The sequence below is a fragment of the Nocardioides halotolerans DSM 19273 genome (genome assembly GCF_000422805.1).
Classification (GTDB): domain Bacteria; phylum Actinomycetota; class Actinomycetes; order Propionibacteriales; family Nocardioidaceae; genus Nocardioides; species Nocardioides halotolerans.
In genome coordinates, this window is the sequence record NZ_KE383926.1 from 13399 (window position 1) to 68507 (window position 55109).

Here is a 55109-nt window from a genome sequence, read left to right on the forward strand (position 1 = left end):
GGGCTCCTCGCACCTCAGCCACCGTGGAGTCGCCACCGACGGTGGCTGGCCGCGGACGGCCGCCGTCAGGTGGGGCCGCGGGCTGGGTCGGTGGCGGTCGGTGCCGGTCTCGGCTCGGCGTCCTCCGCCGCGGCCTTCTCGCGCTCTCGGTCCTGCACGCCCTTGCGTCGCGACAGTGCGATCAGGGCGTCGTAGTCGCCGCGGATGAGGGCTTCCTTCTTGGCCCGGCTCCAGCCGGCGATCCGCTTCTCGAAGGCGAAGGCCTGCTCGATGGAGTCGAACTCGGCGTTCCACACGAGCTCCACCGGTCGCCGCCTGCGCGTGTAGACCGCGCCGTCGGGACTGTGGTTGTGCTGCCAGATCCGGCCGTCGAGATCCCAGGTGCTTCCGACGTAGTAGGTGTCGTCGTTGCAACGAACCATGTAGGTGTAGGGCATCCGTTCAGCCTCGGTGGGCCCACCGTCCTCCGTCGGCTCTCGTTCTGCCGCCTGTGTACGACGTGCTCGTCGGTGCGGGCTGTGAACGACTCGTGGCCCATCGCTGTGGTGGCACTCATTTAGCGCACGTTCTCGTTGCCAATTTCTGCAGGTCAGGGGCCGGAACCCCCCGACTTCTCTGCGTGGATCGCGAGTGGCAGTATGAGCGACGCGCCACTTAGTGATTGCGTTCACAAGTTCACGAATGCGATCTGGGTCACATCGGAGCGGCAAGCGGAGAGAAGGCACAGCGGATGGACCTCTACATCCCGGTCCTGGCACTCGCGGCTCTGGCGTTCCTGTTCGCCGCCGGCTCGGTGGTGATGAGCAGCCAGGTCGGCCCGAAGCGCTACAACCGGGCCAAGCTCGACAGCTACGAGTGCGGCATCGAGCCGACTCCGCAGCCGGTCGGCGGTGGCCGGTTCCCGGTGAAGTACTACATCACCGCGATGCTCTTCATCGTCTTCGACATCGAGATCATCTTTCTCTACCCGTGGGCCGTGCACTTCGACGCGATGAAGTTCTTCGGGCTCGCCGAGATGGTCATCTTCATCGTCACGGTCTTCGTCGCCTACACCTACGTGTGGCGTCGCGGCGGCCTCGACTGGGACTAGCAACCACAAGGACGTAGGGACTCAGAGTGGGTATCGAGGAGAAGCTGCCGAGCGGCGTGCTCCTGACGACGGTCGAGGGCGTCGCGGGCTACATGCGCAAGGCGTCGTTCTGGCCGGCCACGTTCGGCCTCGCCTGCTGCGCCATCGAGATGATGACCAGCGGCGGCCCGAAGTACGACCTCGCGCGGTTCGGCATGGAGGTCTTCCGCGCCAGCCCGCGCCAGGCCGACCTGATGATCGTCGCCGGCCGGGTCAGCCAGAAGATGGCGCCCGTCCTGCGCCAGATCTACGACCAGATGCCCGACCCCAAGTGGGTGCTCGCGATGGGCGTGTGCGCGAGCAGCGGCGGCATGTTCAACAACTACGCGATCGTCCAGGGCGTCGACCACGTCGTCCCCGTCGACATGTACCTCCCCGGTTGTCCGCCGCGTCCCGAGATGCTCATCGACGCGATCCTCAAGCTGCACGACCAGGTCCAGAAGCGGCCGCTCGGCGCCAACATGAGCGCCCAGATCGAACGTCGCGAGAACGACGCCCTCAAGGCGCTCCCGACGAGCGAGATGAAGGGCCTGCTGCGGTGACCGACGAGCAGCACGGCAACCCGCCGGCCGAGAACGCGCCGGCCACCCTCGAGCCCGAGGTGCGCGTGGTCGGCGAGCGCCGCGGCATGTTCGGGGTCGCCGGCTCCGGTGACACCAGCGGCTACGGCGGCCTGCGGCAGCCGATCGTCTTCCCGGTCGCGTCGCAGCGTCCCTTCGACGGCTGGCACGAGGAGGTCGCGGCCGCGCTCGACACGGCGCTGGCCGGAGGCGGGCTCGAGCACGCCGTCGAGAGCGTGGTCATCCACCGCGGCGAGATCACCTTCCACGTACGCCGCGAGGACCTCGCAGCAGTCGCCCGGCTGCTGCGCGACGACCCGGCGCTGCGGTTCGAGTTCTGCTCGGGGGTGTCGGGCGTCCACTACCCCGAGGACGCCGGCCGCGAGCTGCACGCCGTCTACCACCTGCTGTCGATGACTTTCAACCGCAGGATCCGGGTCGAGGTCACCTGCCCCGAGGGCGACCCGCACATCCCCTCGATCATGGCGACCTACCCGACCAACGACTGGCACGAGCGCGAGACGTTCGACATGTTCGGCATCGTCTTCGACGGCCACCCCGCGCTCACCCGGATCCTCATGCCCGACGACTGGCCGGGCCACCCGCAGCGCAAGGACTACCCCCTGGGCGGCATCCCGGTCGAGTACAAGGGTGGCGTCATCCCGCCGCCCGACGAGCGACGGAGCTACAGCTGAACATGACCACCGACACCCAGCAGGACCTCTACGCCGGCGCCAGCGAGACCAGCGAGGGCCGCGTCTTCACCGTCACCGGCCAGGACTGGGACCAGATCGCCCAGGGCGTGGCCGAGGAGGCCGACGAGCGGGTCGTGGTCAACATGGGCCCGCAGCACCCCTCGACCCACGGCGTGCTCCGCCTGATCCTCGAGCTCGACGGCGAGACGGTGACCGAGGCCCGCTGCGGCATCGGCTACCTGCACACCGGCATCGAGAAGAACATGGAGTTCCGCTCCTGGGTGCAGGGCGTCACGTTCTGCACCCGCATGGACTACCTCAGCCCGTTCTTCAACGAGGCGACCTACTGCCTCGGCGTCGAGCGGCTCCTCGACATCGAGGACGACATCCCCGAGAAGGCCCAGGTCATGCGGGTCCTGCTCATGGAGCTCAACCGCATCTCCTCCCACCTGGTCTGCATCGCGACCGGCGGCATGGAGATCGGCGCGCTGACGGTCATGACGATCGGCTTCCGCGAGCGCGAGCTCGTGCTCGACCTGTTCGAGCTCATCACCGGCCTGCGCATGAACCACGCGTTCATCCGCCCCGGCGGCGTCGCCCAGGACCTCCCGCCCGGAGCCCTCGACGAGATCCGCGCGTTCATCGCGCTGATGAAGAAGCGCCTCCCCGAGTACGCCGCCCTGTGCAACGCCAACCCGATCTTCAAGGGCCGGCTCGAGGGCGTCGGCCACCTCGAGCTCGACGGCTGCCTGGCGCTCGGCCTCAGCGGTCCGCCGCTGCGGGCCGCGGGCTACCCGTGGGACCTCCGCAAGACGCAGCCCTACTCGGGCTACGAGGACTACGACTTCGAGGTCCAGACCTGGGACACCTGCGACTCCTACGGGCGCTTCCGGGTCCGGCTCAACGAGATGTGGGAGTCGCTCAAGATCATCGAGCAGGCCGCCAACCGCCTCGCGGGTCTCGAGGGCGCGCCGGTCATGGTGTCCGACAAGAAGGTCGCGTGGCCGAGCCAGCTCGCGATCGGCAGCGACGGCATGGGCAACAGCCTCGACCACATCCGCCACATCATGGGTGAGTCGATGGAGGCCCTGATCCACCACTTCAAGCTGGTCACCGAGGGCTTCCGGGTCCCGGCCGGCCAGGCCTACGTCCCGATCGAGTCGCCGCGCGGCGAGCTCGGCGCCCACGTCGTGTCCGACGGCGGCACCCGCCCCTTCCGCGCGCACTTCCGCGACCCGTCGTTCACCAACCTCCAGGCCACCAGCGTGATGAGCGAGGGCGGCATGGTCGCCGACGTCATCGTCGCCATCGCCTCGATCGACCCCGTGATGGGAGGCGTCGACCGGTGACTCTTCTGACCGACGAGACCTTCGGCGAGCTCGAGGCCATCGCCGCGCGCTACCCCGAGCCCCGCAGCGGCCTGCTGCCGATGCTGCACCTCGTGCAGTCGGTCGAGGGCCGGATCACCCCGGAGGGGATCGAGGCCTGTGCCGAGATCCTCGGCATCTCCGCCGCCGAGGTGAGCGGGGTCGCGACGTTCTACACGATGTACAAGCGCAAGCCCGTCGGCGACTACCTCGTCGGCGTCTGCACCAACACGCTGTGCGCGGTGATGGGCGGCGACGCGATCTTCGAGCGGCTCAAGGACCACCTCGACGTCGGCAACGACGAGACGACCGCCGACGGCAAGATCACCCTCGAGCACGTCGAGTGCAACGCCGCCTGCGACTACGCGCCGGTGATGATGGTCAACTGGGAGTTCATGGACAACATGACCCCCACCTCGGCCGTCCGGCTCGTCGACGACCTGCGCGAGGGCAAGGAGGTCACCTCCACCCGCGGTCCGCGGCTGTGCACGTGGAAGGAGGCCGAGCGCGTGCTCGCCGGCTTCCCCGACGGCCGCGTCGACGAGGGGCCCGGGGCCGGCGCCGCCTCGCTCGTGGGGCTCAACCTCGCCCGTCAGAACTCCTGGTCCGCCCCGAGCGGCGGCGGGGCCGAGCGCAAGGACAAAAGCATCGAGAGCGGCACCGCCGAGACCAAGGGCGGCGCGGTCGCCCAGGCCGACACCTCGCGCGCCGAGACCGAGACCGAGCAAGAAGAGGGCAAGAAGAGTGACTAGCACCCTCACCCCCGTCCTCACCGACATCTGGGACGCCGACCAGTCCTGGAAGCTGTCGACCTACACCGACCGCGGCGGCTACGCCGCGCTCGACAAGGCGTTGGGGATGGCGCCCGACGCCATCGTCACCGCGGTGAAGGACTCCGGCCTCCGCGGCCGCGGTGGCGCGGGCTTCCCGACCGGCATGAAGTGGTCGTTCATCCCGCAGGACAACCCGAACCCGAAGTACCTCGTCGTCAACGCCGACGAGTCCGAGCCGGGCACCTGCAAGGACATCCCGCTGATGATGGCCAACCCCCACGTGCTCGTGGAGGGCGTGATCATCAGCTCGTTCGCGATCCGCGCCAACAAGGCCTTCATCTACATCCGCGGCGAGGTGCTCCACGTGATCCGCCGGGTGCAGGCCGCGGTCGAGGAGGCGTACGCCGCCGGCCACCTCGGGAAGGACATCCACGGCTCGGGCTACGACCTCGACGTCGTCGTCCACGCCGGTGCTGGCGCCTACATCTGCGGCGAGGAGACGGCGCTGCTCGAGGGGCTCGAGGGCCGCCGCGGGCAGCCGCGCCTGCGGCCGCCGTTCCCCGCGGTCGCCGGTCTCTACGCCAGCCCCACGGTGATCAACAACGTCGAGTCGATCGCGTCGGTGCCGAGCATCATCGAGCACGGGGCCGAGTGGTTCGCCTCGATGGGCACCGAGAAGTCCAAGGGCTACGGCATCTTCAGCCTCTCGGGCCACGTCACCCGCCCCGGACAGTACGAAGCTCCGCTCGGCATCACGCTGCGCGAGCTGATCGACCTCGCCGGCGGGATGCGCGAGGGCCACGTGCTCAAGTTCTGGACGCCCGGCGGCTCCAGCACGCCGCTCCTCACCGACGAGCACCTCGACGTGCCGCTCGGCTTCGAGGAGGTCGTCGCGGCCGGCTCGATGCTCGGCACCCGCGCGCTCCAGCTCTTCGACGAGACCACCTGCGTGGTCCGGGCGGTGCTGCGCTGGACGGAGTTCTACAAGCACGAGTCGTGCGGCAAGTGCACGCCGTGCCGCGAGGGCACGTGGTGGCTGGTGCAGATGCTCACCAGGCTCGAGCAGGGCGTCGGAGAGGAGAGCGACCTCGACCTGCTGCTCGACCAGTGCGACAACATCTTCGGCCGCTCGTTCTGCGCGCTGGCCGACGGTGCGGTGAGCCCGATCCAGAGCTCCATCAAGTACTTCCGCGACGAGTACCTCCAGCACCTCGCCGAGGGCGGGTGCCCGTTCGACCCGATGAAGTCCACCCTGTTCGCCGACGAGCTCGAGATGGCCTGAGCGACATGACCACTGCTCCCGAGAAGACCGACGCGGCTGTCCCGGACACCGTCAAGACGGTGTCGGTGACCATCGACGGCATCCAGGTCAGCGTCCCCGAGAACACCCTCGTGATCCGCGCCGCCGAGCAGGTCGGCGTCCAGATCCCGCGCTTCTGCGACCACCCGCTGCTCGCACCGGTCGGCGCGTGCCGCCAGTGCCTGGTCGACATCCCCGACGCCGGCAACGGCCGCGGCTTCCCCAAGCCGCAGGCCTCGTGCACGCTGCCCGTCGCCGAGGGCATGGTCGTCAACACCCAGGTCACCAGCGAGGTCGCCGACAAGGCGCAGCAGGGGATCATGGAGTTCCTGCTGATCAACCACCCGCTCGACTGCCCGGTCTGCGACAAGGGCGGCGAGTGCCCCCTCCAGAACCAGGCCATGTCCAACGGCCGCGGCGAGTCGCGGTTCTTCGAGTCCGGCGGCCTCAAGCGGACCTTCCCCAAGCCGATCAACATCTCGGCGCAGGTGCTGCTCGACCGCGAGCGGTGCGTGCTGTGCGCCCGCTGCACCCGCTTCTCCGCGCAGATCTCCGGCGACCCGTTCATCGAGCTCATCGAGCGCGGCGCCCTGCAGCAGGTCGGCATCTACGAGAAGGAGCCGTACGACAGCTACTTCTCCGGCAACACCATCCAGATCTGCCCGGTGGGCGCGCTGACCTCGGCCGAGTACCGCTTCCGCTCGCGCCCCTTCGACCTCGTCTCCACCCCCTCGATCGCCGAGCACGACGCGTGCGGCTCCGCGATCCGCGTCGACCACCGGCGCGGCAAGGTGATGCGCCGCCTCGCCGGCAACGACCCCGAGGTCAACGAGGAGTGGATCACCGACAAGGACCGGTTCGCGTTCCACTACGCCACGGCCGGCGACCGGCTCACCTACCCGCAGGTCCGCGACACCGATGGCGAGCTGCGCCCGGCGTCGTGGACCGAGGCGTTCGCGGTGGCGGCCCGCGGGCTGCGCGAGGCTGGCGGCGTGGGCGTGCTGCCCGGGGGCCGGCTCACCGCCGAGGACGCCTACGCCTACTCGAAGTTCGCCCGCGTCGCGCTCGGCACCCACGACATCGACTTCCGGGCCCGTCCGCTCTCGGCCGAGGAGGCGTCGTTCCTCGCGGCCAAGGTGGTGCTCACCGGCCCCGCCAACGGCGCCCCGACCTACGCCGACCTCGAGCGTGCCAACCGGGTGCTGCTGGTCGGGTTCGAGCCCGAGGACGAGGCCGGCGCGGTGTTCCTCCGCCTGCGCAAGGCCCACCTCGCCTCCGGCACGCAGGTCGTCTCCATCGCTCCGCACACCTCGCGCGGCCTGCTCAAGATGGGCGGCGCGCTCATCCGGACCGCGCCCGGCGACGAGGCCGCGGCGCTCGACGAGCTCGGCATGACCGGCGAGCACCCGCTCGACTCGACGTCGGTGATCATGGTCGGCGAGCGGCTCGCGACCTCGCCCGGCGCGCTCTCCTCGGCCGCGGGCCTCGCGGCCCGCACCGGTGCCCGGCTCGCGTGGGTCCCGCGCCGCGCCGGTGACCGGGGCGCCGTCGAGACCGGCTGCCTGCCCAACCTCCTGCCCGGCGGCCGTCCCGTCGCCGACGCCCAGGCGCGGGTCGACGTGGCGACCACGTGGGGCATCGACTCGCTGCCCGAGACGCCCGGGCGCGACGCCGACCAGATCGTCGCCGCGGTCAACGCCGGCGAGCTCGGCGGGCTCGTCGTCGGCGGTGTCGACCCCGACGACACCGCAGACCCGGCGGCGTTCCGTGCGGCCCTCGACGCCGCGTCGTTCGTCGTCGCGCTCGAGCTGCGCGAGACCGACGTGACGCGCGCGGCCGACGTCGTGTTCCCCGTGGCCGCGGTGATCGACAAGGCCGGCATGTTCGTCACCTGGGAGGGTCGCCCGCGCTCGTTCGACGCGGTGTTCACCAACCCGCAGGCGCTGCCCGACAGCCGGGTGCTGGCCGGCATCGCCGAGGAGCTCGACCGGCCGCTCGGCTTCCGGACGGTCGGCGAGGTGCGCGCGCAGATGGAGGACCTCGGCCCGTGGGACGGCGACCGCGCCGCCTTCGACGCCGTCGTCAACACGGCGCCCACCGACACCTCCGGCGAGACGATGGCGCTGTCCACCTGGAAGCAGCTGCTCGACCACGGCTCGATGCAGGACGGCGACGACAACCTGCGCGCCACCGCCCGCCACGCCGTCGCACGGGTGAGCCGGGCCGTCCTCGAGGCCCACGGCGAGACCGTGACGATCACCGGCGACCGCGGCGAGTGGACCCTGCCGGCCGAGGTCGCCGACCTGCCCGACGGCGTCGTCTGGGTGCCCGCCAACAACGCCGGCAACGGCGTGCTCGCCGACCTGGCGTCGCCGGGCAGCCGGGTCACCGTGAAGGGAGCGCAGCTGTGAGCACCGCTGTGAGCACCGCCGTGATGCCCCTCGCGCTGGAGCAGTTCGGCCACGACCCGTGGTGGATCATCCTGATCAAGACCGTGGCGATCTTCGTGATCCTGGTCCTGCTCACGCTGTTCAACATCTGGTGGGAGCGTCGCGTCGTGGCGCGGATGCAGCACCGCATCGGCCCCAACGTGCACGGCCCGTTCGGCCTGCTCCAGTCGCTCGCCGACGGCGTCAAGCTGGCGCTCAAGGAGGACATCATCCCGAAGGCCGCCGACAAGGTGGTCTTCCTCCTCGCGCCGGTGCTCGCGACGGTGCCGGCGTTCGTGACGTTCGCGGTGATCCCGTTCGGGCCCGAGGTCTCGTGGTTCGGCCACACGACGCCGCTCCAGCTCACCGACATGCCCGTCGCGGTGCTGTTCGTGATGGCCATCGCGTCGATCGGCATCTACGGCATCGTGCTCGGCGGCTGGTCCAGCGGGTCGACGTACGCCCTGCTCGGCGGCCTGCGCTCGAGCGCCCAGATGATCTCCTACGAGGTCGCGATGGGCCTCGCGCTCGTCGCGGTGTTCCTCTACGCCGGGTCGCTGTCGACCTCGGAGATCGTCGCCGCACAGGACGACCTCTGGTACGGCCTGATCCTGCTGCCGTCGTTCGTGATCTACGTGATCTCGATGATCGGCGAGACCAACCGCGCGCCGTTCGACCTCCCCGAGGCCGAGGGCGAGCTCGTCGGTGGCTTCCACACCGAGTACAGCTCGCTGAAGTTCGCGCTGTTCTTCCTCGCCGAGTACATCAACATGGCCACGGTCTCGGCGCTGGCGACCACGCTGTTCCTCGGCGGCTGGCACGCGCCGTTCTGGATCGACCACCTCTACGGCGGCTTCAACGAGGGCTACTGGCCGCTGCTGTGGTTCTTCGGCAAGGTGCTCGGGTTCATCTTCTTCTTCATCTGGCTCCGCGGCACCCTGCCGCGGCTGCGCTACGACCAGTTCATGGCGCTCGGGTGGAAGTGGCTCATCCCGATCTCGCTCGGCTGGATCATCGCGGTGGCCACGATCCGGGCCGTGTCGCTGCACGGCAGCATCGACCGCCAGTACCTCATGGCCGGCATCGGCGTCGCGCTGGTGCTGCTGATCGCCCTCTCGTTCTGGCCGAGCAAGGACGGCGGCGACGAGGAGGTCGAGGCGCCGACGGCTGGCACCGGCGGCTTCCCGACCCCGCCCATGCCCGCTGGCGGCGCCGTCCGCGGCGCCGCCCAGCCCCTGACCTTCGAAACCAGCGGCAGCACCGTCTCCGCCGGCAGTGAGGACTGACGATGCCCACCCTCAAGGAACAGTTCTGGGACCCGGTCGCCGGGTTCGGGGTCACCTTCCGCACGATGTTCCGGAAGGTCGTCACCGAGCAGTACCCCTTCGAGAAGCTCCCGACGGCACCCCGCTTCCACGGCCGGCACCAGCTCAATCGCTGGCCCGACGGGCTCGAGAAGTGCATCGGCTGCGAGCTCTGCGCCTGGGCGTGCCCGGCGGACGCGATCTACGTCGAGGGCGCGTCCAACACCGAGGACGAGCGGTTCAGCCCGGGGGAGCGCTACGGCCGCGTCTACCAGATCAACTACCTGCGCTGCATCCTGTGCGGCCTGTGCATCGAGGCCTGCCCGACGCGGGCGCTCACGATGACCAACGAGTACGAGCTGGCCGACGACAACCGGGCCGACCTCATCTACACCAAGAACGAGCTGCTGGCCCCGCTGCTGCCGGGCATGGAGCAGCCCCCGCACCCGATGCGGCTCGGTGACGACGAGGGCGACTACTACCGCGGCGCCTACAAGACCAAGGTCGCCGAGCCGGTCGCGGACTTCGACCTCGAGGAGTCCGCGCTGCGCGACCTGGCGGCGGGCGACAAGCTGGTCGACGAGCAGAGCGAGGCACCGCGGTGATCGCGTTCAACGTCCTCGCGCCGATCATGGTGCTCGCCGCGCTCGGCATCCTCTTCGTCCGCAAGGCCGTGCACGCCGCGCTGCTGCTCGCGGTCGTGATGATCTCGCTGGCGGTGCTCTACGCCGCCCTCGAGGCGCCGTTCCTCTTCGCGGTGCAGATCATCGTCTACACCGGCGCGATCCTCATGCTGTTCCTCTTCGTGCTCATGCTGGTCGGCGTCGACGCGTCCGACTCGGTCGTCGAGACGATCCGCGGCCAGCGGCTGTTCGCGATCCTGGGCGGGCTGGTGCTCGGCGTGACCCTGGTGCTCGGCGTCGGCCAGATCTCGCTCGGCACGGTCGTCGGCCTCTCCGAGGCCAACGACGGCGGCAACATCGAGGCGCTCGCCAACATCCTCTTCTCGCGCTACGTCTTCGCCTTCGAGGTCACCTCGGCGCTGCTGATCACCGCTGCGATGGGCGCGATGGTGCTGGCGCACCGCGAGCGGCTCACCCCGAAGCCGTCGCAGGCGCAGCTGGCGGCCGAGCGGGTGCGCTCCTACGGCGAGGACGGCCGGCACCTCGGGCCGCTGCCGGCACCGGGCGTCTTCGCCCGCCACAACGCGGTCGGCACCCCCGCGCTGCTGCCGGACGGCAGCGTCGCTGAGGACTCGCTCTCCCGCGTGCTCACCGCGCGCGGCACCGTGCGCCCGGCCCCGCGCGACGTCGAGGCCGTGCAGCGAGCGATCGACTTCGCACCCGACGGCGTGCCGCACTCCGAGACCGCTCCCGACGGCCGCACGACGAGCTCCTCGCGCGGCCCCGGCTCCACCTCGGGCCCGGCCGGCCCGACGCCCGGCGACGAAGGAGGGAACTGAATGGACACGACCTCCCATTCCAGGCCGGTCGACCGCCGCCCCACGGGCGCTCCGCCGCGTTGCCGTCGCTCGAAAGACGTCCAGCCTGCCTTCGCTCCGGCGCCTTGCGGAGCATCCCGTGGATGCGACGCTCGCCTCGACCTGGAATGGGAGGTCATGTCCATATGGACTCCGTGACGCCGTTCATCGTGCTCTCCGCGATCCTGTTCACCATCGGCGCGGTCGGGGTGCTCACCCGCCGCAACGCGATCGTGGTGTTCATGTGCGTCGAGCTGATGCTCAACGCCAGCAACCTCGCGCTCGTCGCGTTCGCCAAGCAGCACGGCAACCTCGACGGCCAGATCGCGGCGTTCTTCGTGATGGTGGTGGCCGCCGCCGAGGTCGTGGTCGGCCTCGCGATCATCATGACCATCTTCCGCACCCGCCGCTCGGCCTCGGTCGACGACGCCAGCCTGCTCAAGTACTGAACCGGACAGGACACAGGACATGTTTGCGTTGCACGAGGGCGGACACGTGCCGGTGGTCGACCCGACCGCGGCGGACGGGGTCTTCTCCCTGGCCTGGCTGGTCATCGCGCTGCCGCTGGCGGGCGCGGCGATCCTGCTCGTCGGAGGCGCGATCGCCCCGAAGCGGTTCGCGGCGTTCGGGCACGTGCTCGGCACGCTGCTGCCGATCGGCTCGTTCGCGATCAGCCTGGCGATGTTCCTCTCGCTGCTCGGTCGTGACGAGGGTGACCGGCAGGTCGTCCAGCACGTCTACGACTGGATCGACGTCGGCGGCCTGCACGTCGGCATGGACCTCCTCTACGACCCGCTCACCGCGCTGTTCCTGCTGCTGATCACCGGCGTCGGCTCGCTGATCCACGTCTACTCGATCGGCTACATGGCCCACGACCCGCGCCGGGTGCGGTTCTTCGGCTACCTCAACCTGTTCGTGGCCGCGATGCTCACGCTGGTCATGGCCGAGAACTACCTCGGGCTGTTCCTCGGCTGGGAGGGCGTCGGCCTCGCGTCGTACCTCCTCATCGGCTTCTGGCAGCACAAGCACTCCGCCGCGGCCGCCGCCAAGAAGGCCTTCGTCATCAACCGCGTCGGCGACATGGGCCTCTCGGCCGCGATCATGCTGGCGTTCGCGACCTGGGGCTCGACGAGCTTCACGGTGATCAGCGCGAACGCCGACGGGGCGAGCGAGAAGACGATGACCGCGCTCGGTCTGCTCCTCCTGCTCGGCGCGTGCGGCAAGTCCGCGCAGGTCCCGCTGCAGGCCTGGCTGCTCGACGCGATGGAGGGCCCGACCCCGGTCTCGGCCCTCATCCACGCCGCGACCATGGTGACCGCGGGCGTCTACCTCATCACCCGCTCCAACTTCGTCTTCGAGCGCGCGCCCGACGCCCAGACCGTCGTGGTGATCGTCGCGACCGTGACGCTCCTGTGGGGCGCGGTCATCGGCTGCGCGAAGGACGACATCAAGAAGGCGCTGGCCGGTTCGACGATGAGCCAGATCGGCTACATGATGCTGGGCGCCGGCCTCGGCGTGGCGGGCTACGCGTTCGCGATCTTCCACCTGCTGACCCACGGGTTCTTCAAGGCCAACATGTTCCTCGGGGCCGGCTCGGTGATGCACGGCATGGACGACGACGTGAACATGCGCCACTACGGCGCCCTGCGCGCGATGATGCCGGTGACGTTCCTGACCTTCGCGATGGGCTACCTCGCGATCATCGGGTTCCCGGGCTTCTCCGGCTTCTGGTCGAAGGACAAGATCATCGAGGTCGCGCTGGCGGAGAACTGGGTCGTCGGCGCCTGTGCGCTGCTCGGCGCCGGCATCACCGGCTTCTACATGACCCGCCTGATGCTGATGACGTTCTTCGGCGAGAAGCGCTGGGCGAAGGACGTGCACCCGCACGAGTCGCCCGCGGTGATGACCTACCCGCTCATCGTGCTTGCGGCCCTGTCGGTGCTCGGCGGCCTGATGCTGGCGGGCGGCTGGATCCAGGACTTCCTGTCGCCGGTCGTAGGCGAGGAGGTCGAGCACGACCCGCCCATCCCGGCGCTCGCGGTCACGGGGCTCGCGGTGCTGATCGTCGCCGTCGGGGTCACGATCGCGATCATGCTGGTCGGCCGGCGCGACGTGCCGCGCGAGGCGCCCCAGGACGTCTCGTTCGTCACCAGGGCCGCCCGCGCCGACGTCTACGGCGACGCGATCAACGACGAGCTGGTGGTCAAGCCCGGCCGGGCGCTCACCGGTGGCCTGCTGGTCTTCGACCGGTCCGTGGTCGACGGCCTCTTCAGCGGTGGCGCACTCACGGTCGGCGGCGTCGGCGCGCTCGTCAGGCGCGCTCAGAATGGCTTCGTCCGCTCCTACGCCCTCTCCCTGCTCGGCGGCGTGCTCCTCGTCGTGCTCGCGCTCCTGGCGGTGAACCTCGCATGAACGACTTCCCAATCCTCACCGTCCTCTGGGTCGTGCCGCTGCTCGGCGCGATCGGCATCGCCTTCGGTCCCCGGGGAGTCATCGCCAAGCAGGCGGCCCTGGTCGTCTCGCTCGCGACGCTCGTCATCGGCGTCGCCGCCGCGGTGCAGTTCGACCGCGACGGCTCCGGCTTCCAGCTCGAGGAGACCCACACCTGGATCGAGGCCTTCGGCGTCCACTACGCCCTCGGTCTCGACGGGCTCGGGCTGCTGCTGGTGCTGCTGACCGTCGCGCTGGTGCCGATCGTGGTGCTCGCCGCCTGGAACGACAGCCCCGACGACGAGTGCAAGCCGTGGTTCGCCTGGGCGCTCGCGCTCGAGGCGCTCTCGCTGGTGGTCTTCCTCGCCACCGACGTGTTCCTCTTCTACGTCGTCTTCGAGGCCACGCTGATCCCGGCGTACTTCCTCATCGGCGGCTTCGGCCGCGCGAAGCGCTCGGCGGCCGCGCTGAAGTTCCTCATGTTCCAGCTCGGCGGCGGGCTGGTGCTGCTCGGCTCGGTCATCGGCCTCTACGTCGTCTCCGCCGACGAGGGCTCCCCGTCGTACCTCTTCGACGACCTCCAGCAGCTCGACATCTCCACCAGTGCCGGTCGCTGGCTGTTCGCCGGCTTCTTCATCGCGTTCGCGATCAAGGCGCCGCTGTTCCCGGTGCACACCTGGCTGGCCGACACCACCGAGCAGGCGACGCCGCCGACCAGCGTGCTGCTGGTCTGCGTGCTCGACAAGATCGGCACCTTCGGCATGCTGCGCTTCTGCCTCGGCCTCTTCCCCGAGGCCAGCGAGTGGGCGACGCCGCTGGTGGTGGTGCTGGCGCTCGTCTCGATCGTCTACGGCGCGTTCGTCGCCATCGGCCAGGACGACATCCTGCGCCTGATCGGCCTGACCTCGCTGAGCCACTTCGGCTTCATCACCCTGGGCATCTTCGTCTTCACCAACCAGGGCGCCAACGGCTCGATCCTCTACATGGTCAACCACGGCGTCGCGACCGCCGCGCTGTTCCTGGTGGCGGGCTTCGTCATCAGGCGCCGCGGCACCACGCTGATCAGCCGGATGGGCGGCCTCGAGAAGGTGACCCCGGTGGCCGCCGGGCTCTTCCTGGTGGCCGCGCTGGCCACGGCGGGCCTGCCGGGGCTGAGCCAGTTCGTCTCGGAGATCCTGGTGCTGATCTCGGCGTTCGACTACCGCTGGTACGTCGGCGCGATCGCAGTCACCGGCATCGTGCTGGCCGCGATCTACGCGCTGTGGGCCTACCAGAAGATGTTCACCGGTCCGAAGGACGCCGCGCTGGACGCCGAGGTCTCGGCCGGCGGCGAGGGCGTGGTCGACCTCGGCCGCCGCGAGCTCGCCGTGCTCGCGCCGCTGATGCTCGCGCTCGTCCTGTTCGGCTTCTACCCCGCGCCGCTGCTCGACGTGGCCAACCCGTTCTCCGAGCAGCTGCTCGAGCACACGGGCGTCCACGACGACGGGCCGCGGGTCCCGGCCGAGGCCGCTCACGACGGACAGAGCGAGGACCACTGATGGACTTCTCCAAGCCCACCATCGAGTACGCCCAGCTGTGGCCGATGCTCGTCGTCTTCGGCGTCGCCTGCCTCGGCGTCGTCGTCGAGGCCTTCGTGCCGCGCGAGCGGCGCTACCTCACCCAGGCCGCGCTCGCGGTCGTCGGCCTCGCCGTCGCCCTGGGCGGCTCGGTCTGGGTCGGCACCGACCTCAAGGAGCTCAAGGGCGCCGGCGACGCCGTCGCGCGCGGCAAGCTCGCCGCCGAGGGCACGCTCGCGGTCGACGGTCCGTCGGTCTTCATCTGGGCATTGGTCCTGGTCTTCGCGATCGGCGGCGTGCTGCTCTTCGCCGAGCGCCGGCTCGAGGCCGGGGTGTCGGCGTTCGCCGGCCAGGCCGCGGCGCTGCCCGGCACCGAGGCCGAGCGCGAGGCGTCGACGCGCGGGCTCGACCACACCGAGGTCTACCCGCTGCTGATGTTCGCGGTCGGCGGCATGATGCTGTTCCCGACCGCCAACGACCTGCTGACGATGTTCGTGGCCCTCGAGGTGCTCTCGCTGCCGCTCTACCTGCTCTGCGGGCTGGCGCGGCGGCGCCGGCTGCTGAGCCAGGAGGCTGCGCTGAAGTACTTCCTCCTCGGCGCGTTCTCCTCCGGCTTCTTCCTCTACGGCGTCGCGCTGATCTACGGCTTCGCCGGCTCGATGCAGTTCGCCGACATCAACGAGGCCGTCCGCAACGACACCTCCAACTCCGCGCTGCTGCTGATCGGCATGGGCATGCTCGCCGTCGGCCTGCTGTTCAAGGTCGGCGCGGTGCCGTTCCAGGCGTGGACGCCCGACGTCTACCAGGGCGCCCCGACCGCCGTGACGGCGTTCATGGCGGCCTGCACCAAGATCGCAGCGTTCGGCGCCCTGCTGCGGCTCTTCTACGTCGCCTTCGGCGCGGACCGCTGGGACTGGCAGCCGATGCTCTGGATCATCGCGATCCTCACCATGCTGGTCGGCTCGGTCCTCGCGGTCGTGCAGACCGACATGAAGCGGATGCTCGCCTACTCCTCGGTGGCGCACACCGGCTTCCTGCTGACCGGTCTGCTCGGCGTGCAGGCGGCCTCGGCGCTCGGCAAGGACGAGATCACCTCGCTCCAGGCGGTGCTCTTCTACCTCGCGACGTACGGCCCGGCCACGGTCGGCACCTTCGCGATCGTGACGCTGGTGCGCGACGCGGGGGGCGAGGCGCCGGCGTTCTCGAAGTGGGCCGGCCTCGGCAAGCGCTCGCCGCTCGCCGCCGGCGCGTTCGCGTTCCTGCTGCTCTCGATGGCGGGGATCCCGCTCACCGGCGGGTTCGTCGGCAAGTGGGCCGTCTTCGCGGTGGCCCTCTCAGCGGGCGCCTGGCCGGTGGTCATCGCGGCGATCGCGGCGTCGGTGATCTCGGTGTTCTTCTACGTGCGCGTCATCCTGCTGATGTTCTTCGCCGAGCCCGATCGCGACGCGGGCGTCGAGAGCGCCGCGGTCACGACGCCCTCGCTGCTGACGTCGGCCACCATCGCGGTATGCGTCGCTGCCACGCTGTTCCTCGGCGTGATCCCGGGCCCGGTGCTCGACCTGGCCGGAAATGCGGGATCATTCATCAGGTGACGTCCACCGAGGGGCTGGCGCTCCCAGTCACCGACCCCGACCTCGAACGCCGGCTGCGCGGCCGGATGGACGAGGTGGAGAAGGCTCTCTACGCCCACGTGCAGAGCCGCTTCCCCTTCGTGACCGAGGCGGCCTCGCACCTGCTCGACGCCGGCGGGAAGAGGTTCCGGCCGCTGCTGGTGCTGCTCGCGGCCGAGGCCGGTGAGCACCCCGGCGTCGACGACGTCGTCACCGCGGCGTGCGTCGTGGAGATCACCCACGTCGGCTCGCTCTACCACGACGACGTCATGGACGAGGCGGACCTGCGGCGCGGCTCCGAGTCGGCCAACGCGCGCTGGGACAACCTGGTCGCGATCCTCACCGGCGACTTCCTGTTCGCCAAGTCGTCCGAGCTGACCGCCCAGCTCGGCGCAGACGCCGTGCGGATCCAGGCCGAGACCTTCAGCAGGCTCGTCGAGGGCCAGATCCTCGAGACCGTGGAGCCCGGGCCCGACGCGGACCCGCTCGAGCACTACCTCGAGGTGGTGGCAGGCAAGACCGGCTCGCTGATCGCGACCTCGGCGCGCTACGGCGCCCGCTTCGGCGGCGCCAGCCCCGAGGTCGAGCAGGCGCTCGCGGCGTACGGCGAGATCGTCGGCTCCGCCTTCCAGCTCTCCGACGACATCATCGACGTCGCCTCCGACTCGGTCGAGTCAGGCAAGACCCCCGGCACCGACCTGCGCGAGGGCGTGCCGACGCTGCCGGTGCTGATGGCGCAGGCCTCGACGTCGCCCGAGGACGCCCGGCTGCTCGAGCTGCTCGCCGGCCCCCTCACCGACGACGCGCTGCACGCCGAGGCGCTGGCGCTGCTGCGCGCGCACCCCGCCATGGACCGCGCCCGGGCCTACGTCGTCGACCGCGCCACCGAGGCCAAGGCCCTCCTCGGAGTGCTCCCCGACGGTCCGGTGCGGGCGGCGCTCGAGGCCTTCGCCGACGTGGTGGCCACCCGCTCGTCCTAGGTCAGGTCAGGCCCGCGTACTCAGGTGCGGGGCGCGCCCGCCGGAGAGCATGGTCGGGTGACCAGCACAGAGACCGACCGCGCCGCGACCCCGCCCACCACCCCGCCCCGCAGGGGTTCCGCCCTGGAGCCGCTGGCCTCGCTCGTGTCGGTGCTGCTGGTCGTCGTGCTGGGCCTGAACTGGATCGCCGCGCACCTCACCTTCTTCGGTGACCCCGTCGACATCGACGAGGAGTACGTGCGCAACTACTGGGTGCTCCTCGCGCTGCTGGGCGCGAGCCTGCTGGCGACCTGGGTGAGCGCCGTACGCCGCGGGGCCCGCCGCGCCTGGGTCTGGCACGGGCTGGTGGCACTCGCCGCGCTGGCGGCCGCGCTGGTGTTCGCGGTCACGACGGCCGGCCCGGTCCAGGACGACCCTCCGGACCCGCCGCCGAGCCCCTCCGGCCCGGGCGCCCCCGGGTGCCACTCGGGCGGCGACAGCAGCGGCTGTCCCGGCGGCTAGTGCGCGTCAGGCCGCCGAGGCCAGGGCGGCCAGCCGCAGCTGACGTCGTCGGTGGGCGTTCGCCTCGTAGGTGAAGATCACCAGCGCGACCCAGACCAGCACGAAGCCGACCCAGCGGCCCGGCGGCATGTCCTCGTGGAAGTAGAGGACGCCGAGGGCGAACTGGATGATGGGGGCGAGGTACTGCAGCAGCCCCAGGGTCACCATCGAGACCCGGATCGCCGCCGCGCCGAAGCAGATCAGCGGGACCGCCGTCACGATGCCCGCGCTGGCGAGCCACAGCGAGTGGCCGGCGCCGTGTGAGGCGAAGTTGGAGTGCCCGGTCGCCATCAGCCACCCGACGTACGCCGCGGCGAACGGCGCGATGAGCGTGGTCTCGACGGTGAGGCTCTCGACCGCGCCCACGTTGGCGGACTTCTTGGCCAGCCCGTAGGTGCCGAACGAGAAGGCCAGCACGAGCGCGACCCACGGCAGCCGGCCGTAGTCGACGGTGAGCACCACCACAGCGCCGCTGGCGACGCACATGGCCGCCCACTGGAGCGGTCGGAGGCGCTCGCCGAGGATCAGCACCCCCATCAGTACGGTCACGAGCGGGTTGATGAAGTAGCCCAGCGAGGTCTCGATGACCTTGCCGTTGTTGACGCCGTAGATGTAGGTCGCCCAGTTGACCGTGATCGTCGCGGCCGCGACCGCCAGGAGCACGAACGTGCGGCGGTGGGCGAAGATCGCCCGGACCTGACGGGTGCGGCGCAGGAGCACGATGAGGAGACCCATCGTGATGACCGACCACAGCACGCGGTGCGCGAGGATCTCGATCGCGCCGGCGGGCTCGAGGTGGGGCCAGTAGAGCGGGAACCCGCCCCAGAGGCCGTACGCCGCGACGCCCAGCAGCAGCCCGCGCCGCCCGTCCGTCACCGACCCAGCCTAGTGAGGCCCACCGGATCGGGTTTCTGGGGTCCGCCGCGTAAGGTCGATCCTTGATGTTCCGAGCCCATTTGGAGGAAAGCATGCGCCTCGCCCGCATCGTCGGAGCCGTCGTCGCACTGCTCATGACCGTCACGACGGGGCAGGCCCTCGTCTCGCCCGCGGACGCCCAGGCCAAGCCTCGGCACCACATCCGAGAGCTCCGCGGCGCCGAGGTCGGCCACACCAACACGTTCTACATCGAGGGCCGGGTGCCGACGTTCCCGAAGGGCAGGATCAAGGTCCTGCGCAACGTCGCCGGCGGCCACTACCAGGTGTGGAAGAAGACCCGCACCACGAAGAAGGGGAAGTTCCGCACCCCCATCGTCCAGGCCGGGCGCAAGAAGACCTGCTTCAAGGTGCAGGTCCCGGCCAGCGCGACGTACCGGAAGACGACGTCGAGGGTCATCGGCTGCATCGAGTCCGGCTGATCCCCGCCGTCCCGCACGCCCGACAAGGGTTTCGACCTCCCTGCGCAAGGGCAGGGAGAGTGCAGGTTGGCGTCCGACCAGCCTCGTCCCCCGAGAGGAAAGCAGCATGCGCATGTCCCGAGCCGTCTCGTTCGTGATGGCGGTCCTTCTGGCAGTCACGATGTCGCAGGCGCTGGTCTCGCCGTCGCAGGCGAACGCCGGCCACACGACGGTGGCCGAGAAGGGCACGAAGAAGGTCTCGATCCACTTCGCCGCCAACGGCGGCAAGGGGTTCCGGCTCTACGGCAAGATCAAGCCCCGGGCCAAGAAGACCGCGATCCTGCTGCGCGCCTCGAAGGCCAACGGCCACTACGCGCGGTTCAAGAGCACCAAGACCAGCAGGAGTGGTGCCTACACCTTCAGCGGGCTCAAGAAGGAGGGCTACTACGCCGTGCGGGTCGGCCGGACGACGTCCGAGGTCATCCACGTCTGCAAGGGCAGCTGCGGCTGACCTCCTCACCCGTCCAGATGGCCCCCACCACCGGTGGGGGCCATCTTGCATATGGCCTGATCAGGTGGTGTTTCGACGAGGTTCTCTGGGTCTAGTGTCACGGCGACAGACCCGAGCACCGCACCGAAAAGAGATCCGCATGCGCCTGTACCGAGCCGTCGCCCTCGTCGTGGCGACCCTGATGTCCCTCACGCTGTCCGCCACCCTCACCTCGTCGGCCCAGGCATCGCGGCCCACCACCGGCGTGCACGCGGCCAAGGGCCTCACGCCGCTGCGGGCCAACATGGTCGAGGCCGGCAACGACCACTTCGTCATCTACGGCGTCGCGGGGGTGACCAAGGTCGGCATCTTCCGCAACGCCAACGGCGGCCGCTTCGTCCTCTACCGCAAGCTCAACGTCAACAAGAGCAACGGCAAGTTCCGCACCCGCGTCTACCAGTACAAGAACACCCGCACGTGCTACCGCGTGCTCGCCCCGGCAACGGCCAACACCAGCCAGCACATCGTGCCGGTCGGCTGCATCATCACCGTCCGCGGCAAGCAGGTCTGGCAGCCCGCCTGACGCCCAGCTGTTCAGCGGCTGACACCGACGACGACGGCCCCCACCCGGGAGGGTGGGGGCCGTCGCGCTGCTCAGAGACCGCCGCTCACATGACGGTCCAGGTGTCGCCGCCGCCGATGAGGGCCGCCAGCCGCTCGGCGGGGGTGCCGCTCACCGCCTCGCGGGCGGTGGTGACCTGGGCGCGCGCCTGGTCGTCGTACGTCGGCCGCTCGACCTGGCGGAAGATGCCGATCGGTGACTGGTCGAGGTAGCCCGAGTCGGTCAGCCGGGAGATCGCGAACGCCAGCGTCGGGTCGGGGTTGTAGACGTCGTGGACGATGATCGCGTCCTCGCCCACGTCGGCGACCAGCGCGACCTTGACCCCGCCGGTCTCCGAGTCGCGCACCAGCCCCTTCTGGCCCAGCCCGGAGGAGTCGGGGGCTCCGAAGCGGATCGGCTGGCCGTGCTCGAGCGGGATGATCGCGTCGGCCTTCGTGTCGTTGCCCTTGATCGCGTCGAACGCGCCGTCGTTGAAGATCGGGCAGTTCTGGTAGATCTCGACGAGCGAGGTGCCGCGGTGGGCCGCCGCCGCCGAGAGCACCGCGGTGAGGTGCTTGCGGTCGGAGTCGATGGTGCGGGCCACGAAGCTGGCCTCCGCGCCCAGCGCGAGCGACACGGGGTTGAACGGGTGGTCGACCGAGCCCATCGGCGTGGACTTGGTGACCTTGCCGGTCTCGGAGGTGGGGGAGTACTGGCCCTTGGTGAGGCCGTAGATCCGGTTGTTGAAGAGCAGGATCGTCATGTTGACGTTGCGGCGCAGCGCGTGGATCAGGTGGTTGCCACCGATCGACAGCGCGTCGCCGTCACCGGTGACCACCCAGACCGACAGATCCTCGCGCGCGGTGGCGATGCCGGTCGCGATCGACGGCGCGCGGCCGTGGATCGAGTGCATGCCGTAGGTGTCGAGGTAGTAGGGGAACCGCGACGAGCAGCCGATGCCGGAGACGAAGACGATGTTCTCCCGGCGCAGGCCGAGCTGCGGCAGGAACGACTGCACGGCCTTGAGCACGGCGTAGTCGCCGCAGCCGGGGCACCAGCGCACCTCCTGGTCGGAGGTGAAGTCCTTGCCGGTCTGGGGCGGCCCGTCGTACGTCGGGACGCCCTCGACGCCCGAGCGGGTGACGGGGAGACCGAGGTCGGTGCTCATGCCTGTGCTCCCTCGGGAGTCGGGGTGGTCAGGTCGACCTCGATGCCCTCGGCCTCCGCGACGAGGTGACCGATGGCCTCGGCGAGCTCGGCCGCCTTGAGCGGCAGCCCGCGCACGTGGTTGTAGCCGATGGCGTCGACGAGGTACTTGCCGCGCAGCAGCAGCGCGAGCTGGCCGAGGTTCATCTCCGGCACCAGCACCTTGTCGTAGCGCCCGAGGATGTCGCCGAGGTCCTTCGGGAACGGGTTGAGGTGGCGCAGGTGCACCTGGGCGACGTTGAAGCCGGCCTTGCGCACGCGGCGCACGCCCGCGCCGATGGGGCCGTAGGTCGAGCCCCAGCCGACCACGAGCACCTTGGCGGCGCCCGAGGGGTCGTCGACCTCGAGCGGGGGGAGCGACTCGGCAATCCGGTCGACCTTCGCCTGCCGGGTGCGGACCATCAGGTCGTGGTTGGCGGGGTCGTAGGAGATGTTGCCGTGCCCGTCACCCTTCTCGAGACCGCCGATGCGGTGCTCGAGGCCCGGGGTGCCGGGGATCGCCCACGGGCGGGCCAGCGTCTCCTCGTCGCGCAGGTAGGGCCAGAACTCGGTCTCCTCCGTGCCGTCGTCGTTGGTCCGCACCACGTGGTTGGTGGTGGTGGCGAACGCCGGGTCGATGCGCGGCAGGTCGTCGACCTCGGGGATCCGCCACGGCTCCGAGCCGTTGGCGAGGTAGCCGTCGGAGAGCAGCATCACCGGGGTGCGGTAGGTCACCGCGATCCGGATCGCCTCGACGGCGGCGTCGAAGCAGTCGCCCGGCGACTGCGGCGCCACGATCGGCACGGGAGCCTCGCCGTTGCGGCCGAACATCGCCTGCAGCAGGTCGGCCTGCTCGGTCTTGGTCGGCAGGCCCGTCGAGGGGCCGCCGCGCTGCACGTCGACGACGACGAGCGGCAGCTCGGTCATCACGGCCAGCCCGATCGCCTCCGACTTCAGCGCGATGCCGGGGCCGGAGGTCGAGGTGATGCCGAGCTTGCCGGAGAACGACGCGCCGATGGCGGCGCCGATGCCGGCGATCTCGTCCTCGGCCTGGAAGGTCGTGACGCCGAAGGACTTGTGCTTCGAGAGCTCGTGGAGGATGTCGGAGGCCGGGGTGATGGGGTAGGTGCCGAGCACGATGTCGAGCCCCGACTGCACGGCACCGGCGACGAGTCCGTAGGCCAGCGCGAGGTTGCCGCTGATGTTGCGGTAGACGCCGGGCGCCATCGGGGCCGGCTTCACCTCGTACTGGACCATGAAGGTCTCGGTCGTCTCGCCGAAGTTCCAGCCCGCCTTGAACGCCGTGATGTTGGCGTCGCGGATGTCCTCGACCTTGGCGAACCGCCTGGCGAGGAAGTCGATCGTGGTCTCGGTCGGGCGGCCGTACATCCACGACAGCAGCCCGAGGGCGAACATGTTCTTGGCGCGGGCGGCGTCCTTGCGCGACAGGCCGAACTCCTTGACCGCCTCGACGGTCATCCCGGTCAGGTCGACCGGGAACACCTGGAAGTCGCCGAGCTGGTCGTTGGCGTCACCGAGGCTCGCGAGCGGGTTGGCGGTGTAGCCCGCCTTGGTGAGGTTGCGGTCGCTGAAGTCGTGGGTGTCGACGATGATCGCCGCGCCCGTGGGCAGGTCGGACAGGTTGGCCTTGAGCGCGGCGGGGTTCATCGCGACGAGCACGTCGGGGGCGTCGCCCGCGGTCAGGATGTCGTGGTCGGCGAAGTGCACCTGGAACGACGAGACGCCCGGCAGCGTGCCCTGCGGCGCGCGGATCTCGGCCGGGAAGTTCGGGAGCGTGACGAGGTCGTTGCCGAACGCCGCGGACTCCTGGGTGAACCGGTCGCCGGTGAGCTGCATCCCGTCGCCGGAGTCGCCAGCGAACCGGATGATGACCCGGTCGACCTGCTTGACCTGCTTGGGCACGTGGGCGCCCCCTCCTCGGTGCTGCTCCCAGTCACGCATGGACGAGGCGTGCTGGCTGACGTTCCTCTGCCGCCCCGGCCACCCGGCGCACGCTCCACGATAGTGCGGCGCCGCCTCGCACCCCATGCATCTCTGCCCTCGGATGGGTGACACGCGCCACGCTGCGGGCATTTGCCACCAAAGCACCTAAGTCGAGTAGTCTGCTCGTAATAACTGAGCAACGCCGTTTCTCGGGCGCGGCTCCAGGGTGCAGGAGAGAGAGAAGATCACGATGAACAAGACGATCAAGGTTGCGGCGACGCTGACCGTCGCCGGGGTGCTGGCCTTGACCGGGTGCGGTGGCGACTCCGACGCCGCGTCGGACAAGACGACGCTGAACCTCGTCGGGTACTCGGTGCTCGAGCAGGCCAACAAGGGCGTGATTGCGGCGTTCGAGAAGACCGACGCCGGCAAGGACGTGACCTTCAAGGAGTCCTACGGCGCCTCGGGCGACCAGTCGCGGGCCGTCGTGGCCGGCGCGAAGGCCGACGAGGTCCACCTGTCGCTGGAGCCCGACGTGACGCGTCTGGTCGGGGAGGGCCTGGTGGCCGAGGACTGGAAGGACAACGACACCCAGGGCATCTGCACCAAGTCCGTCGTGGTCTTCGTGGTCCAGAAGGGCAACCCCAAGGGCATCGAGTCGTGGGACGACCTCATCGAGTCCGGCGTCGGCATCGTCACGCCGAACCCGGCGTCGTCCGGCTCCGCCAAGTGGAACCTCCTCGCGGCGTACGGCGCGGCGAAGGACGAGGGCGGCAGCGACGAGGCCGCGCAGGAGTACATGACGCAGTTCTTCGCGAACGTCGCGGCGCTGCCGGACAGCGGCCGTGACGCCACCACGGCGTTCACGAGCGGCACCGGCGACGTCCTGCTGTCCTACGAGAACGAGGCGATCCTGGCCCGCCAGAGCGGCCAGGACTTCGACTACGTGATCCCCGACGAGACGCTGTCGATCGACAACGCGTGCGCGCTGATCAAGGACGCCCCGAAGGCTGCGACCGACTTCCTGGACTTCCAGAAGAGCGCCGACGGGCAGAAGCTCTACGCCGCGACCGGCTACCGGCCGCTCGTCGACGTGGGCGACCTCGAGGTCGAGGGTGCCAACGACCCGACCGACCCGTTCCCCGCTCCGGGCAAGCTGCTCACCATCGACGGTGACTTCGGCGGCTGGGACGAGGCCAACAGCACGTTCTTCGGCGACGGCGAGGACGGGAACCCGCTGGGCATCCTGACCCAGATCCAGGCCGAGGCCGGGCAGTAGCTCGACACGATGTCCACTGCGACCGCACGTGTCGCGGGGGGTCGGCCGGCGCGCGTGCGCCGGCCGGCCTCGCGACACTCCCTGACCAAGGGCTCCGCCCTCGGCCTGGGCGTCGGCATGATCTGGTTCAGCCTCCTGGTGCTGATCCCCCTCACCGCGGTCGTCTGGACCGCGGGTGAGGGCGGGCTCGGCACGTTCAAGGACGCGCTGACCAACAAGCAGACGTTCAACGCCCTCAAGCTGACCGTGCTCAGCTCCCTCGCCGTCACCGGCGTCAACATCGTGATGGGCACGGTGATCGCCTGGGTGCTGGTCCGTGACCGGTTCCCGGGCAAGAAGCTCCTCGACCTGGTGATCGACATCCCCTTCGCGATGCCGACCATCGTGGCCGGGCTGGTGCTCCTCTCGCTGTACGGCGCGGAGAGTCCCCTCGGCCTCGAGTGGAACAACACCCGCAAGGCGGTGCTGCTCGCGCTGGCGTTCGTCACCGTGCCGTTCGTGGTCCGGACCGTGCAGCCGGTGCTCGAGGAGATGGACACCGACGTCGAGGACGCCGCGGCGTCCCTCGGGGCTTCGCGCGCCACCACCTTCCGCCGGGTGATTCTGCCGACGCTGGCCCCGGCCATCTTCGCGGGGGCCACGCTCTCCTTCGCCCGCGCGATCAGCGAGTACGGCTCGCTGGTGCTGCTCAGCGGCAACCTGCCGAACCGGACCGAGGTCGCCTCGGTGCGGGTCTACAGCGCGATCGAGGGTGGCAACCAGCAGTCCGCGGCCGCCGTGGCGACGATCCTGCTGCTCGTCGCGCTGGTCGCCATCGTGGTCTTCGACCTGATCCAGAGGAGGCTGGCGCGCCGTGGCTAGCACGTCGAGCACGTCCGTCGGCAGCGGCAGCACCGTCGTGACCTGGGTGCTGAGGCTCGTCGTCGTCGGCTACCTGTTCTTCCTCATCGGCTGGCCGAGCGCACTGATCGTCCGGCGCACGTTCGAGGGCGGCACCCAGGCGTTCACCGAGGCCCTCCAGGACCCCGACGTCACCCATGCCCTGCAGCTGAGCGTCGTCGTCGCGCTGTGCGCGGTCGCGATCAACCTGCTGTTCGGGGTGGGCATGTCGCTGCTGCTGGTGCGCTACGAGTTCCCGGGCAAGCGGGCCCTGTCGGCGCTGATCGACCTGCCGCTGGCGGTGTCGCCGATCGTGGTGGGCCTGGCGCTGATCCTGGTCTACAACCCGCGCTTCGGGTGGTTCGGCGAGAGCCTGGACGCCCACGGCATCCAGATCATCTTCGCCAAGCCCGGGATGGTCATGGCCACGACGTTCGTGGCCCTGCCGCTGGTGATCCGCGAGGTCGTGCCGGTCCTCGAGGACATGGGTGACGACCAGGAGCAGGCCGCCAACAGCCTGGGCGCCAACGCGTGGCAGACCTTCTGGCGGATCACGCTGCCCGGCATCAAGTGGGCGGTCGTCTACGGCGTCGTCCTCAGCCTGGCCCGCTCGCTGGGCGAGTTCGGCGCGGTCAAGGTCGTCGCCGGCAACATCAGCGGCGAGACCACGACCGCTCCGGTGCTGGTGCAGCAGAAGTACCAGAACTTCGAGCAGCAGACGGCGTACGCCATGTCGTTCCTGCTCGTGGCCGCGGCCGTCGTCTGCCTCGTCATCGTGGCGCTGCTGCGCCCCAAGGACCACAAGCCGAGCCGGGCCACCGCCACGGCCGCCATCCAGGAGAAAGCATCATGAGCATCGACGTCTCAGGTCTGACCAAGACCTTCGGCGACTTCGTCGCGCTCGACGACGTCACCGTCTCGCTGCCCACCGGGCAGCTCACCGCCCTGCTCGGCCCGTCCGGCGGAGGCAAGTCCACGCTGCTGCGGATCATCGCGGGGCTGGACACGGCCGACGCCGGCACCGTCACCATCGAGGGCCGGGAGGCGACGAACCTGCCGGCGCGCAAGCGCAACGTGGGCTTCGTCTTCCAGCACTACGCGGTGTTCAAGCACATGTCGGTGGCCAAGAACGTCGCGTTCGGTCTCGAGATCCGCAAGCGGCCGCGCGCCGAGATCGACAAGCGGGTCGCCGAGCTGCTCGAGCTGGTGCACCTCTCGCAGTTCCGCGACCGGATGCCCTCCCAGCTCTCGGGCGGCCAGCGCCAGCGGATGGCGCTGGCGCGCGCCCTCGCGGTCGAGCCGACCGTGCTGCTGCTCGACGAGCCGTTCGGTGCGCTCGACGCCAAGGTGCGCAAGGAGCTGCGCGACTGGCTGCGCCGGCTCCACGACGAGGTCCACACCACGACGATCTTCGTGACCCACGACCAGGAGGAGGCCCTCGAGGTCGCCGACGAGATCGTGGTGATCAACGACGGCCGGGTGGAGCAGGTCGGCAGCCCCGACACGCTCTACGACAAGCCGGCCAACGACTTCGTGATGCGCTTCCTCGGCGAGACGACCGACCTGGCCGGCCAGACCGTGCGCCCGCACGACATCGACGTGTCGATGAGCCCCGGCGTCGCCGGCTCGACCCCCGGCACGGTCACCCGGATCCTGCGCGTCGGCTTCGAGGTGCGGGTCACCGTGACCACCGACGACGGCGCCGAGGCGCTTGTCACCATGACGCGCACCCTGGCCCGCAGCACCGGGGTCGAGGAGGGCGCGAAGGTCTGGCTCACCGCCGCCAAGGGCGCCACCGCGGTGCCGGTGATGCGCGCCGTCTGAGGTCGATGTCGACCCGGCGCGAACTTCGCGCCGGGTCGACGTGTCGTAGCGTCCCCACCCGTGGACGAGTACGACGTCGCGGTGGTGGGCGCGGGGCCGGCGGGGTCGTCGGCCGCCCGCGCGGCCGCGGCGGCCGGTGCGCGCGTCGTGGTGCTCGACCGGGCGGCGTTCCCGCGCTACAAGACGTGCGGCGGCGGCCTGATCGGGCCGTCGCTGGCCGCGCTTCCCGGAACGCCGCCGACGCGCGCGTCCATCACCCGGGTCTCGCTCTCGCTGGCGGGCGGGCGGCGGCGTACGCGCACCGTCGCGGAGCCGTGCCTCCGGATGGTCACGCGCGCCGAGCTGGACGCGTGGCTGCTCCGGAGCGCGGTCGAGGCCGGCGCCGAGGCGCGGGTGCCGTGCCGGGTGGCGTCGGTCGAGGAGCGCCCCGACGGCGCGGTCGTCGAGACCGACGCCGGACCGCTGCGCGCGCAGGTGGTGATCGCCGCTGATGGGACCTCCAGCCGGCTGGCGCGTGACGTGGGGGTCCGGCTCTCGCGGGTCGACCTCGGCCTGGAGCTCGAGCTCGAGGCCGGCCCGCTCGCGGGGGAGTGGGCCGACCGCGTGCACCTCGACTGGGGGCCGATCCCCGGGTCGTACGCCTGGGTCTTCCCCAAGGGCGACACCCTCACCGTCGGCGTGATCGCGGCGAGGGGTGCGGGTGAGGCGACCCGCGCCTACCTGCGCGACGTCGTCGGGTGGCTCGGTCTCGGCGGGCTCCGGGTGCTGCAGGACACCGGACACCTGACCCGCTGCCGCACGCCGGGCTCGCCGCTGGGCTGCGGCCGGGTGCTGCTCGCCGGTGACGCGGCCGGCTTGCTGGAGCCGTGGACCCGTGAGGGCATCTCCTTCGCCACCCGCTCCGGCGCCCTGGCGGGTGTCGTGGCAGCGGGCGGCGCTCCGGGGGCGGTCGAGCGCTACCGCGCCGCCCTGTCGGCCGACCTGCTCCCCGAGATGGCCGCCGGCGAGCGCTGCCTGCGCGCGTTCGAGGCGCGCCCGTGGGCCTTCCACGAGCTGATCCGCTCGACGTCGGTGGGGTGGCGGCAGTTCAGCCGGATCACGCGCGGCGAGACCACGCTGGCGCGCGCCGTGCGCCGGCGGCCGGTGCGCGCCGGGCTCGGGCTCCTCAGCCTCGGGTCAGCGGCGGGTTGAGCAGGTCGAGCGAGCCGCGCCGGAACAGCTGGGCCGGGCGGCCGCCGTCGCGCGTCGTCGTCTCGCCCGTCGGCACGAGGAACCCGGGCGTCTTCGACACCTTGCGGTGGAAGTTGCGCGGGTCGATCGCGGTGCCCCACACGGTCTCGTAGACCCGGCGGAGCTCCCCGATCGTGAACTCCTCGGGGCAGAAGGCGGCCGCGAGCGGGGAGTACTCGAGCTTCGCGCGGGCGCGCTCGAGAGCGTCGCCGAGGATCCGGCCGTGGTCGAAGGCGAGGCCCGGCCGCGCCGACAGCAGCGCGTCCACCGGTCGCCACTCGGCCTCGGCGGCGTCGGTGCTCGCGACCGGGCTGGTCAGGTCGGGCGCCAGGGCCAGGTAGGCGACCGTCACCGTGCGCATCCGCGGGTCGCGGCGCGGTGCGCCGTAGGTGCGGAGCTGCTCGAGGTGGAAGCCGTGCCGCAGGCCGGTCTCCTCGCGCAGCTCGCGGGCCGCGGCGGCGTCGAGGTCCTCGTCGGGACGGACGAACCCGCCCGGCAGCGCCCAGCGGCCGCGGTACGGCGCCTCGCCGCGGCGTACGACCAGGGCCGAGAGCTCGCCCGCCCTGATGGTCAGCAGCACGACGTCCACGGTGACGGCGAACGGTGGGTGGTCGCTCACGCGGCCAGCCTAGACCATCGATCGTCAATTTGACGAGAAGGGATGCGAGGCGCATTATCGTCGTATCGACGATAAAGGAGAGATGAGATGGCTGTCATCGTTCGCTACCCGTTCTGCCGTCACCTGCGGGGGACCGAGACCACCTACGTGCGGCACCTCCGCAACGGTCGGGTGGTCCACGAGGGGATCGGGGGCTCGTTCTGGTTCCGGCCGCTGAGCGCGGTCCTGTCCGAGGTGCCCGTCGACGACCGCGAGCTGCCGCTGCAGTTCCACGCGCAGACGCTCGACTTCCAGGACGTCGCCGTGCAGGCGTCGGTGACCTACCGCCTCGACCCCGCGGTCGCGGCCGAGCGCATCGACTTCTCGATCAGCCCCGAGAACGGGCTCTACCTCGCCACCCCGCTGTCGCAGGTAGCGACGATCCTCGCCGAGACGACGCAGCAGCACGCGCTGGGCGTGCTGGCGCGGGCGACGCTCACCCAGGCGCTCACCGACGGGGTGATGGCGGTCCGCGACGCGGTGAGCGAGGGTCTGGCCGGCGACAGCCGACTGGCCGAGACCGGCATCAGCGTGGTCGGGACCCGCGTCGTGGCGATCCGGCCCGAGCCCGAGGTGGAGCGGGCGCTGCAGACGCCAACCCGCGAGCAGCTGCAGGCGGAGTCGGACCGGGCGACCTACGAACGACGGGCGCTGGCCGTCGAGCGGGAGCGCGCGATCGCCGAGAACGAGCTCCAGAACCAGATCGAGCTCGCCCGCCGCGAGGAGCAGCTGGTCGCCCAGAACGGTCTCAACGGCCGCCGGTCGGCCGAGGAGGCCGCGGCCGCCGACGAGATCCGGGTCGGCGCCGAGGCGGCTCGCTCCCAGCGGCTCGAGGCGGCGCGGGCGGAGGGCATCCGGCTGGTCGGCGAGGCCGAGGGGGCCAGCGAGGCGGCCCGGCTGGCGGCGTACCGCGAGCTGTCGGAGAACGTCCTCCTGGCGCTCGCGCTCAAGGAGCTGGCCGCCAACCTGCCCAGCATCGAGCACCTGGTGCTGACGCCCGACCTGCTCACGTCGGTGGCCGCGCGGTTCGGCCAGCGCACGGAGGAGCTCGCGCGATGAGCCTCGCGCCCCGGGTGGTGCTGGTCCACAGGCGGTCGGAGTACGACGAGCTGGTGGGCCGGCACGGGTCGCACGGACAGGCGGCCTTCTTCCTGTCCTCGCGAGGCCGCGACATCACCGAGGTGGTGTCGCGGCACGAGGCCCAGGCCGAGGCCGTGCGCGTGGTCTCGGCCGCGATCCCGGTCAGCTGGCGGCGCGGCGAGGTCGAGCGCGAGGACCTGTCGCGCTTCCTCTTCGCGCCGGAGGACGTCGTGGTCGTGGTCGGCCAGGACGGCCTGGTGCCGAACGTCGCGAAGTACCTCGCCGGGCAGCCCGTCATCGGCATCGACCCCGAGCCCGGTCGCAACCCCGGCGTGCTGGTCCGCCACCCCGCCGCCGACGCCGGCTCGCTGCTCCTCGCCGTGGTCGCCGGCGAGCTCCCGCAGGCCGCGCTGACGATGGTGGTCGCGGAGGCCGACGACGGCCAGCACCTGGTCGCGCTCAACGAGATCTTCGTCGGGCACGCCAGCCACCAGACGGCGCGCTACACCGTGACCGTGCCCGGAGGTGCCTCCGAGCGGCAGGCGTCGTCCGGACTGGTCATCGGCACAGCCACCGGCGCCACCGGGTGGTGCTCGTCGATCTGGCGCGAGCGGCACAGCACGCTCGCCCTCCCGTCGCCGGTCGAGCCCGCGCTCGCGTGGTTCACCCGGGAGGCGTGGGTCTCCCCGGTCACCGGCGACACGCTCACCGAGGGCCGCCTCGGTGCGGAGCCCCTACTCGTCACCGTCGAGTCCAACCGGCTGGTCGCCTTCGGCGACGGCATCGAGGACGACCACCTCACCCTCGGCTGGGGCCAGCAGCTGCGGATCGGCCTGGCCGACCGGGCGCTCCACCTCGTGGTCTGAGTCTCGCCGCGCGGGTCAGGACGAGGAGCCGTTGCCGTTGCCGTTGCCGTTGCCGTTGCCGGTGCCGTTCCCGTTGCCGCCGCCTCCGCCGTTACCGCCGCCTCCGCCGTTGCCGCCGCCTCCGCCGTTACCGCCGCCTCCGCCGTTACCGCCGCCGCCGTGACCGTTCCCACCGCCGTTGCCGCCACCGTCGCCGTTGCCGCCACCGTGGCCGTTGCCACCGCCGTGGCCGTTGCCACCGCCGTGGCCGTTGCCACCGCCGTGGCCGATGCCACCGCCGTGGCCGTTGCCACCGCCGTGGCCGATGCCACCGCCGTGCCCGTTGCCACCGCCGTGGCTCGACGTGGCGGTCGGCGTGGGGGTCGTCGGGGTCGGTGCCGGCGGGTCGCTGGGGGTCTGCGTCGGACCGCTCGGGCCGGGGCCGCCGGGCGTCGCCTCGAACGTGCTGCCGGAACCGCCCGTGCCGGACGACGTGCCGACCCCCGAGGAGGTGCCGGCCGGGTGGGCGTCGCTGGTCACGCCGGACGGGCCGGGGTCGGACGCCGAGCCGGACGGTCCGCGCTCGCCGCCGGTGCGGGTCGTGCTGGCCGAGGGCGGAGCGGGGTGCGGATCCGGCGACCAGGGCGGGCTCACGACGCCGGCGCCGTAGGCGATGCCGATCCCGCCGCCGACGACCAGGGTCGTCAGCAGCGCCGCCGCGGCGGCGAAGCCGAGGCGCCGCCGCGGTTCGGCAGGCACCGACCGGCCAGCCCGGGCAGTCTCGGCGAGCCGGGCGACGAAGTCGTCGTCCACCACCGGCTCGGCGTGCTCGACCCGCAGGGAACGGGCGATGTCGCGCAGCCGTCGGCGGGGACTCACAGGTACATGATGTCCTGAGAGGGGGAGCAGGGCAGGACATCGCTCGCGGAGCAGGGGAGTCGAGGTGACGGGACGGGGACCGGACGAGCTGGTCTCCCTCGCGCGCGCCGGTGACCAGCTCGCCTGGAAGCAGCTCTACCAGCGCGACGCGGGCAGGCTGGTCGCGTGGCTGAGGTGGCTGCCGCGCCCGGACGGCGCGGTCGCCGACGAGGACGTCGCCGCGCAGGCGTGGCTGACGGCGGCCACGAAGATCCACGAGTTCCGCGGCTCCGACGACGACTTCACCGGCTGGCTCTTCGGGATCGCCCGGCACCACGCCCTCAACGACTACCGGCGCGGCGTACGCCGGCAGACGCGGCCCGCGGACGTCGTACGACTCGAGACCTCCTCCGTCGAGGCGGAGCGCGACCTCGGGCTGGTCGAGGACCACGACGCCACCCGCCGGCTGCTCGCCCTCCTCAGCCCGCGCGAGGCCGAGGTCATCGCGTGCATCGACGTCGCCGGCCTCGACGTGCGCGCCACGGCGACGGCCCTCGGCATGAGTGCCAGCGCGGTGCGGGTGGCCCGGCACCGCGGCCTCGCGCGGTTGCGCCGACTCCTGGAGGCGAACGACGCGCCCGACGCGGCGTCGGTGACGCCCGTGGAGGGCTCCGCGGGCTGACGGACGCCGTCGCGGCATCCCGAGCCGGCGGCCGGATGTCGGCCGGATGTAACGCTCCGCAGCGCCGGCGACATGGCAGGAGTGAGCCACTCGTGGCTCCTGGGGTCGTCGGCCCTCCCAGACAGGTCGACGACGTGGCCCGGCGGTTGACCCCATGGTGACCGCCGGGCCACCCGGCCCCGGACCCGGCCGCATCCCTGCGGAGCGCAGCGCGCGGCCGCCTCTCGCATGAACCACATGATGCTGGGTACTTCGGCTGCGGAGGGTGCTTGTCTGGGGACAGGGTCGCCCTCATTGCGGCCCGTCAGTGCCTGAGGGAGTGCGCCGTCGTTCGACGGTGACAGGCATTGAGAGGGAGCAGCATGTCCGCAGCCAGAGTTGGGCTCGGGGTGGCCGCCGGCTACCTGCTGGGCCGTACCAAGAAGATGCGCTTGGCCATCACGCTCGGCAGTATGATCGCCGGTCAGCGGATCGCCACCAGTCCCGTCGGGATGCTCCGGCAGGCCAGTCAGCTGGCGGAGAAGAACCCGCAGCTCGCCGAGCTGCAGCAACGGATCACCGGCGAGCTCTTCGACGCCGCCCGGTCCGCTGCCGTCGCCTCGGCCACCTCGCGGATCGAGTCGTTCAACGAGGCTCTCCTCGGGCGCGGCGACAAGAGCGACGACGACGAGTACGACGACGAGGACGAGTACGACGACGAGTACGACTCCGACGAGGAGGACTCGGAGGAGGAGGAACCGGAGGAGGGCGACGAGGGCGCGGAGGACGAGCTCGACGACGCCGACGGGGACGACTCCGACGAGGACGGCGACGACGACGAGGACGAGCAGGACGAGCTCGCTTCCCGGCGCTCCCGCGCTCGATCGAGCGGCTCGCGGTCGAGCGGCTCTCGGTCGAGCGGCTCTCGGTCGAGGAAGGCCTCGAAGCGGCCTGCCAAGAAGGTGTCCGCGAGCAGGTCGGCGAGCAAGAAGGCCCCGGCCACGCGGTCGACGGCCAAGAAGTCGGCGGCCAAGAAGTCGTCGCCCTCGAGGTCGACTGCCACGAAGTCGACGGCCAAGAAGTCGTCGCCCTCGAGCTCCACGGCCAAGAAGTCCACCGCGAAGAAGTCCACCGCGAAGAAGTCGGCGGCGAAGACGTCGAGCGGCACGAGGTCGGCCGCGAAGAAGTCGACCGCGAAGAAGTCGACCGCGAAGAAGGCCCCGGCCAGGAAGTCGACGGCCAAGAAGTCGCCGCCGAGCAAGACGGCGAAGAAGGCTCCCGCCAAGAAGACCTCGGCGAAGAAGACCTCCAGCCGCAGCACGAGCGGGCGGTGATCGGGATGGCTGAGAAGAACTCGGGCATGGATGCCCTCAAGGACGCCTCGCAGCAGCTGCTCGGGACGCTCGGCGACCGCGCGCTGTCGGAGGCGCACGACCGCATCGGCGGCCTCACCGACAAGCTCGGTGGCATCGCGGGCGGCGGGCCGGCGGGCCAGGCGCTCGCCAAGGGCGCGAAGGCCAAGGCCGAGGGCGGCAGCGGCCTCCTCGGCGGTGTGAAGGGCGCCGTGTCCGGGGTCAAGGACAAGGTCGTCGACACCGTCACCGGAGGCGGCGGCGGCAAGGGCAAGGGCGGCGACGCGACCTCCTCGACCAACATCATCGAGTCGATCGACGTCGGCGTACCACTCTCGGTCGCCTACAACCAGTGGACCGAGTTCGGCTCCTTCCCGAGCTTCATGAAGAAGGTCGAGAACGTCGACGCGGAGTCGGAGGAGAAGCTCACCTTCAAGGCGCAGATCTTCCTCAGTCACCGGACGTGGGAGGCGACCGTCCTGGAGCAGGTCCCTGACGAGCGGATCGTGTGGCGCTCGAAGGGCGAGAAGGGGCACGTCGACGGGGCGGTGACGTTCCACGAGCTGGCGCCCAACCTGACCCGGATCCTCGTCGTCCTCGAGTACTACCCCCAGGGGCTGTTCGAGAAGACGGGCAACCTGTGGCGGGCGCAGGGTCGCCGGGCGCGTGCCGAGCTCAGGCACTTCCGCCGTCACGTCATGACCCGCACGGTGCTCGACCCGGACGAGGTCGAGGGCTGGCGCGGCGTGATCCACGACGGCGAGGTCGTCGAGTCGCACGAGGAGCACGTGCAGCGCGAGGAGGAGGAAGCCGACTCCGGCGAGGACGGAGCGGGGGACGAGTACGACGACGAGTACGACGAGTCCGACGACGAGAGCGGCGAGATCGACGGCGAGGACGACGACGAGGCCGACGACGAGCCCGAGGACGAGTACGACGAGGACGAGTACGACGACGAGGGCGCCGACGACGAGGACGACGAAGCCGAGGACGACGAAGCCGAGGACGACGAGCCCGAGGACGAGTACGACGAGGACGAGTACGACGACGAGGGCGCCGACGACGAGGACGACGAAGCCGAGGACGACGAAGCGGAGGACGACGAGCCGGAGGACGAGTACGACGAGGACGAGTACGACGACGAGGACGACGCCGAGGGCGAGGACGACGAGCCCGAGGACGACGAGCCCGAGGACGACTACGACGACTACGAGGAGGACGAGGAGGACGTCGAGGAGGACGCGGACGACGTGGACGACGTCGACGACGAGGACGAGCCCACCGGGCGCCGGAGCTCCCGGCGCCGCGCGAGCTGACGCCGACCGGACCGAAGGAGATCAGCAATGACCACCCAGACCTCGTCCCGCCGGAGCGGGGGCGGCTACCTCGAGCGTCCCGCTCCCAGCGGCCTGGCCGACGTCGTCGAGACGATCCTGGACAAGGGCATCGTGATCGACGCCTACGTCCGGGTGTCGCTCGTGGGCATCGAGCTGCTCACCGTCGACGCGCGCATCGTGATCGCGAGCGTGGACACCTACCTGCGCTTCGCCGAGGCCACCAACCGTCTCGACCTCTACGAGAAGGGCGGGAAGGACCTGAGCGAGGCCATCGGCGACCTCCAGGAGACCGGTGCCGCCAAGAAGGTGGGAGGTGCCGTCCGTGGTGCGAAGAAGGCGCTCACCGGCTCCTCGCGCGACGATGATGACGACGACGACCGCGACGAGCGGCCGCGGAAGCGGTCCTCGTCCCGGCGGCGGGAGTCCTCACGTGGCTGAGGCGGCCGTGATCGAGGACACCGGTTTCTACTTCTACGGCGTCGTCGCCGCCGGCACCGACGTGGCCGGCCTGCAGGGCCTCGACGACGTGGAGGTGATGACCGTCGAGCACGCCGGCCTCGCGGCGCTCGTCAGCGTGGTCCGACTGCAGCGGCCCCCGGGCCGGGCGGCCGAGCTCGTGGCGCACGCCCGCGTGGTCGACGCGCTGTCCGCGCAGGCCACGGTCGTGCCGGCGCAGTTCGGCCTGGTGCTCGACCACGACCTGCTCGAGGCGGCGCGCGTCCTCGACGACGACACCCACGCGCTGCACGACCTGCTGCGCCGTCTCGACGGCAAGGCGCAGCTGAACCTGCGTGCGACGTACGAGCCAGAGCAGGTGCTCGCGGAGCTCGTCCGTCAGGACCCGCAGGTCGCCGAGCTGCGACGGCGGACCGCCCGGCTGGCTCCCGGCACCCCTCATCCCGAGCTCGTCGAGCTCGGGCAGGCGGTGTCGCGGGGGCTGACCCGCAAGCGGCTCGAGGACTCGCAGTCGGTGCTGGACCTCGTCGCCCCCCACGTGGCCGAGCACGTCGTCCGGGCGGGCGGGGAGTACGACGTCCTCGACGTGGCGCTCCTCGTCGAGCGCGACCGCATCCCTCGGCTCGAGGACGAGCTGGAGGCGCTGGCCGAGGCGGTGCACGAGCGGTTCCGGCTGCGGCTGGTCGGGCCCGTCGCGCCCTACGACTTCGTGGGAAGCGCGCCGTGGGCCTGATCAGCGGGCTGCTCACGCTGCCGCTCGCACCGGTGCGCGGTGTGGTGGCGGTGGCCGAGCAGGTGCAGCGCCAGGCGGAGGAGGAGTTCTACGACCCCGTCCGGATCCGCGAGCAGCTCGCCGACGTGGCGCGACGCCGCGAGGCCGGCGAGCTCACCGACGAGGAGGCCACGGCCCGCGAGGACGAGCTGGTCGAACGGCTCGTCACGGGCCAACGACGACGGGGAGGAGATGTCGGTTGACCACCGCGAAGAAGACGACGAGGAGCAGCAAGAAGGCACCGTCGAAGAAGTCCGCGCGTTCCGGCAGCTCCACGGGGGCGAGGGCGCAAGCGCGTCCCGACCCGACCCCGGTGCGGGTCGCCGGCCAGGCCGCCGACCAGCTGCTCGTCCTGACCGGCCGGGAGTCGGAGGGGGTCACGGGCATGGAGCGCACCGAGGACGGCTGGGCGGTGCAGATCGAGGTGCTGGAGCTGCGCCGGGTGCCGACCACCACCGACGTGCTGGGCCTCTACGAGGTGCACACGGACCGTCGTGGCGAGCTGCAGAGCTACCGACGGCTGCGTCGCTACACCCGGGGGGCCTCCGACGATGAGTGACCAGCTGACGCCGCTGCGCAGCAACGGCAGCGCGCCGGACCGCCCGTCGTACGGCCCCGCGCCGTCCAACCTCGCCGACATCCTCGAGCGGGTGCTCGACAAAGGCATCGTGATCGCCGGCGACATCAAGGTGAACCTGCTCGACATCGAGCTGCTCACCGTGAAGATCAGGCTGCTGGTGGTCTCGGTCGACAAGGCGATCGAGCTGGGCATCGACTGGTGGCGCAGCGACCCGATGTTGTCGACCAGCGCCGCCGACCACGAGCTGGCCGACGAGAACGAGCAGCTGCGGGCCAGAGTCCGCGAGCTCGAGTCCGAGTCCGAGTCCGAGAGGGCGAGGCGGTGAGCCCGACCGCGCGCTACGTGTTCGCCGTCGCGCGCTCGCTGCGGGCCGAGGACCTGGCCGACACCGTCGGGTTCCACGACGTCCCGCTCGACGTCGTCTCGCACCGGGGGCTGTCGGCGGTGGTCTGCGACGTCGAGCTGGCCGAGTTCGGCGAGGAGGCGCTCACGAAGAACCTCGAGGACCTCGCCTGGTTGGAGTGGGCCGCGCGGACGCACGACGGAGTGGTGTGGCGGGTGGCCGGGCTGGCGACCTGCGCGCCGCTGAGGCTGGTCACGGTGTGCTCGGATGACGACAGCGTCCGCGCCAAGGTGGACGCGCTGCACGGCGACCTCGAGGCGGTGCTCGACCGCGTCGAGGGGCGCAAGGAGTGGAGCCTGAAGGTCCTGGCGCCGGCCCCGGTCGAGCGCGAGCCGGTGCCCGCGCCCTCGGGCGCCTCGTCCGGCGCCGACTACCTGCGCCGCAAGCGCGAGGCCGCCGGCCGGCGCCGCGAGCTCGGCGAGCAGGCATTGCAGGCGGCAGAAGTGCTGCACCGGGTGGCCAGCGAGCACGCCGTGGCGTCGCGACGGCTGGCTCCCCAGGACCCGCGGCTCACCGGACGTCCGGAGCCGATGGTGCTCAACGGCGCCTACCTCGTCGAGGCCGACCAGCACGAGTCGTTCCGGGCCGCCGTCGCCGCGGCTGCCGAGCTGCGCGACGACGTCTCGATCGAGCTCGAGGGCCCCTGGCCGCCGTACTCCTTCGCGGTGCTGTCGTGAGCGTGGTCAGCACGGAGCAGGCCGTCGGCCAGGTGTCCCTGGTCGACCTGCTCGACCGTCTGCTCGGCACCGGCGTGGTGCTGGCCGGCGACGTCGTGATCTCCCTGGCCGGCGTCGACCTGGTGGAGGTGCGCCTCAACGCGCTGATCACCACGGTGCGCGCCGACCTGGCCAGGCCCCGCGGAGCGCGCCGATGACCCAGGACACCGTGACGCGGCTGCGCCAGCACCTCGACACCGACCCCGACTCGGTGGCGCGGGAGCTGTTCAAGCTCGTGCTGACGATCATCGAGCTGGTCCGCCAGCTCATGGAGGCCCAGGCGCTGCGCCGGGTCGATGAAGGCGACCTCTCCGAGGAACAGGTCGACGCGCTCGGCCTCGGGCTGATGCGCCTCGAAGAGGCGATGGAGGAGCTCAAGTCCCGTTACGGGCTGACGACCGAGGACCTCAACCTCGATCTCGGCCCGCTGGGCACCCTGCTGTCCGACCAGCCCTGAACCGACACCTGAGGGGATACCGCATGACGATCAGCACCGACGACGCCCGCGCCGAGCTCGTGAAGACCCTGTTCAGCAAGGTGCGCGAGGACCTCTACCCGTCGACCACGATGCTCGACCTGATCGAGAACCTCCTGACACCGGAGGAGGAGCCCACCTACGTCGTGCTCCTCCAGGAGAAGATCCGGTCCGAGCGCTTCCCCAGCATGCCTCTACTCATCCGACTGAGCCGGCTCGTGGCTCCCTGAAAGGAAGTTGCTCATGTTTCTCATCTGGTTGCTCGCCGTCGTCATCGGCATCGCCGGCATCATCTCGCTGTTCCGAGGCCAGGTCCTGCTCGGGATCATCCTGATCATCCTGGCGTTCGTCGTGGGTCCGGGCGGCTACAGCATCTTCAAGTAGCCGCGGCGCCGCCGGGCTCGGGGCTGCCCGAGCCCGGCGGTGCGTCTCACCGGTAGTTGGTGAACTGCACCGCGAAGTCGTAGTCCTGCTGCCGCACCAGCGCCTGGACCGCCTGGAGGTCGTCGCGCTTCTTCGAGGAGACCCGCAGCTCGTCGCCCTGGATCTGCGCCTTGACGCCCTTGGGGCCCTCGTCGCGGATCAGCTTGGTGATCTTCTTGGCGTCCTCGGAGGTGATGCCCTCCTTGAGCGTGATGCCGATCTTGCTGACCGTGCCCGACTGGCGCGGCTCCGAGGCGTCGAGCACCTTGAGGCTGACGTCGCGCTTCACGAGCTTCTGCTTGAACACGTCGAGGACCGCGGTCGCCCGGTCGTCGGCCGACGCGGTGATCTCGATCGCCTGCTCGCCCTGCCACTCGATCTTGGCGCCGGTGCCCTTGAAGTCGAACCTCGTGGCGATCTCGCGGGCCGCCTGGCCCAGCGCGTTGTCCACCTCCTGGCGGTCGATCTTGCTCACGATGTCGAACGACGAGTCAGCCATGTGTCTCCCCTTGATCTCGGGCCAGGGCTCAGGCCTGGATTCGGGCGCGCGGTGCGCGCTGCGCTATTGTTTCGCCTCGTCGTCGACCGACCAAGTCGCGCTCGACGACACCCAGGCAGGTTGCCCGAGCGGCCAATGGGAGCGGACTGTAAATCCGTCGGCTTACGCCTACGCAGGTTCGAATCCTGCACCTGCCACCCAATTGCGGTCGGCGGCAAGTTGCGGACTGTCCGACAGGGTCCGGCGCGGGCGGTGACCGCCGCAGCGCGAGCGCTGCTACGACAGCCGACCGTGACCTACGGACGCCCGGGCTCGGGGGAAGACCAGGGAGGTGGCACGCTGACGGCAGTTCACCGCCACGTCGGACGAGCTTCGACCTAGGGGTCCTCAGAGACGCGGACCAGCATCTTCCCCCGGTTGGCTCCACGCAGCATCTCCCGGAACGCGTGCACCGCGTGGTCGAGACCTTCGGCCACGGTGACCGCGCTGGTGAGTCTTCCTTGGCGCATCCATTCCGAGGCTCGCTCAACGAAAGCCTCGTAGGACGCCAGGTGCTCGCGCACCGTGAAGCCTTCGACCCGGAGCCGCTGGGTGAGCACGTTGATGAGATTGTGCGGCCCGGGTCGCTCTCCGAGCTGGTTGTACTGGTTGATCGCGCCACACACCACGATGCGGCCGTGCGGGCGGATCACGTCCAGGGCTGCTGCGAGGTGGTCGTCGCCGACGTTGTCGAAGTAGACGTCGATGCCGGCGGGGGCCACCTCCAGCAGCGCCGCGGTCAGTTCCGGGACGTGGTAGTCGAACGCCGCGTCGTAGCCGAGCTCGTCGGTGAGCTGGCGGACCTTCTCGGGGGAGCCGGCCGAGCCGATCACGCGGCCGGCGCCGAGCAGTCGGGCGAGCTGGCCGCAGGCCGCCCCCACGGCCCCGGCGGCGCCGGAGACCCAGACGTCCTCACCGGGCTGGAGGCGGGCGACGTCGCGCAGCCCGACGTACGCCGTCAACCCCGTCATGCCCAGCACGTCGAGGTGAGCCGTGAGGGGGATGGCCGGGTCGACCGCGATCGGGCGCACCTCGGTGAGCGGAACGAGCGCGTGGTCGCGCCAGCCGTAGCGGTGGCTGACCACGGTGCCTTCGGCGAGCGACCCGTCGCCCGATGCCTCGACGACGCCGATCGCGCTGCCGTCCATCACCGCGCCGAGCTCCCATGAGGGGTAGTTCGGCAGCGTCGCCGCCATCCGGACGCGCATGTAGGGGTCGACCGACATCAGGACGTTGCGCGAGCGGGCCTCGCGTGGATGCCGAGGCTTGTGCCGGGCCTGAACATGAGGGATCCTGTCAACAGAATGGAGCGCTCGATTCAGGAGGCTGGGTGGCGGTACGTGCGGCGTCTCTCCCATCCGCGATCGCCGACGAGCTGAGGCGAGAGGTCCGTGCCTTTCTCGATGACGAGCTCGGTCGCGGCACCTTCTTGCCACGTTGTGACGGGTGGATGTCCGGATACGACGCCGAGTTCAGTCGCAGGTTGGCGGCTCGCGGATGGGTGGGTATGACCATCCCGCAGGAGTACGGCGGGCCTGGCCGTTCGGCGCTTGAGCGATTCATCGTGATTGAAGAACTGCTGGCAGCGGGGGCGCCGGTCATGGCGCACTGGATCACGGACCGTCAGGTTGCTGGGGCCTTGCTGCGGTTCGGGAGCGAGGAGCAGAAGCGGAGGTACCTGCCGGGGATCGCGCGGGCCGAGGAGATCGTCGCCATTGGGATGTCCGAGCCCGAGGCAGGGTCGGACCTGGCGGGGATCACGACGCGGGCGGTGCGGGACGGCGACGGATGGCGGCTGCGCGGACGGAAGGTGTGGACGACCAACGCGCACCGGGCCACGGCGATCGTGCTGCTGGCGCGGACCGACCCGGACCTGAAGGACCGTCACGCGGGGATCTCGCAGTTCCTCCTGCCGCTGCCGAACCCGCGGGTCGACGTGTCGCCGATCCGGGCGATCGACGGGAACCACGACTTCAACGAGGTCGTCCTCGACGACGTGCCGCTGACCGACGCGCACCTGCTCGGCCGGGAGGGCGACGGGTGGCAACAGGTCACGGCGGAGCTCGCGACCGAGCGTTCCGGGCCCGAGCGGATCCTGAGCACGCTGCCGCTGCTGCGGGCGTGGGCGCGGGAGGCGCCTGACTCCGATGAGCTGGGGCGGCTGGTCGCGCAGCTTGTCACCTTGCGCCGGATGTCGGTGTCGATCGCCGCTGCCCTCGACGAGGGCGAGCGGCCCGAGGTCGAGGCGGCGTTGGTCAAGGACCTCGGCACGCAGTTCGAGGGCGAGGTGGTGGACGCGGTGCGCCGGACCACGCGCTCCGAGGAGCGCTCGGAGGAGCTGGCCAGGCTGCTCGACCATGCGGTGCTGCAGACACCGGCCTTCACGCTGCGCGGCGGGACCAACGAGGTGCTGCGATCGGTCGTTGCGCGCGGGCTGGCCCTCCGGTGACCGCGGCTGCGACCGGTCAGTCGGCGCTTAACCCGGACGTTCGCGAGGCGGCGCGTGCCGTCCTCGGCCGGATGGAGCCGGCCGGTGCGGCGGACCGGGGGCTCGACTCCGAGACGTGGGACCGGCTGGCGCGCTCGGGGTTCACCCTGCTCGGGATCGACGAGCAGCACGGCGGGAGCGGCGGAACGCTACGGGACTTGGCGGCGGTCGTGTACGAGGCGGCGTACGCCTGCGCCGCGCTGCCGGTGGTCGAGACGGCCTGGCTGGCCGGTCCGTGGCTCACGCTCCTGGATACCGATCCAGGACCTGGGCCGGCGACGGCCGCCGTCGCGCCCGGCGTACGTGTCGACGACGGTGGTACGGCGACCGGCACGGTCCGGCACGTCCCCGCGCTGCGCTGGTCCCGGAGCGTCGCGCTGCTCACCGGTGGCGAGCAGCCCCGTCTGGCCCTGGTCGACCCGTCCGGCTCCGGCGTGAGGGCCGAGGAGCGGGCGAACCTGGCCGGCGAGCCCCGCGACACCCTCGTGCTCCATGACGCTCCCGTGCACTGGGTGGCGGCAGACGCGGGTGAGGCGGATCAGCACCGCCTGCGGGGCGCGCTGGCCAGGTCCGTCCAACTGGCCGCGGCCGCTCAGCGGGTCCTCGACCGGACCCTCGCGCACGTCCGTGAGCGGCATCAGTTCGGCCGCCCCGTCTCGGCCTTCCAGGCTGTCCAGCATCGGCTGGCCGCTATCGCCGGCGATGTCGTGGTCATGCATGCCGCCGTCGAGGCGGCGGTGGCGGGCTGGGCCGACCGCGCCGACGACGCCGACTTCCTCGTGGCCGTCGCCAAGGCGGAGACGTCGTGGCGCGCGGGCCGGGTGGCCTCGGCAGGCCACCAGCTGCACGGTGCGATCGGCTTCACGCTCGAGCACGACCTCGGCGCCGCGACCAAGCGGCTGTGGTCGTGGCGCGAGGAGTTCGGCAACGAGGGTGCGTGGCGCCCGCACGTCGCGGCCGCGGTCGGCGAGCACTTGTGGGAGGTGGTGACCAGGTGAGTGACGACGAGCTCGTCGGCTGTGCGCTCGAGGACGGGGTGGCGTGGCTGACCCTGCGAGACCCGAAGCGGCGCAACGCGATCTCGGAGGCGATGGGCGCAGAGCTGGCAGTCGCGTGCGAGCGGATCGACGCGGACGCCACCATCGGGGCGGCGGTGCTGCGCGGCGCCGGCGGCTACTTCTGCAGCGGTGGAGACCTGCGCCTGCTGGCCACTGCTTCGGCCGACCCGACGAGCGACGAGGGCATGACAGCGCTCTCGACGATCTACGCGGGGTTCGTCCGGTTCCTCGAGCTGGCCGTGCCGACGGTCGCCCTGGTCGAGGGCGGTGCTGTCGGCGCCGGCATGAACCTCGCCGCGGCGGCCGACGTCCTCGTCGTCACGGAGGACGCCGTCCTCGACAGCGGCTTCCTCACGCGCGCGGTCCATCCCGGCGGTGGTCACCTCGCACTCATGCACCGGTTCCTTTCGGTTCAGGACACGATGGCCTTCTCGGTCCTGGGCGCGCCGCTCACGGGCATGCAGGCGGCAGCGCGCGGGCTCGCCTGGGCCGCCGTTCCGCAGGCCGCGATCGTGGAGACCGTGCGCCGGCTGGTGCGCGGCGCCGGAGCCGACCCGGACCTGGCTCGGCTGACCAAGAGGTCGGCGCGTCGTGAGCTCGGCCCGCCCGGCGTCGACCTCGCCACGGCGCTCGAGCTGGAGCGTGCTCCCCAGATGTGGTCGCTAGCCCGCAAGGGAGCCGAGGGCTGGGGTCCTCGACGATGACGCTCGAGCCCCGGCAGGTGACGGTCGCGCAGGTCGAGGCGCTGGCCGAGCACCTCAGCGCGTGGGGCCGGTGGGGCGAGGACGACGAGTCGGGCGCCGTCAACGAGGTGACCCCCGGGCACGTCAGGGCCGCGGCCGGGCTGGTGCGGCGCGGGGCGGTGTTCTCGCTCTCCCTGCCGCTGGACCGACGCGGTCCTCAGGGCGCCGGCAGCGGTCGCGCCAACCCCGAGCACCTCATGGTCCGCGACGGCGGCGACATCGCCGCCTCGTCGCGCGGCATGGCGGGCACCGACTACACCGACGACGTCCTGCACACGCCGCTCCAGGCTGCCACTCACTGGGACGCGCTCTGCCACTGCTTCTACCGCGGTCGCACCTGGAACGGTCGCGACACCGGCTCGGTTGCGAGCAGCGGGGCGCGCGCCACTGACATCACCCGCCTCGGCCACCGCGCGGTCGGCCGCGGCGTGTTGCTCGACGTGCCACGCTGGCTGGGCCGAGCGTGGCTCGAGCCAGGAGAGGCGATCCAGGCAGAGCATCTCGAGGCCTGCGCCGCCGCCCAGGGCGTGGACGTCACGCTCGGCGACTTCGTCCTGGTCCGCACGGGTCAGATGGAGCAGTGCCGCGACCGCGGCGAGTGGGGGACCTACGCCGCCGGGCCGGCGCCCGGGTTGGGCGTGTCCGCAGCGACCTTCCTGTGTGAGCGTGGGGTGGTCGGTGTCTCGACCGACACGTGGGGCGTCGAGGCGATCCCGTACGAGACCGGTGGCCTGGCCGCGCCGTTGCACGTCGTGCTGTCGATCCACGCCGGGATCCACCTCGGCGAGATGTGGGACCTGGCCGAGCTGGCCGCGGACTGCGCCACGGACCGGGTCTTCGAGTTCCTGCTGGTGGCGCCCCCGCTGCGCGTCACCGGCGCCGTGGGCGCCCCGGTGCACCCGGTGGCCATCAAGTAGAGAGAGACGCGCATGGGCAGCAACCTGCGAGGAAGCATCGTCATGGACGGGGCGGAGGTGTCGAACCTCGTCCACGAGTGCCGGACCGCGACGGTGGCCACGATCGGCCGCGACGGCCTGCCGCATCTCACAGCGCTGTGGTTCGCGATCGAGGACGAGCGAGTCGTGTTCCTCACCAAGACGCGTTCGCAGAAGGTTGCCAATCTTCGCCGCGACCCACGCCTCAGCGTGCTGATGGAGGCCGGGACGGAGTACGACCAGCTCCGCGGCGCTGTCCTCGAAGGATCGGCGACGCTCGACGAGGACCCCGGACGCCTGCGCCAGGTGGCGGTGGCGATCCGGCACCGCTACGCAGAGGCCGACGTGGCCGAGGACGTGGAGTCCTCGATCCGCAAGCGGGTCGCCATCTCCGTGGAGGTCGCACGGGTCAGGTCGTGGGACCACCGCAAGATCGGAGCGTCCCGATGAAGCGGATGTCGCGGTTCCTGCCCTCGCAGCTGGTTTCACGGTCCGACGCGGACCACCACTACGAGCAGCTGCACCACCGGTTCGCGATGCGCATGTTCCGCGAGCACGCGCCGAGCGTGGCCCGTTACGCCACCAACCACGCGGTGGCCCGACGCGACCTGACAGGCGGCTTCGGCGCGGCACCGACGTCGTGGCGGTTTGTGATCCTCGAGTTCGACGACGCGCCGGCGGGTGACGACACAGGGGGGAAGGAGTGGCTTCCGGGATGGGCGGAGACCACGATCGTCGACGACCACACGAACTTCCTGCGCGAGGTGCGCCCCTTCGAGGTGACGCCGACGGTTCTCGTGGACCGCCGCGGCGGCCAGCTCAGCACGGCGAAGTTCCTCCTCGAGGTCGAGGCAGAGGACGAAGCCGACCCCGCCCCAGCCCGGGCGAGGCTGGGTGAGCTCTCCGCGGCGCTCTCCGCCGCCCCGGTTTTCGGGCTTCGTCTCGTGACCCGCAACGACGTGGTCCGCGAGGCGGCGATGGACCCCGTGCGCGAGCCGGGCCAGGCATACGCCGGCGCGTTCCTGCAGCGTACGACGATGATTGCGTTCGTCGAGGTCTACACCGACCATCCCGACCACGGTGCCGAGCTGTTGGCCGGTCCCGACGTCGCGCCCCTGCTGCGTCGGCAGCCGGGGGTGCGGATCGCGGTGCACCGGGTGGACGAGCTGGTCGGCGTCGACCGTGGCTGAGGGGCTGGCCCACGGGCTCCTCTACAACACCCAGGACCCGCCCGGCGGTGCCCGGCTGGTGGAGCGTTGGGCGGAGCTGCTCGACCTTGCGGTGGTGGCCGAGGAGTGTGGTTTCGCGTCGGTCCACGTGCCCGAGCACCACGGCCGCGACGACGGCTACCTCCCGCAACCCCTCGTCGCGTGCGCAGCCCTGGCCGCCCGCACACGCCGGATCAAGGTCGGCACCGCCGTCACGGTCGGGCCGCTCCGACACCCGCTCCACCTCGCGGAGGAGGCGCTCGTCGTCGACGTGCTCTCTGGAGGCCGGCTCGTCCTGGCCGTCGGCCTCGGCAACCTCCGCGGGGAGTACGACGCGTTCGGTGTGCTGTTCGAGGATCTCGGTGGCCGGTTCGACGAGTTCCTGGGCGTGCTGCTTCCCGCGCTGGGCGGCGACCGGGTCACGATGCACGGCAGGCACTACGTCGTGCCGGGCGTCCTCGCCCGACCCAGGGCCGTGCAGCGACCGCGTCCCGAGACCTGGGTCGGGTCGATGTCACCCGCGGGGGTCCGGCGGGCCGGTCGGTTGGGCGTGCCGCTGCTGCTCGACCCGCTGAACACCATCGCCGACCTGGAGCCGCTCGTGGCGACCTACCGGGAGGCCGCTGCGGCAGCAGGGCAGCCCGCGCGGGTGAAGCTGATGCGCTGGGGCTGGGTGGGCGACGACGTCGACGCAGACTGGTGGCCGCACGTCCGGCAGGCGCTGTGGGGCTACCTCGTCGACGTGCCGCGCATCGATCGTGGACGGCACCCGGCCCTGCGGGGCGCCACCTCGGCCGACGAGCTCGACCTGGCCGCGGTGAGCGAGGACCGCCTGCTCGTGGGAGACGCCGCCACCGTCTCCCGGCTGGCCGCCGAGTGGTGCCATCGGCTCGGCGCCGACCACCTGGTGGTCAAGCTCCAGGGCGCCACCGGGCCGTGGGGTGACCCGCTGGCCGCGGCGGTTCGCCGGTACGCCGAGGTCATCGCCCGCACCGCTGCCCCTTGACTCCTGCCGGTCGGGGCGGGAAGATCGAGCGCTCGCTACAGGAGGTCGGATCGCATGGCGAAGATCGTGGCGCTGGTCAAGCGCAAGGACGGAATGACCTACGCGGAGTTCGTGAGCTACTGGCAGGACCACCACGCTCACGTGGTCTCGCGTCTGCCGGGGCTGCGCCGGTACGTGCAGAACCCGGCCCGGGAGGGCCACCAGTGGCTCTACGACGGCATGGCCGAGCTCTGGTTCGACGACGTCGACGCCATCCGCACTGCCTTCCGCAGCACCGAGTCGGACGACGTTCGAGCCGACGAGCCCAACTTCGTCGACACGATCGACTGGTTCATCGCCGACGAGCACCCGGTCATCGCGTGACGGCAGGCGCGTCGGGGCTGGTGGTCGGTGTCCAGCTGGCCCACTACGGCGCGCCGCTGGAGGAGATCGGCATCGACGCGATGGTCGACGAGATCGTCGCGTCCGGCCTCGGCGGCATCTGGGTGAGTGACCACGTGGTCCTCGTCGAGGACTCCGCCTCCTCCTACCCCTACGAACCGGAAGGCTCCTACGGGTTCCCTGCCGGGACGCCCTGGTTGGAGGCGTTCATCACCCTCGCGGCCGTGGCGGTCCGAACGGAGGGCCTCGAGCTCGGCACATCGGTGTGCGTCCTTCCCCAGCGTGACCCGGTCCTGCTCGCGAAGCAGTGCGCCAGCCTCGACCAGATCTCCGGCGGGCGGCTGCGGCTCGGGGTGGGCACGGGCTGGCTGCGCGAGGAGTTCGCGGCGCTCGGGGCGCCGTTCGCGGGTCGCGGCGCGAGGGCCGACGCCTGGCTGCGGCTGCTCCGTGCGTGCTGGTCCGGCGCGCCCGAGGCGGGGGAGTACGGCGAGCGCACTCTCCCTGCCGGCGTCCGGTGCGAGCCGCGGCCGGTGCACGGCCAGGTCCCGGTGCTGGTCGGCGGGAACAGCCCGGCTGCGCTGGCCCGGGTGGCGCGCGCGGGGGACGGCTGGCTCGGTGCGGTACCCCGGGCAGGACTGCCTCTCGCCGACCTGACGCGGATGGTCGCGACGATCGGTCGTGAGTGTGAGTCGGTGGGGCGCGACCCCGACGAGGTGGAGCTGTCGCTCCGTCTCGCTCCCCGGATGTCCGAGCTCGGCACCGATGCGTTCACAGAGCTGCTTGCGTCGTACGTCGGGGCCGGCGTGCGGCGCATCACCATCGACCTCGCCTGGCACAGTCTGGAGGCGGGACGCGAGCGGCTCGGCCGGCTGGCCGCGTCGGTGGCCGCGCTGGGCGTGAGCGCATGACTCGTATGGTCGCGACCGCGGCGGTGTCGCGCGGCACCTACGACGAGGCGCTGGAGTGGGTCGGGCGGACGCTCGGTCCGATGCCGTGCCCCACGCGCGTCGACCCCGCGAACGTCCGCCTGTTCGCCGCGCTCACCCGCGACCCGGACCCTCGCTGGTGGCGCGAGGGGTGGGACGACGGCGAGGTGGAGGTGCCGCCCGGCCTCCTCATGTCGTACGCGCTACCACCGCCCTGGCACCCGCAGGAGCCGGACCTGCGTCCGCTGTGGGCGCAGGTGCCGCTGCCGGGGCCGACGCTGATCAACGTCAGCACCGTCACCGACCATCCTCGAGCGCTCCACACCGGGCGCCGGCTGACCGTGCGGGAGACCGTGGTGTCGGTGTCGCCGCTGCGGCACACGCGGCTGGGAGCCGGCCACTTCGTCACGACCACGATGGAGTTCGAGGACGAAGGCGTCCTGGTCGCGCGGCACGAGAACGTGATGCTTCGCTACACCTTCGCGGAGGCCGGCCGCACCCAACCGGCGGGTCGGGCCGCCGCCTTGGACAGCGCCGTCGTCGAGGTGTCGATCCCGGTCACGCTCGAGCTCTGCGTGCTCGACGTGGCCTCGACCCAGGACCTGTTTCCTGGTCACTACGACCGCGGGTACGCCCAGCGGCAGCGGGTCGGTGGGGTGTTCCTCAACACGATGTTCTTCCACGGCCTCGCCGACCAGCTCGCTCTGCGCGCCGCCGGTCGGGGCCATCGGGTGCTGCGCCGGGAGCTGAAGATGCGCGGCTCGGCGGTCGAGGGCGACACCGTCGAGGCCAGTGCAGGCGCGCCGCACCACCACGGTGGACACGTCGTCGTGGACGTGGAGATCAGGGCGTCGGGCCGGACTGCCGCAACAGCTGAGGTTCGGCTGTCACCGACCAGCGCGAGCGAGGGGGCCCCGTGAGCGAGGCCAGGAGGAACCGCCTCGCCGAGCTGCCCGCGGTGGAGCAGGTCCGCGACGGCACGTGGGTGGTGCCCGTGCCGATCCCGGACAACCCCCTGCACTACGTCCTCAGCTACGTGCTCGAGGCGGACGGCGGCCTCGTGCTGGTCGACGTCGGGTGGAACGATCCTGGCTCGTTCGAGGCGCTCGGCGCGGGGCTCGGGGAGATCGGGGCGTCCGTGGCCGACGTGCGCGGGATGGTCGTGACGCACATCCACCCCGACCACTACGGGCTGGCCGGGCGGGTCCGCGAGGTCTCCGGCGCGTGGATCGCCCTGCACGGTCTCGACGCGTCCCAGATCACCGGCCGCTACTCCAAGATCGAACGGCTCATCGAGGACAACGTGCTCTGGCTGACCGGCGCGGGCGCTCCGGCCGAGGACGTCGAGGTGCTGTGCGACGCAGGCGCGGAGCTGCAGCGCTACGTGATGGTGGCCCACCCGGATCGGGTCCTCTCGGACGGGGACCGCATCGAGCTCGGCGGGGGGCGCGCCCTCGACGTCGTCCACACCCCCGGCCACACCGTCGGGCACGTCTGCCTGTACGACGCGCCGGCGCGGCTCCTCTTCAGTGGCGACCACGTGCTGCCGCGCATCTCGCCGAACGTCGGGTTCCATCCGCTCTCGAGCGCCGACCCGCTGGCGGACTTCCTCGCGTCGCTGCGCAAGGTGGGGGCGCTCGGCAGCGAGCTCGCACTCCCTGGACACGAGTGGCGCTTCGACGACGTGCCGGCGCGGACGCGCGAGCTCGCCGAGCATCATGAGGCGCGGTTGGCCGAGGTGCTCGTGCTGCTGGCTCGCGGCGCTTGCACCAGCTGGGAGGTCGCTCAACGGTTGATCTGGTCACGGCCGTTCGACTCACTGGCCCCGGTGACCCGGAGAGCTGCGCTCAGCGAGGCGATGGCCCACTTGGTGCATCTCCGCACCCGCGGTGAGGTGCGCTGCGAGCCCGGACCCCCGGATCTCTGGCTCGTCGGCCGAACGGGGTCTTGACAGTCCACCCGTGCGGGGCCAGATTGGATGGAGCGCTCGATTCAGTCATGAGGGAGGGAACGTGATCGTCACCGAGACGGAGGCGATGGCGCACAGCGTCGGCTCGCTGCTCCGCGCGCAGGCATCGGCTCACCCGGACCGTGCCCTCGTCGTCGCACCCGATGGCTCCCGGATCTCCTACAGAGAGGTCGACGAGGCTTCCGACCGCCTCGCGCTGGCCTTGCGCGAGCAGGGCATCGGCGCCGGTGACCACGTCGCGATGATGTTGACCAACGAGCTGCCGATCCTGCTGACCTGGTGCGCGCTGGCCAAGCTCGGCGCCGTCGAGGTGCCGCTCAACACGTCGTTCAAGGGCATGAGCCTGGAGTACCTCCTGCAGCACAGCGACGTCTCCATGGTCATCGTGGAGGAGCAGTACGCGGACCGGTTCGATCGGTTCGCGGGCACGGTGCCGGGGTTGCGCAGCGCGGTCGTGGTCCGCCCCGAGGTGCCGTCCGGCGGCTCCGGTGCCGAGCTGCCATGGCCGACCACGGAGTTCGCGGACCTCGTCGCCCGCCCGGCGGACGAGCCGCTGGAGATCGTGGCGGGCCCGGACGACCTGCTGGCGATCCTCTACACCAGCGGCACGACCGGCCATCCCAAGGGCGTCATGGAGAGCCATCGCTGCGCGATCCACTGGGGGCTCAACTACCGGCGCTACATGGCGGTCGACCCGGACGACGTCAACCTCCTCTTCTCGCCGCTGCACCACGCGATGTCGCAGTTCCTCGGGGTGATGCCCGCACTGCTGAGCGGCAGCGCGGTCGCGGTCGTCAACGGTTTCAGCGCGAGCGGCTTCTGGGAGGTGTGCCGCACGACGGGCGCCACGCTCTTCAACTTCACCGGCGGAGTGCTGTCCTTCCTGTGGAAGCAGCCCGAGCGTCCCGACGACTCTGCCAACCCCGTGCTCCGGGCCCTCGGCGTGCCGATCCCCGACGACCTCTACCCCGGATTCGAATCTCGCTTCGGGCTCTCCCTCCTGCCGTGCTTCGGCACCAGCGAGAGCAACGTCGTCTGTTACAGCACCCCGGGGGAGGTTCGCCGCGGCAGTAGCGGCCGGCCCGTCGATGAGTTCGTCGTGGACGTCGTCGACGACGACGGCCACCCGGTGCCGCGCGGCACCAAGGGCGAGATCGTGACCCGTCCGAAGAAGCCTGACAGCATGATGCGGGGCTACTACAAGCAGCCCGAGCTGACGGCCAAGGTGCTGCGCGACCTCTGGTACCACACCGGGGACATGGGCTACGTCGACGACGACGGCTATCTCTTCTTCGTCGACCGCCGCAAGGACGCGATCCGCCGCCGAGGGGAGAACATCTCCTCCTTCGAGATCGAGCGCGTCGTCAACGCGCACCCAGCAGTGCTCGAGTCGGTCGCGGTGGGCGTCGCCTCCGAGCACGGCGAGGAGGAGGTGAAGCTGGCCGTCGTGCCGATGGCCGGCGCCGACCTCACGGTCCACGAGCTCTGGGACTACTGCGACCGCGAGCTGCCTGCCTTCATGGTGCCGCGCTACCTCGAGCTGCGTGAGAGCCTCCCGAAGACCCCCACGGAAAGGGTGATGAAGTACGTGATCCGCGACGAAGGTGTGCACGAGGGCGTGGTGGACCGGGTGAGCGACCGATGACGGCCGGCATCCTCGGCATCGGCGAGGTCGTCCGGCCACCGCAGGGCACGAGCTCCATGGAGCTGCACGCGATGGCAGCGCGCAAGGCGCTGGCGGACGCGGGCCTGACCATCCGGGACATCGACGGGCTCGTCGTGGGCTACTCCTTGACCGAGCCCAAGATGGTGCTCTCCGCGGCGGTGGCGGAGTACCTGGGGCTGGATGTGCGCTACCTCGACTCGGCTCACGTCGGCGGGGCCGCTCCGTTCTTCGGCGTGGCCAGCGCCGCCGCCGCGATCGCGGCGGGTCGGGCGGAGCGGGTCCTCGTCATCTTCGGCGACAACCGCAAGACCGGGTGGGCAAGCATGGACGCGGCGATCGCCGCGATGATCGCCGAGGTCGGACACCCGGAGTACGAGCTGCCGTACGGCCCGCTCATCCCCGCCAACCTCGCGCTCATCGCGCGCCGGCACTTCCACGAGTTCGGTACGACGCGCGAGCAGCTGGCGATGATCCCGGTGATGCAGCGCGAGCATGCGCGGCTGAAGGAGGGCGCCGAGCGCACCGACCCGTTGTCCGTGCAGGACATCCTCGACGCCCGGCCGGTCGCGACGCCGCTCGTCGCCGCCGACTGCGCGCTCGTGTCGGACTCCGCTGGTGCCCTGGTGGTCGGCCACCTCGACGACGACGTCGCCGGCACGGAGAAGCCGCGAGTCGCGATCCGCGGCACCGGCGGCTGGTCCGACTACTACTACCCGTTCCAGAGCCGCGACCTGACCACCTTCGGGTTCAAGCCGGCGGCCCGGCAGGCGTTCGAGCAGGCCGGGCTCGGTCCCGAGGACATGGACCTGGCCGAGATCTACGACGCGTTCAGCGTGATCGTCCTCGTTGCCCTCGAAGACATCGGCTTCTGCTCGCGTGGCACCGCGGGGGAGTTCGTGGCCGAGCGGCGCACGGCGCTCGGGGGGCAGATACCGGTGAACACCCACGGCGGCCTCCTGTCGTTCTCCGGCAACGGCACCTTCCACATCACCGAGGCCGTCAGCCAGCTCCGCCACGACGCCGGTGAGCGGCAGGTGGAGAACGCGCGCAGAGCCTTCGTGACGGGTATCGGCGGGATGCTCGCCGTGCACTACTCGCTGGTCCTCGAACGAGCGGAGCCATGAGCCGGCTCGGCGCTACGATGCCCGCGGCTCGCCTCACCCGCTGGGCGCGCGCGCCGCGGCCGACCCCCAACAGACAGGTCTGATCACATGCCGAGCGAGGTCAAGGAACGCATTCTCGAGGTGGCGGCGCAGCTGTTCATGGAGCAGGGGTTCGCAGCCACGTCGGTCCGCGAGATCGGCGAGCGCGCCGGCATCGGGCAGAGCTCCCTGTACCACCACGTCAAGTCCAAGGGACACCTGCTGCAGGCGCTCCACGAGGTCTTCATCGAGCAGCTCAACTCCGAGCTACACCGGGTCGCGGACTCCGACGGGTCGCCCACCGAGAAGCTCCGCGACATCGTGCGGGTCGTGCTGACCGTGGTGGAGACGCACCAGCCAGAGGTCACCGTGTTCCTGCGCGAGAGCCACGCCCTTCCCAAGGAGATGCGCCGCAAGATCCAGCGCGAGCGCGACGAGGTCGACGTGATCGTGACCGACGTGCTCAACCGCGGCATCGACACCGGCGAGTTCCGCAAGGATCTCGACATCCCGCTGGCCCGCCTGGCGATCCTCGGCATGTGTAACTGGAGCTACCAGTGGTTCCGCCCCGGCGGCACGCGCACCATCGACGAGATCAGCAAGGCCTTCGCGGACTACGCGCTTCGCGTCGTTCTGGCGGACCCGAGCACGCTGTGAGCCCACCGCGGTGAGCACCGATGTCGCCGCCGGATCCAGCCCCCCGCGGAGCAAGCGCCTCCTGCCTGTGGAGGAACGCACCCTCGACCGGCTGCTGCTGTCGCGCGCCGACGCAGCGCCGGACGCGCCGTTCTTCAGTGTCGGCGACAGCCCTTCGGCGCCATTGGGCGACCTGGCCGACGCGGCGATGCGGTTCGCCGGCGGACTGCGGTCCCTCGGAGTCCGCCGTGGTGACCGGGTGGCCCTCGTGCTGCCGACCTCGCAGGCTGCGCTGCTGGCCTGGTGGGGCTGCGCGCTTGCCGGAGCGGTCGAGGTGCCAGTCAACACCCTGCTCACCGGCGAGCTGCTCCGGCACGTCCTGAGCGACTGCGGGGCGGAGGTCGTGATCTGCAGCCGTCCGCTGCTTCCCGCCGTGTGCGAGGTCGCGGCCGGCACCGGTCTGCACACGGTCGTCGTGGCTGACGACCCCGACCCCGATGCCGCGCTCGCCGACGTCGCAGTGCCCGACCACCTCCGCAGCGAGGGGTGGGACGCACTCACCTCGGCGACGCCGTACGTCGAGCAGGGGATCCGCGTCGGCGACCCCATCGCGGTGATGTACACCTCCGGCACCACCGGTTCGGCCAAGGGCGTGGTCTGCCCCCAGGGCTACTTCATGTGCTGGGCCGACGACACCGGCCGGGCCGTCGACTTCCGCCCAGGCGACACGCTCTACTCACCGCTGCCGATGTTTCACATCACGGCGCAGGCCGTGAACGTGCAGCTCGCTCTGCTCCACGCGGGCCGGGTCGCCATGGACCGCCGCTTCTCGCCCAGCGGGTTCTGGCCGCGCATGGCGCGGCTCGGCGCCACCCACG

Annotated in this window: 62 protein-coding genes and 1 tRNA gene (1 of these 63 running past the window's edge); 55 read left to right on the forward strand and 8 right to left on the reverse strand. The window is 71.0% G+C overall.

Features of this window, described 5'->3' with window-relative positions; translation table 11 throughout:
* Positions 1 to 65: 65 nt before the first annotated feature.
* Positions 66 to 437, reverse strand: coding sequence for a GIY-YIG nuclease family protein (locus G514_RS28310; protein WP_084152300.1), 372 nt, complete (start codon positions 435 to 437; stop codon positions 66 to 68).
* Positions 438 to 730: 293 nt separating this feature from the next.
* On the opposite strand from G514_RS28310, the gene G514_RS0121785 reads away from it, so the two are divergent.
* The 16 genes from G514_RS0121785 to G514_RS0121860 all read left to right on the forward strand — a co-directional run bounded on the left by G514_RS0121785 (position 731) and on the right by G514_RS0121860 (position 18114).
* Entirely contained in the window at positions 731 to 1090 is a 360-nt protein-coding gene (locus G514_RS0121785; RefSeq protein ID WP_028653475.1) for an NADH-quinone oxidoreductase subunit A, read from the forward strand.
* A 26-nt stretch (positions 1091 to 1116) separates the two neighbouring features.
* The gene (locus tag G514_RS0121790) at positions 1117 to 1671 is read left to right on the forward strand and encodes a NuoB/complex I 20 kDa subunit family protein (RefSeq protein WP_028653476.1); all 555 of its coding nucleotides are present in this window, start codon (positions 1117 to 1119) and stop codon (positions 1669 to 1671) included.
* The gene (locus tag G514_RS0121795) at positions 1668 to 2384 is read left to right on the forward strand and encodes an NADH-quinone oxidoreductase subunit C (RefSeq protein WP_028653477.1); all 717 of its coding nucleotides are present in this window, start codon (positions 1668 to 1670) and stop codon (positions 2382 to 2384) included. Before G514_RS0121790 ends, G514_RS0121795 begins: the two co-directional genes overlap by 4 nt.
* 2 nt (positions 2385 to 2386) lie before the next feature.
* Positions 2387 to 3733, forward strand: a complete 1347-nt coding sequence (locus G514_RS0121800) for an NADH-quinone oxidoreductase subunit D (protein WP_028653478.1) — start codon at positions 2387 to 2389, stop codon at positions 3731 to 3733.
* A complete protein-coding gene (gene nuoE, locus G514_RS0121805; protein ID WP_028653479.1) occupies positions 3730 to 4503 on the forward strand; it encodes an NADH-quinone oxidoreductase subunit NuoE in 774 nt (257 codons plus the stop codon). Before G514_RS0121800 ends, nuoE begins: the two co-directional genes overlap by 4 nt.
* The gene (nuoF, locus tag G514_RS0121810; RefSeq protein WP_028653480.1) at positions 4496 to 5806 is read left to right on the forward strand and encodes an NADH-quinone oxidoreductase subunit NuoF; all 1311 of its coding nucleotides are present in this window, start codon (positions 4496 to 4498) and stop codon (positions 5804 to 5806) included. The genes nuoE and nuoF overlap by 8 nt, the downstream gene beginning before the upstream one ends.
* Positions 5807 to 5811: 5 nt before the next feature.
* Complete coding sequence (locus tag G514_RS0121815; RefSeq protein ID WP_028653481.1) at positions 5812 to 8235, forward strand: NADH-quinone oxidoreductase subunit G; 2424 nt, start codon at positions 5812 to 5814, stop codon at positions 8233 to 8235.
* Positions 8236 to 8258: 23 nt separating this feature from the next.
* Positions 8259 to 9539: an NADH-quinone oxidoreductase subunit NuoH gene (gene nuoH / locus G514_RS0121820; protein ID WP_036566041.1), complete on the forward strand. Its 1281-nt coding sequence runs from the start codon at positions 8259 to 8261 to the stop codon at positions 9537 to 9539.
* A gap of 2 nt (positions 9540 to 9541) precedes the next feature.
* The gene (nuoI, locus tag G514_RS28315) at positions 9542 to 10162 is read left to right on the forward strand and encodes an NADH-quinone oxidoreductase subunit NuoI (protein ID WP_084152301.1); all 621 of its coding nucleotides are present in this window, start codon (positions 9542 to 9544) and stop codon (positions 10160 to 10162) included.
* Positions 10159 to 11019 carry an NADH-quinone oxidoreductase subunit J gene (locus tag G514_RS28320; RefSeq protein ID WP_084152302.1) on the forward strand — a complete coding sequence of 287 codons (861 nt, stop codon included), beginning with the start codon at positions 10159 to 10161 and terminating at the stop codon, positions 11017 to 11019. Before nuoI ends, G514_RS28320 begins: the two co-directional genes overlap by 4 nt.
* A 164-nt stretch (positions 11020 to 11183) precedes the next feature.
* Positions 11184 to 11486 carry an NADH-quinone oxidoreductase subunit NuoK gene (gene nuoK / locus G514_RS0121835; protein ID WP_028653483.1) on the forward strand — a complete coding sequence of 101 codons (303 nt, stop codon included), beginning with the start codon at positions 11184 to 11186 and terminating at the stop codon, positions 11484 to 11486.
* Between the two features lie 19 nt (positions 11487 to 11505).
* Entirely contained in the window at positions 11506 to 13449 is a 1944-nt protein-coding gene (nuoL, locus tag G514_RS0121840; RefSeq protein ID WP_051248048.1) for an NADH-quinone oxidoreductase subunit L, read from the forward strand.
* Positions 13446 to 15005, forward strand: a complete 1560-nt coding sequence (locus G514_RS0121845) for an NADH-quinone oxidoreductase subunit M (RefSeq protein ID WP_028653485.1) — start codon at positions 13446 to 13448, stop codon at positions 15003 to 15005. Before nuoL ends, G514_RS0121845 begins: the two co-directional genes overlap by 4 nt.
* Positions 15005 to 16615 carry an NADH-quinone oxidoreductase subunit NuoN gene (gene nuoN / locus G514_RS0121850; RefSeq protein ID WP_028653486.1) on the forward strand — a complete coding sequence of 537 codons (1611 nt, stop codon included), beginning with the start codon at positions 15005 to 15007 and terminating at the stop codon, positions 16613 to 16615. Before G514_RS0121845 ends, nuoN begins: the two co-directional genes overlap by 1 nt.
* Before the next feature lie 65 nt (positions 16616 to 16680).
* Entirely contained in the window at positions 16681 to 17613 is a 933-nt protein-coding gene (locus tag G514_RS0121855; RefSeq protein ID WP_245582313.1) for a polyprenyl synthetase family protein, read from the forward strand.
* A 57-nt stretch (positions 17614 to 17670) separates the two neighbouring features.
* On the forward strand, positions 17671 to 18114 hold the full coding sequence (locus G514_RS0121860; RefSeq protein ID WP_028653488.1) for a DUF6234 family protein: 444 nt from the start codon (positions 17671 to 17673) through the stop codon (positions 18112 to 18114).
* 6 nt (positions 18115 to 18120) lie between these two features.
* Here G514_RS0121860 and rarD read toward each other — a convergent pair whose 3' ends face one another.
* Positions 18121 to 19029 carry an EamA family transporter RarD gene (rarD, locus tag G514_RS28325; RefSeq protein WP_036566048.1) on the reverse strand — a complete coding sequence of 303 codons (909 nt, stop codon included), beginning with the start codon at positions 19027 to 19029 and terminating at the stop codon, positions 18121 to 18123.
* Between the two features lie 92 nt (positions 19030 to 19121).
* Between rarD and G514_RS0121870 the strand changes: the two genes are divergently transcribed.
* The 3 genes from G514_RS0121870 to G514_RS0121880 all read left to right on the forward strand — a co-directional run bounded on the left by G514_RS0121870 (position 19122) and on the right by G514_RS0121880 (position 20560).
* The gene (locus G514_RS0121870) at positions 19122 to 19508 is read left to right on the forward strand and encodes a hypothetical protein (RefSeq protein ID WP_028653489.1); all 387 of its coding nucleotides are present in this window, start codon (positions 19122 to 19124) and stop codon (positions 19506 to 19508) included.
* 106 nt (positions 19509 to 19614) lie between these two features.
* On the forward strand, positions 19615 to 19998 hold the full coding sequence (locus G514_RS0121875; protein ID WP_028653490.1) for a hypothetical protein: 384 nt from the start codon (positions 19615 to 19617) through the stop codon (positions 19996 to 19998).
* A gap of 139 nt (positions 19999 to 20137) precedes the next feature.
* A complete protein-coding gene (locus G514_RS0121880; protein ID WP_028653491.1) occupies positions 20138 to 20560 on the forward strand; it encodes a hypothetical protein in 423 nt (140 codons plus the stop codon).
* Positions 20561 to 20645: 85 nt separating this feature from the next.
* On the opposite strand, the gene G514_RS0121885 is transcribed toward G514_RS0121880, so the two are convergent.
* Together G514_RS0121885 and G514_RS0121890 are read right to left on the reverse strand one after the other, a co-directional pair.
* A complete protein-coding gene (locus G514_RS0121885; RefSeq protein ID WP_028653492.1) occupies positions 20646 to 21746 on the reverse strand; it encodes a 2-oxoacid:ferredoxin oxidoreductase subunit beta in 1101 nt (366 codons plus the stop codon).
* Entirely contained in the window at positions 21743 to 23725 is a 1983-nt protein-coding gene (locus tag G514_RS0121890) for a 2-oxoacid:acceptor oxidoreductase subunit alpha (protein ID WP_051248050.1), read from the reverse strand. The genes G514_RS0121885 and G514_RS0121890 overlap by 4 nt, the downstream gene beginning before the upstream one ends.
* A gap of 232 nt (positions 23726 to 23957) precedes the next feature.
* Here G514_RS0121890 and G514_RS0121895 point away from each other — a divergent pair, with 232 nt between their 5' ends.
* The 5 genes from G514_RS0121895 to G514_RS0121915 are packed head-to-tail and all read left to right on the forward strand — an operon-like array spanning position 23958 to position 28880.
* Complete coding sequence (locus G514_RS0121895) at positions 23958 to 24986, forward strand: sulfate ABC transporter substrate-binding protein (RefSeq protein ID WP_028653494.1); 1029 nt, start codon at positions 23958 to 23960, stop codon at positions 24984 to 24986.
* A 9-nt stretch (positions 24987 to 24995) separates the two neighbouring features.
* Entirely contained in the window at positions 24996 to 25847 is an 852-nt protein-coding gene (gene cysT, locus G514_RS0121900; protein ID WP_028653495.1) for a sulfate ABC transporter permease subunit CysT, read from the forward strand.
* Entirely contained in the window at positions 25840 to 26718 is an 879-nt protein-coding gene (locus G514_RS28330) for a sulfate ABC transporter permease (RefSeq protein ID WP_245582304.1), read from the forward strand. The genes cysT and G514_RS28330 overlap by 8 nt, the downstream gene beginning before the upstream one ends.
* Positions 26715 to 27689 carry a sulfate/molybdate ABC transporter ATP-binding protein gene (locus tag G514_RS0121910; protein ID WP_028653496.1) on the forward strand — a complete coding sequence of 325 codons (975 nt, stop codon included), beginning with the start codon at positions 26715 to 26717 and terminating at the stop codon, positions 27687 to 27689. Before G514_RS28330 ends, G514_RS0121910 begins: the two co-directional genes overlap by 4 nt.
* 60 nt (positions 27690 to 27749) lie before the next feature.
* Positions 27750 to 28880, forward strand: a complete 1131-nt coding sequence (locus G514_RS0121915) for a geranylgeranyl reductase family protein (protein WP_036565995.1) — start codon at positions 27750 to 27752, stop codon at positions 28878 to 28880.
* Here the strand turns inward: G514_RS0121915 and G514_RS0121920 are convergent.
* Positions 28855 to 29538 carry an NUDIX hydrolase gene (locus tag G514_RS0121920; RefSeq protein WP_028653498.1) on the reverse strand — a complete coding sequence of 228 codons (684 nt, stop codon included), beginning with the start codon at positions 29536 to 29538 and terminating at the stop codon, positions 28855 to 28857. The genes G514_RS0121915 and G514_RS0121920 overlap by 26 nt on opposite strands.
* An 87-nt stretch (positions 29539 to 29625) precedes the next feature.
* Between G514_RS0121920 and G514_RS0121925 the strand changes: the two genes are divergently transcribed.
* Together G514_RS0121925 and G514_RS0121930 are read left to right on the forward strand one after the other, a co-directional pair.
* Positions 29626 to 30636 (forward strand): SPFH domain-containing protein, encoded by a 1011-nt coding sequence (locus G514_RS0121925; RefSeq protein ID WP_028653499.1) that lies wholly within the window; start codon positions 29626 to 29628, stop codon positions 30634 to 30636.
* The gene (locus tag G514_RS0121930; protein ID WP_028653500.1) at positions 30633 to 31523 is read left to right on the forward strand and encodes a diacylglycerol kinase catalytic domain-containing protein; all 891 of its coding nucleotides are present in this window, start codon (positions 30633 to 30635) and stop codon (positions 31521 to 31523) included. The genes G514_RS0121925 and G514_RS0121930 overlap by 4 nt, the downstream gene beginning before the upstream one ends.
* Before the next feature lie 15 nt (positions 31524 to 31538).
* On the opposite strand, the gene G514_RS31000 is transcribed toward G514_RS0121930, so the two are convergent.
* Positions 31539 to 32381, reverse strand: a complete 843-nt coding sequence (locus G514_RS31000) for a hypothetical protein (protein ID WP_028653501.1) — start codon at positions 32379 to 32381, stop codon at positions 31539 to 31541.
* 64 nt (positions 32382 to 32445) lie between these two features.
* Between G514_RS31000 and G514_RS0121940 the strand changes: the two genes are divergently transcribed.
* The 13 genes from G514_RS0121940 (at position 32446) to G514_RS30805 (ending at position 39496) form a co-directional block, all read left to right on the forward strand.
* Positions 32446 to 33042: an RNA polymerase sigma factor gene (locus G514_RS0121940; RefSeq protein ID WP_028653502.1), complete on the forward strand. Its 597-nt coding sequence runs from the start codon at positions 32446 to 32448 to the stop codon at positions 33040 to 33042.
* Positions 33043 to 33404: 362 nt separating this feature from the next.
* The gene (locus G514_RS0121945; protein WP_028653503.1) at positions 33405 to 34355 is read left to right on the forward strand and encodes a histone H1-like repetitive region-containing protein; all 951 of its coding nucleotides are present in this window, start codon (positions 33405 to 33407) and stop codon (positions 34353 to 34355) included.
* Between the two features lie 5 nt (positions 34356 to 34360).
* Positions 34361 to 35689 (forward strand): SRPBCC family protein, encoded by a 1329-nt coding sequence (locus G514_RS28340; RefSeq protein WP_036566052.1) that lies wholly within the window; start codon positions 34361 to 34363, stop codon positions 35687 to 35689.
* A 27-nt stretch (positions 35690 to 35716) separates the two neighbouring features.
* On the forward strand, positions 35717 to 36148 hold the full coding sequence (gvpJ, locus tag G514_RS0121955; protein WP_028653504.1) for a gas vesicle protein GvpJ: 432 nt from the start codon (positions 35717 to 35719) through the stop codon (positions 36146 to 36148).
* Positions 36141 to 36899: a GvpL/GvpF family gas vesicle protein gene (locus G514_RS0121960; RefSeq protein WP_028653505.1), complete on the forward strand. Its 759-nt coding sequence runs from the start codon at positions 36141 to 36143 to the stop codon at positions 36897 to 36899. The genes gvpJ (G514_RS0121955) and G514_RS0121960 overlap by 8 nt, the downstream gene beginning before the upstream one ends.
* The gene (locus G514_RS0121965) at positions 36890 to 37141 is read left to right on the forward strand and encodes a gas vesicle protein GvpG (RefSeq protein WP_028653506.1); all 252 of its coding nucleotides are present in this window, start codon (positions 36890 to 36892) and stop codon (positions 37139 to 37141) included. Before G514_RS0121960 ends, G514_RS0121965 begins: the two co-directional genes overlap by 10 nt.
* Positions 37138 to 37497: a gas vesicle protein GvpO gene (locus tag G514_RS0121970; protein ID WP_084152306.1), complete on the forward strand. Its 360-nt coding sequence runs from the start codon at positions 37138 to 37140 to the stop codon at positions 37495 to 37497. Before G514_RS0121965 ends, G514_RS0121970 begins: the two co-directional genes overlap by 4 nt.
* Positions 37490 to 37843: a gas vesicle protein GvpJ gene (gvpJ, locus tag G514_RS0121975; RefSeq protein WP_051248054.1), complete on the forward strand. Its 354-nt coding sequence runs from the start codon at positions 37490 to 37492 to the stop codon at positions 37841 to 37843. Before G514_RS0121970 ends, gvpJ (G514_RS0121975) begins: the two co-directional genes overlap by 8 nt.
* Entirely contained in the window at positions 37840 to 38598 is a 759-nt protein-coding gene (locus tag G514_RS0121980) for a GvpL/GvpF family gas vesicle protein (RefSeq protein WP_028653509.1), read from the forward strand. The genes gvpJ (G514_RS0121975) and G514_RS0121980 overlap by 4 nt, the downstream gene beginning before the upstream one ends.
* Positions 38599 to 38600: 2 nt before the next feature.
* A complete protein-coding gene (locus G514_RS0121985) occupies positions 38601 to 38795 on the forward strand; it encodes a gas vesicle protein (RefSeq protein WP_211222208.1) in 195 nt (64 codons plus the stop codon).
* On the forward strand, positions 38792 to 39094 hold the full coding sequence (locus G514_RS0121990; RefSeq protein WP_036566003.1) for a gas vesicle protein K: 303 nt from the start codon (positions 38792 to 38794) through the stop codon (positions 39092 to 39094). Before G514_RS0121985 ends, G514_RS0121990 begins: the two co-directional genes overlap by 4 nt.
* A gap of 23 nt (positions 39095 to 39117) precedes the next feature.
* Entirely contained in the window at positions 39118 to 39342 is a 225-nt protein-coding gene (locus tag G514_RS0121995; RefSeq protein ID WP_028653511.1) for a hypothetical protein, read from the forward strand.
* 13 nt (positions 39343 to 39355) lie between these two features.
* A complete protein-coding gene (locus G514_RS30805; protein ID WP_169576541.1) occupies positions 39356 to 39496 on the forward strand; it encodes a GPGG-motif small membrane protein in 141 nt (46 codons plus the stop codon).
* A gap of 46 nt (positions 39497 to 39542) precedes the next feature.
* On the opposite strand, the gene G514_RS0122005 is transcribed toward G514_RS30805, so the two are convergent.
* Entirely contained in the window at positions 39543 to 40034 is a 492-nt protein-coding gene (locus tag G514_RS0122005) for a YajQ family cyclic di-GMP-binding protein (protein WP_028653512.1), read from the reverse strand.
* Between the two features lie 114 nt (positions 40035 to 40148).
* Between G514_RS0122005 and G514_RS0122010 the strand changes: the two genes are divergently transcribed.
* Positions 40149 to 40231: transfer RNA gene (locus G514_RS0122010), tRNA-Tyr, on the forward strand.
* Between the two features lie 180 nt (positions 40232 to 40411).
* On the opposite strand, the gene G514_RS28345 is transcribed toward G514_RS0122010, so the two are convergent.
* On the reverse strand, positions 40412 to 41299 hold the full coding sequence (locus tag G514_RS28345) for an NADP-dependent oxidoreductase (RefSeq protein ID WP_051248056.1): 888 nt from the start codon (positions 41297 to 41299) through the stop codon (positions 40412 to 40414).
* A gap of 26 nt (positions 41300 to 41325) precedes the next feature.
* Here G514_RS28345 and G514_RS0122020 point away from each other — a divergent pair, with 26 nt between their 5' ends.
* From G514_RS0122020 to G514_RS0122090, 15 genes are all read left to right on the forward strand, one after another.
* On the forward strand, positions 41326 to 42522 hold the full coding sequence (locus G514_RS0122020) for an acyl-CoA dehydrogenase family protein (RefSeq protein WP_245582305.1): 1197 nt from the start codon (positions 41326 to 41328) through the stop codon (positions 42520 to 42522).
* Positions 42519 to 43559 (forward strand): acyl-CoA dehydrogenase family protein, encoded by a 1041-nt coding sequence (locus G514_RS0122025; RefSeq protein WP_028653514.1) that lies wholly within the window; start codon positions 42519 to 42521, stop codon positions 43557 to 43559. The genes G514_RS0122020 and G514_RS0122025 overlap by 4 nt, the downstream gene beginning before the upstream one ends.
* Complete coding sequence (locus G514_RS0122030) at positions 43556 to 44323, forward strand: enoyl-CoA hydratase-related protein (protein WP_028653515.1); 768 nt, start codon at positions 43556 to 43558, stop codon at positions 44321 to 44323. Before G514_RS0122025 ends, G514_RS0122030 begins: the two co-directional genes overlap by 4 nt.
* Entirely contained in the window at positions 44320 to 45279 is a 960-nt protein-coding gene (locus tag G514_RS0122035) for a cyclase family protein (RefSeq protein WP_036566006.1), read from the forward strand. The genes G514_RS0122030 and G514_RS0122035 overlap by 4 nt, the downstream gene beginning before the upstream one ends.
* A gap of 12 nt (positions 45280 to 45291) precedes the next feature.
* On the forward strand, positions 45292 to 45747 hold the full coding sequence (locus G514_RS0122040; protein WP_028653517.1) for a pyridoxamine 5'-phosphate oxidase family protein: 456 nt from the start codon (positions 45292 to 45294) through the stop codon (positions 45745 to 45747).
* Positions 45744 to 46487 (forward strand): hypothetical protein, encoded by a 744-nt coding sequence (locus G514_RS30810; RefSeq protein ID WP_028653518.1) that lies wholly within the window; start codon positions 45744 to 45746, stop codon positions 46485 to 46487. The genes G514_RS0122040 and G514_RS30810 overlap by 4 nt, the downstream gene beginning before the upstream one ends.
* Positions 46480 to 47511, forward strand: coding sequence for an LLM class flavin-dependent oxidoreductase (locus G514_RS29585; protein WP_051248060.1), 1032 nt, complete (start codon positions 46480 to 46482; stop codon positions 47509 to 47511). The genes G514_RS30810 and G514_RS29585 overlap by 8 nt, the downstream gene beginning before the upstream one ends.
* A gap of 54 nt (positions 47512 to 47565) precedes the next feature.
* Positions 47566 to 47874 carry an EthD family reductase gene (locus G514_RS0122055; RefSeq protein ID WP_028653519.1) on the forward strand — a complete coding sequence of 103 codons (309 nt, stop codon included), beginning with the start codon at positions 47566 to 47568 and terminating at the stop codon, positions 47872 to 47874.
* The gene (locus tag G514_RS28355; RefSeq protein WP_051248062.1) at positions 47871 to 48800 is read left to right on the forward strand and encodes a TIGR03619 family F420-dependent LLM class oxidoreductase; all 930 of its coding nucleotides are present in this window, start codon (positions 47871 to 47873) and stop codon (positions 48798 to 48800) included. The genes G514_RS0122055 and G514_RS28355 overlap by 4 nt, the downstream gene beginning before the upstream one ends.
* The gene (locus G514_RS29590; protein ID WP_084152309.1) at positions 48797 to 49738 is read left to right on the forward strand and encodes a hotdog family protein; all 942 of its coding nucleotides are present in this window, start codon (positions 48797 to 48799) and stop codon (positions 49736 to 49738) included. The genes G514_RS28355 and G514_RS29590 overlap by 4 nt, the downstream gene beginning before the upstream one ends.
* Positions 49735 to 50769: an MBL fold metallo-hydrolase gene (locus G514_RS0122070; protein ID WP_028653520.1), complete on the forward strand. Its 1035-nt coding sequence runs from the start codon at positions 49735 to 49737 to the stop codon at positions 50767 to 50769. Before G514_RS29590 ends, G514_RS0122070 begins: the two co-directional genes overlap by 4 nt.
* Before the next feature lie 61 nt (positions 50770 to 50830).
* Complete coding sequence (locus G514_RS28365) at positions 50831 to 52432, forward strand: AMP-binding protein (RefSeq protein ID WP_084152310.1); 1602 nt, start codon at positions 50831 to 50833, stop codon at positions 52430 to 52432.
* Entirely contained in the window at positions 52429 to 53577 is a 1149-nt protein-coding gene (locus G514_RS0122080) for a thiolase family protein (protein ID WP_051248066.1), read from the forward strand. The genes G514_RS28365 and G514_RS0122080 overlap by 4 nt, the downstream gene beginning before the upstream one ends.
* 87 nt (positions 53578 to 53664) lie before the next feature.
* The gene (locus G514_RS0122085) at positions 53665 to 54252 is read left to right on the forward strand and encodes a TetR/AcrR family transcriptional regulator (RefSeq protein ID WP_028653522.1); all 588 of its coding nucleotides are present in this window, start codon (positions 53665 to 53667) and stop codon (positions 54250 to 54252) included.
* Between the two features lie 10 nt (positions 54253 to 54262).
* Positions 54263 to 55109, forward strand: partial view of an AMP-binding protein gene (locus G514_RS0122090; protein ID WP_084152311.1) — the 5' portion only. 815 nt of this gene lie beyond the right edge of the window; 847 of the gene's 1662 nt are visible here — the first part of the coding sequence; the start codon lies at positions 54263 to 54265; the stop codon falls past the right edge of the window.

Excerpts from the sequence above, each read along its gene's own strand:
- G514_RS28310 (WP_084152300.1), bottom strand. The coding sequence starts at position 437 with ATGCCCTACACCTACATGGTTCGTTGCAACGACGACACCTACTACGTC.
- G514_RS0121785 (WP_028653475.1), top strand. The coding sequence starts at position 731 with ATGGACCTCTACATCCCGGTCCTGGCACTCGCGGCTCTGGCGTTCCTG.
- G514_RS0121800 (WP_028653478.1), top strand. The coding sequence starts at position 2,387 with ATGACCACCGACACCCAGCAGGACCTCTACGCCGGCGCCAGCGAGACC.
- G514_RS0121815 (WP_028653481.1), top strand. The coding sequence starts at position 5,812 with ATGACCACTGCTCCCGAGAAGACCGACGCGGCTGTCCCGGACACCGTC.
- nuoH (WP_036566041.1), top strand. The coding sequence starts at position 8,259 with ATGCCCCTCGCGCTGGAGCAGTTCGGCCACGACCCGTGGTGGATCATC.
- nuoI (WP_084152301.1), top strand. The coding sequence starts at position 9,542 with ATGCCCACCCTCAAGGAACAGTTCTGGGACCCGGTCGCCGGGTTCGGG.
- nuoK (WP_028653483.1), top strand. The coding sequence starts at position 11,184 with ATGGACTCCGTGACGCCGTTCATCGTGCTCTCCGCGATCCTGTTCACC.
- nuoL (WP_051248048.1), top strand. The coding sequence starts at position 11,506 with ATGTTTGCGTTGCACGAGGGCGGACACGTGCCGGTGGTCGACCCGACC.
- G514_RS0121845 (WP_028653485.1), top strand. The coding sequence starts at position 13,446 with ATGAACGACTTCCCAATCCTCACCGTCCTCTGGGTCGTGCCGCTGCTC.
- nuoN (WP_028653486.1), top strand. The coding sequence starts at position 15,005 with ATGGACTTCTCCAAGCCCACCATCGAGTACGCCCAGCTGTGGCCGATG.
- G514_RS0121855 (WP_245582313.1), top strand. The coding sequence starts at position 16,681 with ATGGACGAGGTGGAGAAGGCTCTCTACGCCCACGTGCAGAGCCGCTTC.
- G514_RS0121870 (WP_028653489.1), top strand. The coding sequence starts at position 19,122 with ATGCGCCTCGCCCGCATCGTCGGAGCCGTCGTCGCACTGCTCATGACC.
- G514_RS0121875 (WP_028653490.1), top strand. The coding sequence starts at position 19,615 with ATGCGCATGTCCCGAGCCGTCTCGTTCGTGATGGCGGTCCTTCTGGCA.
- G514_RS0121880 (WP_028653491.1), top strand. The coding sequence starts at position 20,138 with ATGCGCCTGTACCGAGCCGTCGCCCTCGTCGTGGCGACCCTGATGTCC.
- G514_RS0121885 (WP_028653492.1), bottom strand. The coding sequence starts at position 21,746 with ATGAGCACCGACCTCGGTCTCCCCGTCACCCGCTCGGGCGTCGAGGGC.
- G514_RS0121890 (WP_051248050.1), bottom strand. The coding sequence starts at position 23,725 with ATGCGTGACTGGGAGCAGCACCGAGGAGGGGGCGCCCACGTGCCCAAG.
- G514_RS0121895 (WP_028653494.1), top strand. The coding sequence starts at position 23,958 with ATGAACAAGACGATCAAGGTTGCGGCGACGCTGACCGTCGCCGGGGTG.
- cysT (WP_028653495.1), top strand. The coding sequence starts at position 24,996 with ATGTCCACTGCGACCGCACGTGTCGCGGGGGGTCGGCCGGCGCGCGTG.
- G514_RS0121910 (WP_028653496.1), top strand. The coding sequence starts at position 26,715 with ATGAGCATCGACGTCTCAGGTCTGACCAAGACCTTCGGCGACTTCGTC.
- G514_RS0121925 (WP_028653499.1), top strand. The coding sequence starts at position 29,626 with ATGGCTGTCATCGTTCGCTACCCGTTCTGCCGTCACCTGCGGGGGACC.
- G514_RS0121930 (WP_028653500.1), top strand. The coding sequence starts at position 30,633 with ATGAGCCTCGCGCCCCGGGTGGTGCTGGTCCACAGGCGGTCGGAGTAC.
- G514_RS0121945 (WP_028653503.1), top strand. The coding sequence starts at position 33,405 with ATGTCCGCAGCCAGAGTTGGGCTCGGGGTGGCCGCCGGCTACCTGCTG.
- G514_RS28340 (WP_036566052.1), top strand. The coding sequence starts at position 34,361 with ATGGCTGAGAAGAACTCGGGCATGGATGCCCTCAAGGACGCCTCGCAG.
- gvpJ (WP_028653504.1), top strand. The coding sequence starts at position 35,717 with ATGACCACCCAGACCTCGTCCCGCCGGAGCGGGGGCGGCTACCTCGAG.
- gvpJ (WP_051248054.1), top strand. The coding sequence starts at position 37,490 with ATGAGTGACCAGCTGACGCCGCTGCGCAGCAACGGCAGCGCGCCGGAC.
- G514_RS0121990 (WP_036566003.1), top strand. The coding sequence starts at position 38,792 with ATGACCCAGGACACCGTGACGCGGCTGCGCCAGCACCTCGACACCGAC.
- G514_RS0121995 (WP_028653511.1), top strand. The coding sequence starts at position 39,118 with ATGACGATCAGCACCGACGACGCCCGCGCCGAGCTCGTGAAGACCCTG.
- G514_RS30805 (WP_169576541.1), top strand. The coding sequence starts at position 39,356 with ATGTTTCTCATCTGGTTGCTCGCCGTCGTCATCGGCATCGCCGGCATC.
- G514_RS0122005 (WP_028653512.1), bottom strand. The coding sequence starts at position 40,034 with ATGGCTGACTCGTCGTTCGACATCGTGAGCAAGATCGACCGCCAGGAG.
- G514_RS28345 (WP_051248056.1), bottom strand. The coding sequence starts at position 41,299 with ATGTCGGTCGACCCCTACATGCGCGTCCGGATGGCGGCGACGCTGCCG.
- G514_RS0122035 (WP_036566006.1), top strand. The coding sequence starts at position 44,320 with ATGACGCTCGAGCCCCGGCAGGTGACGGTCGCGCAGGTCGAGGCGCTG.
- G514_RS0122040 (WP_028653517.1), top strand. The coding sequence starts at position 45,292 with ATGGGCAGCAACCTGCGAGGAAGCATCGTCATGGACGGGGCGGAGGTG.
- G514_RS30810 (WP_028653518.1), top strand. The coding sequence starts at position 45,744 with ATGAAGCGGATGTCGCGGTTCCTGCCCTCGCAGCTGGTTTCACGGTCC.
- G514_RS0122055 (WP_028653519.1), top strand. The coding sequence starts at position 47,566 with ATGGCGAAGATCGTGGCGCTGGTCAAGCGCAAGGACGGAATGACCTAC.
- G514_RS29590 (WP_084152309.1), top strand. The coding sequence starts at position 48,797 with ATGACTCGTATGGTCGCGACCGCGGCGGTGTCGCGCGGCACCTACGAC.
- G514_RS0122080 (WP_051248066.1), top strand. The coding sequence starts at position 52,429 with ATGACGGCCGGCATCCTCGGCATCGGCGAGGTCGTCCGGCCACCGCAG.
- G514_RS0122085 (WP_028653522.1), top strand. The coding sequence starts at position 53,665 with ATGCCGAGCGAGGTCAAGGAACGCATTCTCGAGGTGGCGGCGCAGCTG.